71 protein-coding genes, 2 tRNA genes and 1 pseudogene (2 of these 74 running past the window's edge) are annotated in these 49,559 nt (G+C 57.1%); 40 read left to right on the top strand and 34 right to left on the bottom strand.

Annotated features, from left to right (window positions below):
* The 9 genes from J4E42_RS10585 to J4E42_RS10545 form a co-directional block, all read right to left on the bottom strand.
* On the bottom strand, positions 1 to 373 hold the 5' portion of the coding sequence (locus J4E42_RS10585) for a hypothetical protein (protein WP_207285199.1). Its footprint begins 26 nt before the window's first position; 373 of the gene's 399 nt are visible here — the first part of the coding sequence; its start codon is at positions 371 to 373; its stop codon lies beyond the left edge, outside the window.
* Entirely contained in the window at positions 370 to 810 is a 441-nt protein-coding gene (locus tag J4E42_RS10580) for a recombination protein NinB (RefSeq protein WP_207285198.1), read from the bottom strand. The genes J4E42_RS10585 and J4E42_RS10580 overlap by 4 nt, the downstream gene beginning before the upstream one ends.
* Entirely contained in the window at positions 803 to 1,021 is a 219-nt protein-coding gene (locus tag J4E42_RS10575) for a TraR/DksA C4-type zinc finger protein (protein WP_207285197.1), read from the bottom strand. Before J4E42_RS10575 ends, J4E42_RS10580 begins: the two co-directional genes overlap by 8 nt.
* Positions 1,021 to 2,424 carry a DnaB-like helicase C-terminal domain-containing protein gene (locus J4E42_RS10570; protein ID WP_207285196.1) on the bottom strand — a complete coding sequence of 468 codons (1,404 nt, stop codon included), beginning with the start codon at positions 2,422 to 2,424 and terminating at the stop codon, positions 1,021 to 1,023. The genes J4E42_RS10575 and J4E42_RS10570 overlap by 1 nt, the downstream gene beginning before the upstream one ends.
* Complete coding sequence (locus tag J4E42_RS10565) at positions 2,421 to 3,245, bottom strand: replication protein (protein ID WP_207285195.1); 825 nt, start codon at positions 3,243 to 3,245, stop codon at positions 2,421 to 2,423. The genes J4E42_RS10570 and J4E42_RS10565 overlap by 4 nt, the downstream gene beginning before the upstream one ends.
* A complete protein-coding gene (locus tag J4E42_RS10560) occupies positions 3,242 to 3,436 on the bottom strand; it encodes a hypothetical protein (protein WP_207285194.1) in 195 nt (64 codons plus the stop codon). Before J4E42_RS10560 ends, J4E42_RS10565 begins: the two co-directional genes overlap by 4 nt.
* 88 nt (positions 3,437 to 3,524) lie before the next feature.
* Entirely contained in the window at positions 3,525 to 3,731 is a 207-nt protein-coding gene (locus tag J4E42_RS10555; protein ID WP_207285193.1) for a hypothetical protein, read from the bottom strand.
* 19 nt (positions 3,732 to 3,750) lie between these two features.
* Complete coding sequence (locus J4E42_RS10550; RefSeq protein ID WP_039012569.1) at positions 3,751 to 3,951, bottom strand: hypothetical protein; 201 nt, start codon at positions 3,949 to 3,951, stop codon at positions 3,751 to 3,753.
* Between the two features lie 31 nt (positions 3,952 to 3,982).
* Positions 3,983 to 4,186: a helix-turn-helix domain-containing protein gene (locus tag J4E42_RS10545; protein WP_207285192.1), complete on the bottom strand. Its 204-nt coding sequence runs from the start codon at positions 4,184 to 4,186 to the stop codon at positions 3,983 to 3,985.
* A 99-nt stretch (positions 4,187 to 4,285) separates the two neighbouring features.
* Between J4E42_RS10545 and J4E42_RS10540 the strand changes: the two genes are divergently transcribed.
* The 20 genes from J4E42_RS10540 to J4E42_RS10445 all read left to right on the top strand — a co-directional run bounded on the left by J4E42_RS10540 (position 4,286) and on the right by J4E42_RS10445 (position 17,684).
* The gene (locus J4E42_RS10540) at positions 4,286 to 4,945 is read left to right on the top strand and encodes a LexA family transcriptional regulator (protein WP_207285191.1); all 660 of its coding nucleotides are present in this window, start codon (positions 4,286 to 4,288) and stop codon (positions 4,943 to 4,945) included.
* Between the two features lie 27 nt (positions 4,946 to 4,972).
* On the top strand, positions 4,973 to 5,257 hold the full coding sequence (locus J4E42_RS10535) for a hypothetical protein (protein WP_207285190.1): 285 nt from the start codon (positions 4,973 to 4,975) through the stop codon (positions 5,255 to 5,257).
* Complete coding sequence (locus tag J4E42_RS10530) at positions 5,257 to 5,655, top strand: hypothetical protein (RefSeq protein ID WP_207285189.1); 399 nt, start codon at positions 5,257 to 5,259, stop codon at positions 5,653 to 5,655. Before J4E42_RS10535 ends, J4E42_RS10530 begins: the two co-directional genes overlap by 1 nt.
* Before the next feature lie 119 nt (positions 5,656 to 5,774).
* Positions 5,775 to 6,131 carry a hypothetical protein gene (locus J4E42_RS10525; RefSeq protein ID WP_207285188.1) on the top strand — a complete coding sequence of 119 codons (357 nt, stop codon included), beginning with the start codon at positions 5,775 to 5,777 and terminating at the stop codon, positions 6,129 to 6,131.
* A gap of 741 nt (positions 6,132 to 6,872) precedes the next feature.
* Positions 6,873 to 7,466 carry a DUF1566 domain-containing protein gene (locus tag J4E42_RS10520; RefSeq protein ID WP_207285187.1) on the top strand — a complete coding sequence of 198 codons (594 nt, stop codon included), beginning with the start codon at positions 6,873 to 6,875 and terminating at the stop codon, positions 7,464 to 7,466.
* Positions 7,467 to 7,873: 407 nt separating this feature from the next.
* Positions 7,874 to 8,176 carry a hypothetical protein gene (locus J4E42_RS10515; protein ID WP_207285186.1) on the top strand — a complete coding sequence of 101 codons (303 nt, stop codon included), beginning with the start codon at positions 7,874 to 7,876 and terminating at the stop codon, positions 8,174 to 8,176.
* Positions 8,177 to 8,310: 134 nt separating this feature from the next.
* On the top strand, positions 8,311 to 8,769 hold the full coding sequence (locus tag J4E42_RS10510; protein WP_008037043.1) for a hypothetical protein: 459 nt from the start codon (positions 8,311 to 8,313) through the stop codon (positions 8,767 to 8,769).
* Between the two features lie 25 nt (positions 8,770 to 8,794).
* Complete coding sequence (locus J4E42_RS10505; RefSeq protein WP_207285185.1) at positions 8,795 to 9,214, top strand: hypothetical protein; 420 nt, start codon at positions 8,795 to 8,797, stop codon at positions 9,212 to 9,214.
* Positions 9,211 to 9,405, top strand: a complete 195-nt coding sequence (locus J4E42_RS10500; protein WP_207285184.1) for a hypothetical protein — start codon at positions 9,211 to 9,213, stop codon at positions 9,403 to 9,405. Before J4E42_RS10505 ends, J4E42_RS10500 begins: the two co-directional genes overlap by 4 nt.
* On the top strand, positions 9,402 to 9,539 hold the full coding sequence (locus J4E42_RS10495; RefSeq protein ID WP_207285183.1) for a hypothetical protein: 138 nt from the start codon (positions 9,402 to 9,404) through the stop codon (positions 9,537 to 9,539). The genes J4E42_RS10500 and J4E42_RS10495 overlap by 4 nt, the downstream gene beginning before the upstream one ends.
* A 418-nt stretch (positions 9,540 to 9,957) precedes the next feature.
* A complete protein-coding gene (bet, locus tag J4E42_RS10490) occupies positions 9,958 to 10,764 on the top strand; it encodes a phage recombination protein Bet (protein ID WP_207285235.1) in 807 nt (268 codons plus the stop codon).
* Positions 10,761 to 12,413, top strand: coding sequence for a YqaJ viral recombinase family protein (locus J4E42_RS10485; RefSeq protein ID WP_207285182.1), 1,653 nt, complete (start codon positions 10,761 to 10,763; stop codon positions 12,411 to 12,413). Before bet ends, J4E42_RS10485 begins: the two co-directional genes overlap by 4 nt.
* Positions 12,410 to 13,060 (top strand): hypothetical protein, encoded by a 651-nt coding sequence (locus J4E42_RS10480; RefSeq protein ID WP_207285181.1) that lies wholly within the window; start codon positions 12,410 to 12,412, stop codon positions 13,058 to 13,060. Before J4E42_RS10485 ends, J4E42_RS10480 begins: the two co-directional genes overlap by 4 nt.
* On the top strand, positions 13,057 to 13,662 hold the full coding sequence (locus J4E42_RS10475) for a DUF1566 domain-containing protein (protein ID WP_207285180.1): 606 nt from the start codon (positions 13,057 to 13,059) through the stop codon (positions 13,660 to 13,662). Before J4E42_RS10480 ends, J4E42_RS10475 begins: the two co-directional genes overlap by 4 nt.
* Positions 13,663 to 13,738: 76 nt before the next feature.
* Positions 13,739 to 14,356 (top strand): DUF1566 domain-containing protein, encoded by a 618-nt coding sequence (locus tag J4E42_RS10470; RefSeq protein WP_207285179.1) that lies wholly within the window; start codon positions 13,739 to 13,741, stop codon positions 14,354 to 14,356.
* A 57-nt stretch (positions 14,357 to 14,413) separates the two neighbouring features.
* Positions 14,414 to 14,770 (top strand): four helix bundle protein, encoded by a 357-nt coding sequence (locus J4E42_RS10465; protein WP_207285178.1) that lies wholly within the window; start codon positions 14,414 to 14,416, stop codon positions 14,768 to 14,770.
* A gap of 211 nt (positions 14,771 to 14,981) precedes the next feature.
* Positions 14,982 to 16,184, top strand: a complete 1,203-nt coding sequence (locus J4E42_RS10460; RefSeq protein ID WP_259331676.1) for an RNA-directed DNA polymerase — start codon at positions 14,982 to 14,984, stop codon at positions 16,182 to 16,184.
* The gene (locus J4E42_RS10455; RefSeq protein ID WP_207285177.1) at positions 16,150 to 16,398 is read left to right on the top strand and encodes a hypothetical protein; all 249 of its coding nucleotides are present in this window, start codon (positions 16,150 to 16,152) and stop codon (positions 16,396 to 16,398) included. The genes J4E42_RS10460 and J4E42_RS10455 overlap by 35 nt, the downstream gene beginning before the upstream one ends.
* Positions 16,399 to 16,479: 81 nt before the next feature.
* Entirely contained in the window at positions 16,480 to 17,343 is an 864-nt protein-coding gene (locus J4E42_RS10450) for a hypothetical protein (protein ID WP_207285176.1), read from the top strand.
* A gap of 14 nt (positions 17,344 to 17,357) precedes the next feature.
* Entirely contained in the window at positions 17,358 to 17,684 is a 327-nt protein-coding gene (locus tag J4E42_RS10445; RefSeq protein ID WP_207285175.1) for a hypothetical protein, read from the top strand.
* A gap of 24 nt (positions 17,685 to 17,708) precedes the next feature.
* On the opposite strand, the gene J4E42_RS10440 is transcribed toward J4E42_RS10445, so the two are convergent.
* Positions 17,709 to 18,245 carry a hypothetical protein gene (locus tag J4E42_RS10440; protein WP_207285174.1) on the bottom strand — a complete coding sequence of 179 codons (537 nt, stop codon included), beginning with the start codon at positions 18,243 to 18,245 and terminating at the stop codon, positions 17,709 to 17,711.
* Between the two features lie 216 nt (positions 18,246 to 18,461).
* Here J4E42_RS10440 and J4E42_RS10435 point away from each other — a divergent pair, with 216 nt between their 5' ends.
* From J4E42_RS10435 to J4E42_RS10395, 10 genes are all read left to right on the top strand, one after another.
* The gene (locus tag J4E42_RS10435) at positions 18,462 to 18,770 is read left to right on the top strand and encodes a helix-turn-helix domain-containing protein (RefSeq protein ID WP_207285173.1); all 309 of its coding nucleotides are present in this window, start codon (positions 18,462 to 18,464) and stop codon (positions 18,768 to 18,770) included.
* A gap of 128 nt (positions 18,771 to 18,898) precedes the next feature.
* Positions 18,899 to 19,333, top strand: coding sequence for a hypothetical protein (locus J4E42_RS10430; protein ID WP_207285172.1), 435 nt, complete (start codon positions 18,899 to 18,901; stop codon positions 19,331 to 19,333).
* Positions 19,334 to 19,400: 67 nt separating this feature from the next.
* Positions 19,401 to 19,646 (top strand): hypothetical protein, encoded by a 246-nt coding sequence (locus J4E42_RS10425; RefSeq protein WP_207285171.1) that lies wholly within the window; start codon positions 19,401 to 19,403, stop codon positions 19,644 to 19,646.
* 50 nt (positions 19,647 to 19,696) lie between these two features.
* Positions 19,697 to 20,170, top strand: a complete 474-nt coding sequence (locus J4E42_RS29430; RefSeq protein WP_259331675.1) for a hypothetical protein — start codon at positions 19,697 to 19,699, stop codon at positions 20,168 to 20,170.
* A 35-nt stretch (positions 20,171 to 20,205) separates the two neighbouring features.
* Positions 20,206 to 20,409 (top strand): hypothetical protein, encoded by a 204-nt coding sequence (locus tag J4E42_RS10415; RefSeq protein WP_207285170.1) that lies wholly within the window; start codon positions 20,206 to 20,208, stop codon positions 20,407 to 20,409.
* Complete coding sequence (locus tag J4E42_RS10410; protein WP_207285169.1) at positions 20,399 to 20,608, top strand: hypothetical protein; 210 nt, start codon at positions 20,399 to 20,401, stop codon at positions 20,606 to 20,608. Before J4E42_RS10415 ends, J4E42_RS10410 begins: the two co-directional genes overlap by 11 nt.
* Positions 20,605 to 20,988 carry a hypothetical protein gene (locus tag J4E42_RS10405; protein WP_207285168.1) on the top strand — a complete coding sequence of 128 codons (384 nt, stop codon included), beginning with the start codon at positions 20,605 to 20,607 and terminating at the stop codon, positions 20,986 to 20,988. The genes J4E42_RS10410 and J4E42_RS10405 overlap by 4 nt, the downstream gene beginning before the upstream one ends.
* Positions 20,985 to 21,296: a hypothetical protein gene (locus tag J4E42_RS10400; RefSeq protein ID WP_207285167.1), complete on the top strand. Its 312-nt coding sequence runs from the start codon at positions 20,985 to 20,987 to the stop codon at positions 21,294 to 21,296. The genes J4E42_RS10405 and J4E42_RS10400 overlap by 4 nt, the downstream gene beginning before the upstream one ends.
* A complete protein-coding gene (locus J4E42_RS29425) occupies positions 21,293 to 21,697 on the top strand; it encodes a hypothetical protein (RefSeq protein ID WP_259331674.1) in 405 nt (134 codons plus the stop codon). The genes J4E42_RS10400 and J4E42_RS29425 overlap by 4 nt, the downstream gene beginning before the upstream one ends.
* A complete protein-coding gene (locus J4E42_RS10395) occupies positions 21,598 to 22,755 on the top strand; it encodes a tyrosine-type recombinase/integrase (protein ID WP_259331679.1) in 1,158 nt (385 codons plus the stop codon). The genes J4E42_RS29425 and J4E42_RS10395 overlap by 100 nt, the downstream gene beginning before the upstream one ends.
* 82 nt (positions 22,756 to 22,837) lie before the next feature.
* Here J4E42_RS10395 and J4E42_RS10390 read toward each other — a convergent pair.
* The 9 genes from J4E42_RS10390 to thrS form a co-directional block, all read right to left on the bottom strand.
* Positions 22,838 to 22,914, bottom strand: a tRNA-Pro gene (locus tag J4E42_RS10390).
* An 89-nt stretch (positions 22,915 to 23,003) separates the two neighbouring features.
* Positions 23,004 to 23,360, bottom strand: coding sequence for a MerR family transcriptional regulator (locus tag J4E42_RS10385; RefSeq protein WP_003179985.1), 357 nt, complete (start codon positions 23,358 to 23,360; stop codon positions 23,004 to 23,006).
* A complete protein-coding gene (ihfA, locus tag J4E42_RS10380) occupies positions 23,341 to 23,643 on the bottom strand; it encodes an integration host factor subunit alpha (RefSeq protein WP_002553164.1) in 303 nt (100 codons plus the stop codon). Before ihfA ends, J4E42_RS10385 begins: the two co-directional genes overlap by 20 nt.
* A 3-nt stretch (positions 23,644 to 23,646) precedes the next feature.
* Positions 23,647 to 26,028 (bottom strand): phenylalanine--tRNA ligase subunit beta, encoded by a 2,382-nt coding sequence (gene pheT / locus J4E42_RS10375; protein ID WP_008023968.1) that lies wholly within the window; start codon positions 26,026 to 26,028, stop codon positions 23,647 to 23,649.
* Between the two features lie 26 nt (positions 26,029 to 26,054).
* Positions 26,055 to 27,071 (bottom strand): phenylalanine--tRNA ligase subunit alpha, encoded by a 1,017-nt coding sequence (gene pheS, locus J4E42_RS10370; RefSeq protein WP_007905876.1) that lies wholly within the window; start codon positions 27,069 to 27,071, stop codon positions 26,055 to 26,057.
* 109 nt (positions 27,072 to 27,180) lie between these two features.
* Positions 27,181 to 27,537 (bottom strand): 50S ribosomal protein L20, encoded by a 357-nt coding sequence (gene rplT, locus J4E42_RS10365; protein WP_007905879.1) that lies wholly within the window; start codon positions 27,535 to 27,537, stop codon positions 27,181 to 27,183.
* A gap of 28 nt (positions 27,538 to 27,565) precedes the next feature.
* Complete coding sequence (rpmI, locus tag J4E42_RS10360) at positions 27,566 to 27,760, bottom strand: 50S ribosomal protein L35 (protein WP_002553160.1); 195 nt, start codon at positions 27,758 to 27,760, stop codon at positions 27,566 to 27,568.
* 60 nt (positions 27,761 to 27,820) lie between these two features.
* A complete protein-coding gene (infC, locus tag J4E42_RS10355) occupies positions 27,821 to 28,372 on the bottom strand; it encodes a translation initiation factor IF-3 (RefSeq protein WP_172435341.1) in 552 nt (183 codons plus the stop codon).
* Complete coding sequence (gene thrS / locus J4E42_RS10350; protein WP_008023971.1) at positions 28,372 to 30,294, bottom strand: threonine--tRNA ligase; 1,923 nt, start codon at positions 30,292 to 30,294, stop codon at positions 28,372 to 28,374. The genes infC and thrS overlap by 1 nt, the downstream gene beginning before the upstream one ends.
* Positions 30,295 to 30,667: 373 nt before the next feature.
* On the opposite strand from thrS, the gene J4E42_RS10345 reads away from it, so the two are divergent.
* Both J4E42_RS10345 and J4E42_RS10340 read left to right on the top strand, forming a co-directional pair.
* The gene (locus J4E42_RS10345) at positions 30,668 to 30,970 is read left to right on the top strand and encodes a hypothetical protein (RefSeq protein WP_008037560.1); all 303 of its coding nucleotides are present in this window, start codon (positions 30,668 to 30,670) and stop codon (positions 30,968 to 30,970) included.
* Positions 30,971 to 31,262: 292 nt separating this feature from the next.
* Positions 31,263 to 31,475 (top strand): cold-shock protein, encoded by a 213-nt coding sequence (locus J4E42_RS10340; RefSeq protein ID WP_003179963.1) that lies wholly within the window; start codon positions 31,263 to 31,265, stop codon positions 31,473 to 31,475.
* Positions 31,476 to 31,547: 72 nt separating this feature from the next.
* On the opposite strand, the gene J4E42_RS10335 is transcribed toward J4E42_RS10340, so the two are convergent.
* Both J4E42_RS10335 and J4E42_RS10330 read right to left on the bottom strand, forming a co-directional pair.
* Positions 31,548 to 31,868, bottom strand: coding sequence for an I78 family peptidase inhibitor (locus J4E42_RS10335; protein ID WP_008037562.1), 321 nt, complete (start codon positions 31,866 to 31,868; stop codon positions 31,548 to 31,550).
* Positions 31,869 to 32,033: 165 nt separating this feature from the next.
* Positions 32,034 to 32,339, bottom strand: coding sequence for a hypothetical protein (locus tag J4E42_RS10330; RefSeq protein WP_008023976.1), 306 nt, complete (start codon positions 32,337 to 32,339; stop codon positions 32,034 to 32,036).
* A 131-nt stretch (positions 32,340 to 32,470) separates the two neighbouring features.
* Between J4E42_RS10330 and J4E42_RS10325 the strand changes: the two genes are divergently transcribed.
* Positions 32,471 to 32,683: a hypothetical protein gene (locus J4E42_RS10325; protein ID WP_008023978.1), complete on the top strand. Its 213-nt coding sequence runs from the start codon at positions 32,471 to 32,473 to the stop codon at positions 32,681 to 32,683.
* Positions 32,684 to 32,714: 31 nt separating this feature from the next.
* On the opposite strand, the gene J4E42_RS10320 is transcribed toward J4E42_RS10325, so the two are convergent.
* The 8 genes from J4E42_RS10320 to J4E42_RS10285 form a co-directional block, all read right to left on the bottom strand.
* Positions 32,715 to 33,743, bottom strand: a complete 1,029-nt coding sequence (locus tag J4E42_RS10320; RefSeq protein WP_207285165.1) for a nucleoside hydrolase — start codon at positions 33,741 to 33,743, stop codon at positions 32,715 to 32,717.
* Positions 33,744 to 33,786: 43 nt separating this feature from the next.
* On the bottom strand, positions 33,787 to 34,191 hold the full coding sequence (gene rbsD, locus J4E42_RS10315; RefSeq protein ID WP_207285164.1) for a D-ribose pyranase: 405 nt from the start codon (positions 34,189 to 34,191) through the stop codon (positions 33,787 to 33,789).
* Positions 34,188 to 35,105 (bottom strand): ribokinase, encoded by a 918-nt coding sequence (rbsK, locus tag J4E42_RS10310; RefSeq protein ID WP_207285163.1) that lies wholly within the window; start codon positions 35,103 to 35,105, stop codon positions 34,188 to 34,190. Before rbsK ends, rbsD begins: the two co-directional genes overlap by 4 nt.
* Before the next feature lie 41 nt (positions 35,106 to 35,146).
* Positions 35,147 to 36,166, bottom strand: a complete 1,020-nt coding sequence (locus tag J4E42_RS10305; protein ID WP_207285162.1) for a LacI family DNA-binding transcriptional regulator — start codon at positions 36,164 to 36,166, stop codon at positions 35,147 to 35,149.
* Positions 36,167 to 36,169: 3 nt separating this feature from the next.
* Positions 36,170 to 37,147, bottom strand: coding sequence for an ABC transporter permease (locus J4E42_RS10300; RefSeq protein ID WP_008028232.1), 978 nt, complete (start codon positions 37,145 to 37,147; stop codon positions 36,170 to 36,172).
* Positions 37,144 to 38,697, bottom strand: a complete 1,554-nt coding sequence (locus J4E42_RS10295) for a sugar ABC transporter ATP-binding protein (RefSeq protein ID WP_207285161.1) — start codon at positions 38,695 to 38,697, stop codon at positions 37,144 to 37,146. Before J4E42_RS10295 ends, J4E42_RS10300 begins: the two co-directional genes overlap by 4 nt.
* A 56-nt stretch (positions 38,698 to 38,753) precedes the next feature.
* The gene (locus J4E42_RS10290; RefSeq protein WP_008028234.1) at positions 38,754 to 39,707 is read right to left on the bottom strand and encodes a sugar ABC transporter substrate-binding protein; all 954 of its coding nucleotides are present in this window, start codon (positions 39,705 to 39,707) and stop codon (positions 38,754 to 38,756) included.
* Positions 39,708 to 39,893: 186 nt separating this feature from the next.
* Positions 39,894 to 40,352, bottom strand: coding sequence for a hypothetical protein (locus J4E42_RS10285; RefSeq protein ID WP_008037574.1), 459 nt, complete (start codon positions 40,350 to 40,352; stop codon positions 39,894 to 39,896).
* Between the two features lie 353 nt (positions 40,353 to 40,705).
* Between J4E42_RS10285 and J4E42_RS10280 the strand changes: the two genes are divergently transcribed.
* The 3 genes from J4E42_RS10280 to J4E42_RS10270 all read left to right on the top strand — a co-directional run bounded on the left by J4E42_RS10280 (position 40,706) and on the right by J4E42_RS10270 (position 42,936).
* Positions 40,706 to 41,794 carry an asparaginase gene (locus J4E42_RS10280; protein ID WP_008037575.1) on the top strand — a complete coding sequence of 363 codons (1,089 nt, stop codon included), beginning with the start codon at positions 40,706 to 40,708 and terminating at the stop codon, positions 41,792 to 41,794.
* 157 nt (positions 41,795 to 41,951) lie between these two features.
* On the top strand, positions 41,952 to 42,242 hold the full coding sequence (locus J4E42_RS10275; RefSeq protein ID WP_008037577.1) for a DUF1654 domain-containing protein: 291 nt from the start codon (positions 41,952 to 41,954) through the stop codon (positions 42,240 to 42,242).
* A 4-nt stretch (positions 42,243 to 42,246) separates the two neighbouring features.
* Positions 42,247 to 42,936: an endonuclease gene (locus tag J4E42_RS10270; protein ID WP_008028239.1), complete on the top strand. Its 690-nt coding sequence runs from the start codon at positions 42,247 to 42,249 to the stop codon at positions 42,934 to 42,936.
* 101 nt (positions 42,937 to 43,037) lie between these two features.
* Here the strand turns inward: J4E42_RS10270 and J4E42_RS10265 are convergent, their stop codons facing one another.
* Positions 43,038 to 43,403, bottom strand: a complete 366-nt coding sequence (locus tag J4E42_RS10265) for an SPOR domain-containing protein (protein ID WP_207285160.1) — start codon at positions 43,401 to 43,403, stop codon at positions 43,038 to 43,040.
* A gap of 250 nt (positions 43,404 to 43,653) precedes the next feature.
* Between J4E42_RS10265 and csrA the strand changes: the two genes are divergently transcribed.
* Positions 43,654 to 43,845 carry a carbon storage regulator CsrA gene (gene csrA, locus J4E42_RS10260; RefSeq protein WP_008028241.1) on the top strand — a complete coding sequence of 64 codons (192 nt, stop codon included), beginning with the start codon at positions 43,654 to 43,656 and terminating at the stop codon, positions 43,843 to 43,845.
* A gap of 182 nt (positions 43,846 to 44,027) precedes the next feature.
* Here csrA and J4E42_RS10255 read toward each other — a convergent pair whose 3' ends face one another.
* Positions 44,028 to 44,483 carry a DUF2214 family protein gene (locus tag J4E42_RS10255; RefSeq protein ID WP_192226585.1) on the bottom strand — a complete coding sequence of 152 codons (456 nt, stop codon included), beginning with the start codon at positions 44,481 to 44,483 and terminating at the stop codon, positions 44,028 to 44,030.
* Between the two features lie 239 nt (positions 44,484 to 44,722).
* On the opposite strand from J4E42_RS10255, the gene J4E42_RS10250 reads away from it, so the two are divergent.
* Positions 44,723 to 45,670 carry an SGNH/GDSL hydrolase family protein gene (locus J4E42_RS10250; RefSeq protein WP_081500183.1) on the top strand — a complete coding sequence of 316 codons (948 nt, stop codon included), beginning with the start codon at positions 44,723 to 44,725 and terminating at the stop codon, positions 45,668 to 45,670.
* Positions 45,671 to 45,917: 247 nt separating this feature from the next.
* Here J4E42_RS10250 and J4E42_RS29700 read toward each other — a convergent pair.
* Positions 45,918 to 46,019, bottom strand: a pseudogene (locus J4E42_RS29700) (glycoside hydrolase family 19 protein); the annotation flags it as partial.
* A gap of 81 nt (positions 46,020 to 46,100) precedes the next feature.
* On the opposite strand from J4E42_RS29700, the gene J4E42_RS10245 reads away from it, so the two are divergent.
* A complete protein-coding gene (locus J4E42_RS10245; RefSeq protein WP_207285159.1) occupies positions 46,101 to 47,123 on the top strand; it encodes an acyltransferase in 1,023 nt (340 codons plus the stop codon).
* Positions 47,124 to 47,667: 544 nt separating this feature from the next.
* Here J4E42_RS10245 and J4E42_RS10240 read toward each other — a convergent pair.
* Positions 47,668 to 47,744, bottom strand: a tRNA-Val gene (locus J4E42_RS10240).
* Positions 47,745 to 47,927: 183 nt separating this feature from the next.
* Here J4E42_RS10240 and J4E42_RS10235 point away from each other — a divergent pair.
* Positions 47,928 to 49,211 (top strand): FAD-binding oxidoreductase, encoded by a 1,284-nt coding sequence (locus J4E42_RS10235; protein WP_192226372.1) that lies wholly within the window; start codon positions 47,928 to 47,930, stop codon positions 49,209 to 49,211.
* A gap of 53 nt (positions 49,212 to 49,264) precedes the next feature.
* Here J4E42_RS10235 and J4E42_RS10230 read toward each other — a convergent pair whose 3' ends face one another.
* Positions 49,265 to 49,559: the final stretch of a TonB-dependent receptor gene (locus J4E42_RS10230; protein ID WP_207285158.1), read on the bottom strand. It continues 2,108 nt past the right edge of the window; 295 of the gene's 2,403 nt are visible here — the last part of the coding sequence; its start codon lies beyond the right edge, outside the window; its stop codon occupies positions 49,265 to 49,267.

Genomic DNA, 49,559 nt, shown 5'->3' with positions numbered 1-49,559 from the left:
GAATCTTGCCGGTGCGTCGCAGAAGATCGTGCTTCTTCGCAAGGGCCAGCAGATAGCATTGATCACACGGCGCTCCTGCGGTGGTCCCGCTAGTCAACGCCAAAGCCTTGCGCAGAACGTATCGGCCGCAGGAACAGCGGCAAACCCATCGACGATTTTTCGTCGATAGACCAACCACCTTCAGGCGGCCGACCACCATTCCCGTGAGGTTCACGAATGACGGGTTGGCAGTCAGCGCCTCATCAATCTCGCGGGTTGCCAACGGCAGATCCGAGTCAGATGAGCTCTCGTTCGCCTTGTACTCAAAGTGGATGCCCTTGGCCATGACACGGCTTGCGGTGGCGTTGGCGGGAATTTCGTGGCCGACTTTCATGCCGCCCTCCTATCGCCGTAAATGGCGTACATCAGGTCGTCTGGATGCGGCAGCAGCAGTTGCAGGTGTTCGGCGCAGTAGGCGTCCAATAGCTCCAGGTACTGGGTCATCTCGGCGATGGTGAACTTGCGTGTCTTGGCCCGGCCGACGCGGTACTTGGTGCCGTCCGGTAGCTGGACCGGATGAACCTCGGCTGGCCACAGCTTCGACACGAGAATCTCGTGCCATTCTTCAGAGCTGGCGAGCTGGCCGAAGGATTCGCGCAAGTGCGTTTGGATAAGGCCGTTCCACATCCACAGCAGCTTGTTCTGCGCGTCACTGCGCTTGCTGCGGACTTCGACGATGGTCAGCTTGCGAGGCTTGGCCAGGTCCAAAGCAGTCAGGTAGCCGATCAGACGAGTGCGGTCGGATTCGTTGCGGAGCATGAGGTCAGCCACGGCGAACACCTCCCTTCACCAGCGCCATCCGCTCAGCACAGCCAACGCACAGCTTCACGCCCTTGACCGCATTACGGCGGCCTTCCGGGATCTCTTCTGAGCACTCTTCGCACTCAGTGGCGCTGATGCCGGTGTAACGGGGGATCTGGGCGATGCCGAGCTCAACCGTCTGCTCGATTACGTCTCCGGCAAAATCTGCTACGTCGGCCATCAGAAGCCTCCTTGCGGGTTGAAAGTGTTGAGGAGTGACTTGCTGGTGCGTGGTGCTGGCGGGCGTGCCTCCTGTTCCTGCTGCTGCTCGCGCTGCCCGGCGTAGTTGACGAAGCGTGCGAATTCGCCCTGGTGCTGAAGCAGGCAGTGGCCGACCGACGCGTGGCGGTGCTTCACGACATCGATCTCGGTGACGCCGCTGCGTCCGAGGTCGGATTCCGCGTCTCGGTGGGCAATCATGATGATGTCGGCGTCCTGCTCGATCTCGCCTGAGTCGCGAAGGTCCGACATTTGCGGCTTTTTGCTGGAGCGCGTTTCGATGCTGCGGTTGAGCTGAGCCAGAACGATGACGGGAACGTTCAGCTCCTTGGCCATGCCCTTGATTCCACGGCTGATCGCGCCGAGCTCAAGGTTGCGGTTCTGTTGGCGGGAGCCGGCTTCTGGTGCAATCAGGCCGATGTAGTCGATGACGATCAGGTCCAGCGGTTTGGCCTTGTGCTGGAAGCGAGCGATGTTCCGGATGCGGCTGAGTGGCAGGCCGCCCTTTTGGCAGATGCGCAGGTCGGCTTGGCTCATTTTGCTGACGGCGCCCGTGATGCGGACTATCTGTTCACCGCTTGCCATCGCCTGCCCGGTGTCGATATTTCCGAGTGTCACCGCCGATGACGACGCCAGGCTGCGCTTGGAAAGTTCTTTCGCTGACATTTCGAGCGAGAACACCAGCGCCGACTTTCCGTCACGGATGGTCAGCTGTTCAGCAATGCCGAGGCCCAGGGTGGTTTTCCCAGTACCGGGACGTCCAGCGATGATGATGACGTGCGATCCGCGAAGCCCTTGCAGCAGCTCGTCCAAGTCCTTCAGCCCTGTGGCGTGGCCATTGATGCCCTCTCCGTTGAAGCGCGCGTCCATTTCATCGACGACCGGGCCCAGCGCTTCACGCAGAGTGATCACGTCCGGCTCGTCGTCTTCGCTGTTCAATGCCAGGACGGCTTCCTGAGCATCGGCGATGATCCCGGCCAGCGGCCGCGCATGACTGGCCATGTCGATGATTGACTGACCGATGATGGCGATCTTTCGGGCCTTGGACCGCTCCACCACGATGCGCGCGTACTCAATCCCGTTGGCAGCGCTAGGCACGCTGTTCATGATCTCGGCCGCCCTCACCAGCGTCAGTTCGCCGCTGGTGAGTTCGTGCCGGATGTCGGCAATCGAAACAGGGTCGGCCGGACGACCAGCAGAGCGCGCCGCAAGGATCAGGGTGTAGATCTCGGCGACGTCTTGGTCGTGAAAGTCAGCGGCTCCAAGGGTGGCGCCAATGGTTTCAATGAGATCAGGCTTGATGAAAAGTGCGCCAATGACGCCGAACTCGGCTTCCATCGCGACTAGTGGGCGATCAGTGATCATAGGGCCTCCAACACTTTCAGGACCTTGTCCTGACGGGTCAGAAACTCGATGTCGGCGGTCCAGCCGCGCTCGTTGTCGCCGGTCCAGTGCTTGTTGGTCAGGCAGTCGGTAAAGTAGGCAGTCCAGAACTCACCCTTGCGGAATGGGTGCAGGCCGTTGATTTCCAGGTTCCAGCAGCCCTTGATCAAGTTCTTGCGCTTCGTCGAGAGCTTCAGGCACTTCGGAAGCTTCTCGCCGCAGACCGTGTTGTAGATTTCAGCGATGCGGCTGTACGGGATGCGGTCGGCTTTGGCTTGGGCGGGTTGATCAGGTTCTGGGGTGCCCTGCTGTTCCGGTTCAGATTCCGAAACCTCGCTGGTCGAAGCGACAGCGGCGACAACTGCGTCAGCAGTTAGATTTGTATTTATGTCTTTTATGTGTGTAATTTTCGACACGGTGGCGTGTACTTTTTCTACACAGTGTGTAGTTTTCAACACAGTTGATTTGTGGTCTATTTTCCACTCGTTTCTCGGCAGGAAAGTGATCGGGTCACGACTGCCGCCATCACGAAAAAGAACTCGCTGACGGATCAGGGAGTTGATTGCCCGAGATACGTTTGCACGTTCAGACGCAGCCTTCTCTTCGTCGCTGTACATCATCTTGGCGATGTAGAGGGCCGCTACCTTCACTGCGTCCTTGTTGTACCCGCTGGTGAGCCTGTGGACCGCCAGAGCGACACGCAGTTCACGGCCTGACAGGTCAGCCCCAATGAGGGCCTCATACAGATCGTTGTCCATCCGGGTAAAGCCCCCGGCCGATTTCAGTTGAATGACGTTGCTCATGCCGCGCCCTCTTTGTCGTGGGCAAGCGATGCCTTCAGATGCTCCAGGCATTCACGGCGGCATTTCGCTTTGGCTTCTTTGGTGTATTGGAAGCGGATCATGTTTGCCGCATACATGGCTGCCGACTGGTGATAGCTCAGCGCATGCGAGGAGAACACTGGAGGGTTGATCGTTTCGCTAACTTGGTGCATGATTTACTCCACAAGCGTTGTAAGAGAGCCAGGCCACGAACCTGGCTTTTTTTCGTCTTGAATTTGGCAGAGGCCCTCTGGATTGCCCTTAAGAGTCCCTGCCTGAGGCCCTCATTGGGGTAACCAGCTGAAGGACCTTGGCCTTCTTGCGCCCGACTTCCGAAAGCGCACCTCCTGCAATAGCGGTCTCCATCATTTCGTTGATGGCTCGGTTGAAGTCCCAACCGTTGGCAAACATCAACTCCTCCACTCTCTGTCGCGTATCTGGCGACAGTTTTTCTCTATCGATGGTCATTCAGGACTCCTGAGGCCCTTCAGCCCGCGATATCTTCTTGCTTGTCCTGCATGAGTTCTTCGATCACGCCGTTGGCAACGGCCCACTCGATGATTTCGTAGAGGTAGGTCGCGTGCTGCATGCGAGTCTTGGTTGCTGCCTTGCGCAGGATCCGATCCAGCACAGGTTCAAATCGAACCTTCACCGGGATGGCGCGCTTTTGATTGGGGTCCATGTACATGCTGTGTTTCCTATGTGGCTTGCGAGGTTGGTTAAGCAGCTTGAATTTCAGAGCGTTTTGCGGCGCGTTCACGCTTACCGAGAAGGCATTCAATGGCTTTCCCGATTTTGTAACTGACCATCGAGCCGTTGACGGCTCTGGAAATAGTCGGCTGCGTGGTGCCGCACAATTCAGCTACTTCTGTCTGCGACAGCCCGAGCTGGAAAAGGCGATTCAACATCTCTTGAACTGTCATGACGGGAATCCTATGAGGTTCTGCATGACAAATCATACGAATATGTATGGGCCGTTGCAATAGAATTCGCATAATGCGTCTACGTATATTTGGTGAGTGATGGATATTGCAGGGCGCCTACGCGCAAAGCTGACGGAACTGGACTTGAGCGAGAGTGAGCTTTCTCGGCGCTCGGGCGTTCCGCAGCCGACTATTAACCGAATCCTTTCAGGCGAGAGCAGCAGCCCACGCAAGAACACTGTCGAGCCAATTTCTAGGGCTCTTAAAGTGACGCCTGACTGGCTGCTATTTGGTGGCGAGGAATCTAGGGGGCACGGCTCGCCAAGCGAGGCCGACTACGCCCTAATCCCCCAGTACAAAGCTCACGGCTCATGCGGTGACGGTTATCTAAACGACCACGTAGAAGTCACTGAGGGCCTTGTCTTCAAGCGCGACTGGCTTGCTCGTATGAAGGCCAAGCCTGAGAACCTGCGCATCATCTATGCCGAAGGCGAGAGCATGGAGCCGTATGTTTTTGAGGGCGATGTGGTTTTATTCGACACCTCCAAGAATGAGCCGAGAGACCGGCAGGCTTATGTGATCCGAAGGCCAGATGGCGGCATAAGCATTAAGAGGATGATTCAGCAAATATCTGGCGCCTGGCTCATCAGGAGCGACAACACCGACAAATCCAAATACCCAGATGAACAGCTATCAGAAGAGGCGCTGCATGAGGTGCCTATTCTTGGTCGAGTCATCTGGCGCGGCGGGGAAATGTAGGGAAGCAGGCTGAAATGGAGAGATCACTTGAAAGCTAGAGATGATGGAAAGGCGTATGCGCAGGACGTAACGCTGGAAGAGCTTGGAGATTTTCTTGGCATGCACGACTTGAATAAAGCCGGCTGCCAATATTGCGGCGGGAAGGAGTGGGATCTGCCCGCTCACGAAGACAAGCCTGTAATTATTAAGCTGCCCACACCAAGCAATCATCCTGACGGCATAAATGCCTTCTTCATGTCGTGTGCAAACTGCGGGCGCATGGAGACCTTTTTGACGCAGACGGTGGTGTCGCGCCTCATGGGGTGGGATTAATGGGCGCTGAATTCAGGATTCTCCAGTCAATCGGAGCTAGCGAAGGGGTATCGCACTTGCATGCGGTTCCGCTCTATACTAAGCCCATGACCGAAATTACCCGCGACGAACTCAATGCCAGGCTCGAAGCCCTAGAATCCAGAATGGACTCAAGGGTGAGTTCTATCGGCGGCAAGATTGATGCGTTCCTTGCCGCCCAGGTCGAGCGCGACAAGGCTTCTGAGTATCGGTTTGGAAGAATTGAGTCCGACCTATCCAGCATTAAAGCCGACATTAAATCGACAAGCACTGATGTGCACGAGGTCCGCCGCACGCTTGCCCGCTACATGGGTGGCATCACCGTTGCAGCAGCAATTTCTGGCATTGTGATCGGAGCAGTCATCAAGCACGTTTTCTAGCCACCCCCTCCCCCGCAAAAGCCCGCCACCAGCGGGCTTTTTCATGCCCGCCATTCCCTGCTCGGTAATGATGGCGGTGCGCCATGGTAGAGTTGGAATTCTATCCTGGAGGGAACCACATGCGATCTACCGTCTTCGCCTTATCGACAGCATTGCCTATGTTGGCTATCTGCTTTGCAGCCCACGGAGCACAAAAACCAAACGAGGATTTAGAAGAGTGCAAAAGAATGGAGCATTCGGCAAAAACGGTAATGGAGTCGCGGCAGTCAGATGTGCCCATGTCAACGCTATGGGGAATTGCTGAAGAGTCTGACAGCGAGTACATCAAAGAGATGTACAAAATGCTCATTCGCAATGCCTACGATAAACCAAGGTTCTCCCTGGAAGAAAATCAGCAAAAGGCGGTCATAGACTTCCAGAACGATTTTTTCTCCGCCTGCATGCGGAACGCAGAAAAGAGATCGAAGAAGAAGTGACCCCTAATACTTAACCAAAGCCCGCCACCGAGCGGGCTTTTTTACGCCTACGAAAAATATTATGCAAAAACGTATTGACGAGAGTTATGAGCATTCGTATAGTTTGTTCAACGCCACAGAACACCGAGGCGCCAGGGCCTGAAAGGGACCGACCGCTCTTTAACAGTTAGGGATCCTCGCCATCGACTACCCCGGGTTTCAGCCGGTAAGTGCGAGCAACAAATAGTCGATGCCATGCCAGCTCTGGAACTGGCCGTGCTCACCAGATGTGAGCACGCGAAACCACGCAAGCCAGCCAGGAAGAACACCGAACACGAAATGTGTGACCTGGCCAGAGATATGAATCGGGCGATGCGCGTGGCGGAGATGAAAACAGAATTGAATTAGCGATCCCGATAGCCTCGGCTGGGAACGCCGGACCTCATGCACCCTGCCCCCATCAGCCAGGGCATTCAGAGCTGTAGCGTGCATGTTGTAAGGACCTTTGATCCATGGCGAACAGATGCTGTTTGACGCCGTGGGGAGGAAGCTCGCCGCCCACCCAACGACAGTCAGCCCTGCAATCAGCAGCGGGCAACCGGCGCACTCACCGCTTACGCAACAAACCCGGTCTGACGCCAGTAGCGGGACCGGGTACAGATGGCTTCCTGCTGTTTCAGGCTGGTCATCTGGCTTTACAAATGCCTCTCACACCCCGGGAGGCATTCGAAAGCCACGAACAACCCCGACAAGGACACCAACATGACAGCTCAACTGACCACCCTCACCTGCGGCGAATCAACGATCAGCAGCCCCGACAAGGCGCTGGTGCTTCAGTTTGCGAAACTCGTGCTTGGCGGTGGCCAGGTGAAGGTTGCGGCGAACTCGGCAGTGCCTGCGATCGGCACCTACTGGGAAGGCCAGGGCGGTGTGTATGCCGGCGTGATACGCGGCGAGGATCGCCAGCCCGATTACCACCTGATCGTTCCGACCGCAGCCGCGGTGCAGGGTGTGAAACTGGCATGGGGCGGTCATGGAACTGAGACATCCGACTGCGCATTCCGCCGCGACGGCATGGCCAACAACATCGCCCTGATGGAGGGCGATCATCCGGCTGCGCAGTTCTGCGCGAACCTCGAAGTCGAAGGTCACGGTGACCTCTACCTTCCAGCGATCAGCGAACTTGCATTGTGCATGGCGAACGTTCCGGACCTGTTTGAGAAGGAGTGGCACTGGAGCAGCACGCAGCGCTCCGCCAACACCGCTTTCCTCATGAACTTCGCTGCTGGCACTCAGCTCAACCTCGCCAAGTACGGCGAGCTCCGCGTCCGCCCCGTCCGCAGATTGCCTATTTGATTATTCCTTTATTGCTTTTGATCTCCGTGCACGTCGGCCGGACGCAAAGCGGCCCGATATCTCCATGGTGATGGAGGGTGCTTGTATCGGAGTGCGATCTGCATCAAAGCCGGGCCCCTGACTTGTAATCAGGCCAGCCACTGAGCACGCCGTACAGAAAGCGGCGCAGGGTAGAGACAGGGGTAGCTCCCCGCGCAGATCGCCCCCCAATGCAGGTACAGATTCCAACCGTCAGGGATTGCTTGAAGGTTCAACTCAACGCGGAGGATTGGCAGCCATGTAACAGATAGCCATCGATCCGACGCCTCATGCGCCCGGTCGTGACGTAGGGAAGGTAAAGCCCGGTTTAGGTCGGGCTTTTTATTGGGCGATTGGAGGTGATTGAAATGGAGTACATGGCAAGCCAAATGGATCGACAGATCGAAGGCGCACAACTGGCGTTCGACGCTGCGATGGCCGCAGGTCAGCGTCCTGCCTTTCCGGTTCCGGGCGACCAGCAAGACGAAAGCTTCAACGGCGTCACCATCCGCGACTACTTCGCGATAAAAGTCCTGCAATCACTCATCACCGAGCCGCAATGGGATGAGAGTGCATCACTGGTGTCCCGTCTCAACAGAGGCGTCAGTGGGCCGGATGGATATGCTCACGCCGCCTACACGATGGCTGACGCAATGCTCGCCGCCAGAACAGGCTGCTGGAGCGGATCATGAAACGCACCCCAAGAATCCCCCGCAAGCCCCGCCCCGACGTCCACGACTGCGCCAAAGGTCGGATGCACGACCCGGCAGCCAAGAAGATCGTAACCACTATGCCGGGCGGGTATATCGCCTGATTGGAGTAATTCATGAGCAAGCACGTCAGCAAGATCATGTACGCCAGTGAGATCTTCAAGCCGAGTAGCCTCGATGGACACTTCGGCGGTGGGTTCAACTCTCGCGTCCAAGGCGTTGAATTTTGTGTAGCCACTGATGGTGCATACAAGGCAGAGCGTATGCAGGGTTGGTGGAGGGCAGACGAAATGATCAACACCGGCAAGATCTACTTCGTTCATCCATTTCCGCACGGTCAATGCAAGTTCACCGGCTTCGTGTATGGCGGCACCTGGGCCTGCAACGGTTGCAATACCGACGGCTTCCAAAAGCCTTGGTGGGCAGTCCGAGTGATGAAAGACGGCGCCGCATGGTGCGTAGTCGGCGAAGGCTTCCAAGACCTTCAAACCTCAGACAACTACGCCTACGGCGACACCCGCGAAGAGGCCCTAAAGGCTTACGCCCAACTGATGACTCAATCTGTCGCCGCCTGACCACCACGCCACTCTGGAGGCGACTATGAACGCAGCATTGATTGCTCAGTTGAACTACGAAAACCGTCAGCCGCCTCCAGTGAACGAGAACGCTCGTGAGATGGCGCGGGCTGAGTGGCTGTACAGCGCCGCCGAAGAGTTGCTGCGCGGCGTCAGCGTGGTCTTCCAGCGCCGCATGCGCAAGCCACAAGGCGTGACGGCAGAACAGTTCGCCCTGGCAGTCGACGAATTCGTTAATAAACGCCTCGCTGACTGCGAAATCGATACTCCGGCGCTGGGATGGCTACTGATTGCCTCCGAGCGCGGACAGGCCGACAAGATCTCGGCAGCCGAACTGCTGGGCCAAAGCGATCACCCGCTGGGCAAGCTTGGCGAGATCGCCGAGGAACTTCTCCGGCCGCTGGCCGACGACGCACTCAAGGCCCAGGCCGAGGAATCGCAATGAGCCCGCACATCCTGATCGACGAAGACCTCGATGTGCTGAGTCATACCGGATGTCCCGACAAGTACGAAACCTTGGTGCTGCACAACATCACCGGCTTCTACATGGCACACGTCATCACCCTTGAAGAGTTCAACCACTACTGCAAAAGGCTGAATGTCGCGATCGCGCATCGGCCAAGGAGTGCGGCATGACCATCATCGCCGGATCATTTGAAGGAATCGTGGAAGCCCTGAGAAATCGGGGCTTCGTGTTTCTGGTCGATGTGAAGTGGATCGATCAGCCATGCAAGTGCGCGGGACGGTGGACCTGCAAGGTGGCGCCATGAAACCCCGTCTCGCAACCCGCATCTACAGCTTCGAAGAACTCCTGCATCGCATTGACCTGGAGTACTGGAGAGTTCGCCACCACGGCCGCGAGCATTACACGTTCGTCCCAATTCAATACTGGGGAGGTGATTGATGAAGACTTTCTACTGGATCCTCGCCTGCGGCCTGATCCTTGTGCTCATGCAATACAGCCTGTTCAAAGAAAACGGCGCTCCTCGGCAGTTCAGCCTTCCTGTGGCGGTGGTGAGATGACCTCCTACCAGCGCGCCAAACGCTTCTACATGTGGCGCGGCTCCGCAATCGTCCTCCTCGGTTCCACCTTCGTGATGCTGGCCAGCGCCCTCGCTGATCGGATCACCCAATAACTCGAACTCATACGCCGCCTGCATGGCGGAAGGAATCGTCATGTCCGCAGTAATGAAACAGGCCGAGCAAATGCCGGCCATGTCGGAGTCGGCGCTCGTCGAAGTTTTGAGCAGCAGCTTGTACCCGGGCGCTGCGCACAACTCCGTAGTGATGGTCTTGGCCTACTGCCAGGCAGCCCACCTGGACCCAATGTTGAAGCCTGTTCATATCGTGCCGATCTGGAACAAAGACGCAAAAAAGATGCAAGACACGGTAATGCCGGGGATTGGTCTGTACCGCATTCAAGCGGCGCGCACCGGGCAATATGCCGGGATCAGCGATCCAGAATATGGACCTCCGATCACCGCGAAGCTGGCCGGCGTCGATGTCACATACCCGGAATGGTGCCGGGTGACCGTGAAACGGCAGATGTCCAACGGGCTTGTCGCGGAATTCACCGCCAATGAGCGGTGGCTTGAGAACTACGCAACTGCCAGCAAAGACAGTGCGGCACCAAACGCCATGTGGAAGCGCCGGGCGTTCGCCCAGCTCGCTAAATGTGCAGAGGCCCAGGCATTGCGCAAAGCATTCCCCGAGGTCGGCTCTGCGCCTACGGCGGATGAGATGGAAGGGAGAGCATTCGAAGAGACGGTGCGCGATGTCACGCAGAGTCAGCCGGCACAAGTCGAGCCAGAAGCCCTGCCCGAATATCCGGACGAGCTGCTCAAGGAAAACGCCATCAAGTGGCAGCCCTTGATCGACTCGGGGCGCACCAGCCCTGAACACCTGATCGCGACAATCAACAGCAAATACACGCTGAGCCCTGCCCAGATCGAAACCATCACCAATCTCAAAGCACTCGATGGAGACGCCGCATGAAAATCCATAACGTTGCTCAAGGCTCCGCCGAGTGGCACGCACTCCGCGCCCAACACTTCACCGCATCCGAAGCACCAGCAATGATGGGGGCCTCTAAGTACCAGACCCGCACCGAACTGCTGACGATGAAGAAGACCGGCATCGTTGCCGACGTCACGCCTTCACAGCAGTTCATCTTCGACAAAGGCCACGCGACGGAAGCGTCGGCCCGGCCCCTGGTCGAAGTACAGATCGGCGAAGAGCTGTATCCAGTCGTGGGCACCAAGGACAATCTGCTCGCCTCAATGGACGGCGCGACGATGCTCGTCGAGACCCTGTTCGAGCACAAGCTCTGGAACGAGTCGCTGGTCGCCCAAGTGAAGGCTGAAGACCTCGCGCCGCACTATTACTGGCAACTCGAGCAGCAACTGCTGGTGAGCGGCGCCGAACGCGTGATTTTCGTTTGTTCCGATGGCACCGCCGAGAACTTCGTCAGCATGGAATATCGCCCGGTCGCCGGCCGCGCCGAACAGTTGGTCGAAGGCTGGAAGCAGTTCGAGGCCGACCTGGCTAAATTCGAAATGGCCGATGCGCCTTCGATTGTCGTCGGCAAAGCGCCTGACGAGCTGCCAGCGCTGCGCATTGAACTGACCGGCATGGTTACCGCCAGCAATCTCAAGGTGTTCGAGCAATCGGCCTTGGCGGTGATCGACTCTGTCAAAACTACGCTGGAAACCGATCAAGACTTTGCCGACGCCAAGAAAGCGGTTAAGTGGTGCGGTGATGTCGAGGAAGCGGTAGCCACTGCGAAGAAACAAGCGCTGTCGCAAACCGCAACCATCGACGAGTTGTTCTCGTCGCTGGATCGAGTCTCGGCACATGCTCGTGAGACCCGCCTGAAAGTCGACAAGCTGGTGAAGGCGCAAGAGCTGCTGGTGAAGACCAACATCAAGCAGAAGGCCGAGCAGGCGCTGGCCGATCACATTGCAGCGATCAACAAGACTCTGGGCAAAGTGGTTCTGCCTACCGTAGCTTCTGACTTCCTTGGCGCCATGAAGAACAAGCGCACTATCGCCAGCTTGCAGGACGCCGTCGATACTGAATTGGCTCGGGCGAAGATCGATGCCAGCCAATCAGCCGACAGCATTCGCCTGAACCTGACCAGCCTGGCCGAACTGGCCGCCGACCACGCTTTCTTGTTCAGCGACATTCAGCAGTTGGTGATCAAAGCCAATGATGACCTGGTGACGCTGATCAAATTTCGGATATCGGAACATGAGAAAGCCAAGGAAGAGAAAGCCGAAGCCGCTCGCAAGCGGATTCGCGAGGAAGAGCTGAAAAAGATCGCTGATGAGGCAGCGGAAAAGCTGGCTGCCGCAACTGTAGTTGCCGAGCCAGCGCCAGCAGCAACCCCAGCGTCGGTCGTTTCGGTTTCACCGGCTCGCTACGCACCAACCGCCGCAGCTCCCGCTGTCAGCGCCACACCGCAAAAGACCGAAGTGCTACAGGCCGAAGTCTACGACCTTGAAGCGTTGATCAAAGCCGTGGCTTATGGACAGGCCCCGCTATCGGTGTTGACGGTCAACTGGGAAGCACTCGACGCCATGGTCGCCGACCAAGGCTCCAAGTTCAGCATGGCCGGCGTGAGGCTGGCAAAGGCGGCAGCATGAACGCATACGTCAGCACTGAACTGAGCATGATCCAGATGCTCGACCCGCATCGCCACGAACTGGCCCTGCTTCAGGAGGACTTCCTGAACAAAGGAGGGACTATTGAGGTGTTGCAGGGGCCGAGCTTCAAGGCTCCACCGGTGAGGAATGAGCCCCCGCCGACGGTGAAGGCGAAGCCGGCCAAGCAGGTCGTTGAGACCACCTACATCGACAAGATCACCCAGCGCGATATCGATCGCGAAGAGCGCGCGGCGCAGCGAGCCAAGGACAAGGTCGATCGGATCGACAGAATTCGAAAGCTGGCCGAAACCATGACCTACGCCCAGGCAGTTCTGTGTACTGGCTTGGCCCGCAGGACCTTGCAATCAATCGCTGCGGAGAACGGATTCAAGTTTCAGCCTTCCGCCAACAATGGCCGGAACAACGTGAAGCCAAACGCGATCGACGAGGCGCGCGACGCCAAGTATGCCGAGCGCATCAAGTCCTTTATGGAAGTCGGCCTTTCACGCAATCAGGCGATGGTTCAGCTAGGCATCACGTTCAAAACCTTCGCCCGACTCCTGAACAAGTTCGACATCGACTACCCGAAACGCAGAGCAGGGCCTCATCCGGCCTTCTTCCCGAAAACAAAGGAGGCATCACAATGAAAGCCGACACGATTTCAATCGAAGCTCAGGGCATCAAGATCAAAGGTGCGCCGGATCGCATGGTCCAGCTGCTGATGGCCGGCCTGCTCGCCCACACCCTGCCGCCTGCTGCGAATGTTCAGCCCATCGTTCCGGCCGGCATCCCGGCACTCGGCGCTGAATGGCCCGGGCAAGGCGGTGTCAACGGCGGCCTGGTTGCCGCGCGTGGCGATGTTCCGGCGCACTACCTGATCATCGCAGCCAAAGACGTCGGTGATCGCGAATGGGGTGGCCGCGGTACTGAGTTGAAAGGTCTCAGCAAGACCGACGGATACACCAACACCGAAGTGTTGTGCAGCGACGACGAAAAGCACCCTGCCGCGAACGCGTGTGCCGAGTACCAGGCTGACGGCCATCATGACTTCTACCTGCCGGCCGCCGCCGAGCTGTACCAGGGCTGGCTGAATTGCCCCGAGGTGTTCGCTCAGGACTGCTACTACTGGTCGAGTTCGCAGCGCTCCGCCGACGGCGCCTTCATCATGTACTTCGGTGATGGCACTCAGAGCTACGGCGTCAAGGGCGGCGAGCTCCGCGTCCGCCCCGTCCGCAGATTCTTTATTTAATCCTTCAATCATTCGTTCTTGATCCGGCACCGGGCGCAGCAGCGCCTTTTTGTTGCCTTCGAAAAGAGGAAAGACCATGTCCGCAGTTGAGCAAGCAGCACCCGCAGTGACCATCCCGGAAATCGGCCAGCCCTTTGGCGGTGGGTTCTTCTCCGGCATCACCCGTGACCCGGACACAGGAAAGCGCTACCTGAACATCACTGCCGGAGCCGCGCATGAACTGGTCGGGGCCTGGGGCGAGTACGTGAGAATCGAAGGTGCCGACAGCTTCACCAACAGCAGGGCAAACACCGAAGCCATGGCCGCCGCTGGCAGCGAACTGGCGCAGAAGGTGCTGGCTCTGGACATTGGCGGTTTCACCGACTGGGCGATCCCGGCCCGCGACGTGCAGGAACTCCAGTATCGCCACTTCAAACCGACCACCGAAGAGAACTGGGCTGGTCGCCGCGATGGAGATAACCCCAACAGCGAGCCTGTAGGTCTGCTGTACAGCGAAGAGTCACCAGGCCAAACAACGCTGACAGCCTTCCAAGAAGGTGGCGCCGAAGCCTTCCGTGACACCTGGTACTGGTCGAGTTCGCAGCGCTCCGCCCACCTCGCGTTCTTCGTGGAGTTCGATGATGGCATTCAGGGCAGCAACGTCAAGCTCGTCGAGCTCCGCGTCCGCCCCGTCCGCAGCCAATTATTCGATTGATTCATTTATTCAATCCGGTCGCTTGCGACCGGTTGCTCTTCATGGAGATTCACTGCAATGGGAATGCACACTGAATTATCAATCTACAAGTCCTCGCTCGGTCTGCTTCTTATGGCCACCAACCTCACTCGCAACATCCCCCGGGATCTAAAGCAGTCTCTCGGGAAGCGCGTTATCGATGAGTGCATCGACGTGCTGATGTTGATTGCCCGAGCCAACTCGACTCGGGACAAGAGCCCACACCTGACCTTGCTTGTTGAGAAGGTCCAGGTCATCGAGTTTCTGATGCGGCTCTTCAAGGAGAGTCGATTCATCAGTATCCCGCAGCACGCCAATGCAATAGAGGTAACCACCTCGATTGGCAAACAGGCATCAGCCTGGAAACGCTCAACCCCAACCGCGCCCGCCATCTGAGAGCCACGGCTTTCAGGTCTGTGCGAATTGAATCTGGTCGTGCCGCTGACCTCTGGGTCACCGCCATGCGCATCAGAGATACCGACGGTCTAAAGCGTCCGTGCAGGTCTCGCGCAGTTTCCTTGCTGATCGGCTCCGCCTTCGGCTTGGCGACGTAGATAGCACGATCGGTCGCAGCGCTCCGCCAACAACGCATTCAACATGAACTTCGATGATGGCAATCAGAACAACAACGACAAGAACAACGAGCTCCGCGTCCGCCCCGTCCGCAGATTCGACTGTTGGCCCCTACCCGTTCAGCGAGCTTGTTCAGGCCTACTACGACTGCCGCCGCACGAAGCGCAACAGCGCCAGTGCATTGGCCTTCGAAATGGACCTCGAGCGCAACCTGATCGGTCTACACGACGACCTGATCGCCGGCACCTACCGGCCAGGCCGATCCATCTGCTTCGTGGTCACCCGGCCAAAGGCCAGAGAAGTCTGGGCTGCGGCCTTCAGGGCCCGCGTCGTCCACCACCTGCTGTACAACCGTGTGGCACCGCGCTTCTACGCCAGCTTCATAGCGGACAGTTGCGCATGCATTCCCGGGCGCGGCACGTTGTACGCCGCCAAACGGCTTGAGGCTAAGATCCGCAGCGCCAGCCAGAACTGGTCGAAGCCCTGTTTTTATCTGAAACTGGATTTGGCGAACTTCTTCGTCGCTATCGACAAGCAGGTGCTCCGCCGGCAACTGGCCGCCAAGATCACCGAACCCTGGTGGCTTGCACTCGCCGAGCAGATCCTGATGCACGACCCACGAGAAGACTACGAGGTGCGCAGCCCGGCCCATCTGTTCAACCGGGTGCCGCAGCACAAGCGCCTGACCGCGCAACCTGCGCACCTCGGCCTGCCGATTGGCAACCTGTCATCGCAGTTCTTCGCCAACGTCTACCTCGACGCGCTGGACCAGTTCACCAAGCACACGCTCGGCGCCAAGCATTACGTCCGCTACGTCGATGACTTCGTGTTCCTGCATGAGTCGCCGAAACAGCTCAATGCCTGGAAGGCAGAGGTCGAAGCATTCCTGCCAACACTGGGCGCCAAGCTGAACCCGACAAAGACCATCCTGCAGCCAGTAGATCGCGGCGTCGACTTCGTTGGCCACGTCATCAAGCCGTGGCGGCGATCAACGCGCAAGCGTTCGCTGGCTCAGGCCCTAAAGCGGACCGCCGCGGCGCCGGACGAAGATCTGCGCGAAACGGCCAACAGCTACTTTGGCCTGTTGAGCCAAGCCAGCCATAGCGAAAAGGACCGGGAGAAGCTGGCCAACGTCGTGCTGAAGCGCGGGCGCAGCGTCAACGGCGCGCTGACAAAAACCTTTCCGAAGACCAGGAGCGACCATGGCCAAATCACCGGCGCAACGCCAGCAGGATAAGCGCGACCGGGACAAGCAGTCCGAAACCGAACGTCTCGCCCGCCTACTCTCTCGCCGCATATCGCTGGACCTCTACCACAACGATGACGCGCGCCTGAAAAGCCTCATGTCACGGCTAGACATCACGGAAGAGCAAGACGTCGTGTCGCGGCTCATCTGGGCCGCGGATCGAATGTCTGACGAAACGCTGCAAGAGCACATTTGTACTCTTTGATGTTTTTCGTCACACCAACCCATCACGAACTCTAAATCTGTCGCATCCAGTCACGGATGGCGGCGCCTGACTGGAGAAAATATGAATCCCTACCTGATCACTGGGCCAGCCCAGATCGGCATCAGTGGTGGTCGCACCAGCGGGCACATGGTCTACAAAATCCTCGAAGCACATGGCGGCGCTCTTCCGCCAGACGTGCACCTGTTCTTCCAGAACACCGGAAAAGAGCGCGAGGAGACTCTGATTTTCATTGACCAGATCGCCAAACGCTGGAGCGTGAACATCGTTTGGATGGAATGGTGCCGAGTGTACGGTCAGCCGGACGACGCCCCCTGGTACAGGCTAGTGGACTTCGAAACGGCCAGCCGCAACGGCGAACCATTCACCATGATGCTTGAGTATTACGCGGCTTACCGGAAGGCAGAGAAGAATGCGCCACCGGTGCTTCCGAATTTCTCGAACAATATGTGCACCGCCTACCTGAAGATCAAAATCGGCGAGAAACATATGCGCTCGTTGGGTTACGCCGAGTGGGATTGCGTGATTGGCATCCGCAAGGACGAGGCTGGGCGTTACCACCGGATGATGGCCGCCAACGAAAAAGGCGGCACTCGCTGGGACAACGTCTGCCCCTCATATACTGCAGGCATCACGAAAGAAGATGTCGCCGCTTTTTGGCAGGCACAGGACTTCGACCTCGGCATGGACTCTGACCTTGGTAACTGTGATCTGTGCTGGAAGAAAGGGGAGGACAAACTATTCAAAGCGATCCAGGCCGAACCGGATCGGGTTATTTTCTGGTCCGGTATTGAGGAGCGCTTCAATCAAGTGTTCCGTATGGATCGGCCGAAATACTCGCATCTGGCCTGGTACGCAGAGAACTACAAAGGCCAGATGGACGCTTTCGGATACTCGGATGATATCGACTGCTTTTGCGGCGACTGACCACGGAGCACCAAATGCAAACTCACCTAATTGAACCGACCCACTGGGTGCGACTTTACCTGTCCGGCCCGATCGAAGCAGCCAAACAGGCGATTCGCGAAGACTGTCTACGCGAAGGCTTGTGCGTGACGATCGAGCCTACCACCTTCATCTATACCGGCGGTGAGGAGGCGGGGTACGTCGTCGGCCTGATCAACTACCCACGCTTTCCCAGCGATCAGGAAACGATTAATGCCCGAGCCATGGACCTGATGAAGAAGCTGCTGGCGGCGACCTTTCAATCATCTGCGCTGATGATGACGCCGACCAGATCCGAATGGATTAGCACCCGACCCGCATAAAATCTGACTAGCCTATGCTGGCCATCAAGAATGGTAAATCCCATTCCCCATCATCGTATTGCCGACGTGAAAAAATCCTGTTCCATCATCTATCGAAAACATAACAGTGGTTTCGGCAAGAAGTTTCCGAAGCGTCAGAAGCTCAGCAGGATCGGAGGGCATCTTTATCAGAATTGAAGAAACCATTGCGTCGTCGTTGATCCTATCCATTTGGATGTATTCATATCCTGCCAACGATTTTCGTAGTGTGTGGTGCCCGCCGACTTCTTTCCCTGAGCGAACAAGCTTTGCGCATATGGTGAACGCAAAAGCGTAACCAGTAATCACCGGGTCTGGAATTGGCAACTCTTTCCACTCATGACCATCTTTGCTCTCGATCATGTATGGCCCAGTGCCAATGTATTGGCCATAGTTTTCGACCATATACGCCATTTCGTAAGACGACTTGACCGTCGATGAAATCTCAAATATCGGCGTAGTCATGCTCACAACCAACATGGAAGCTGCTGCTAATTCTCTTAGGTATACGAGCAAATCTTCTTGCTGAATCAACTTCTTCATCGCAGCACCTTTTCCGGCTCCATGCCTGGCCGAACACAAATACCCCAAATAACTAAATCTCGCCACTGGGAGGCCCTATGCCATCCACAGGAAAGCTCGCCGCGGGCTACATGGAGCTGCACTTTCTTTGCGACAAGTGCTGGCAGCCTCGCAGCAAGGGAAAACACCCCAAGTGTTCGAAGGCCCGGCAACGGGAATACGCACGGAGGAATGAGCATGACAGCCAAGTTATCGCCTGACTCGGTCGGGCTGATCTTCACGATGCACGCGGCGGGACATCCGGTGGAGCACATTGCGGACGCTGCCGGTTGCTCCTACCCAACCGTCGTGCGCTACCTCAACGCCGCCGGGATCGTTCTCGGCAACAAGGGCAAGCCCAAGCAGCTCACCACCGAGTATCTGACCATGGCGCTCGACATGCGCGCCGCCGGCTCAACCTGGTACGACGTCGAGCACCACATCGGCTTCCACCGTTCCACCTTCCAAAGCGAACTTCGCGCTATGAGGACTCAGTCATGTTCATAAACATCGTCGTTTACGGGTCGCTGTTATCTCTTCTCACCGTAGTGCTCGCCTGCCGCTTCATGCACAACAGCCAGTAACTCCCTCCCCCTTCAAAGTCAGCCGCTATAGCGGCAAGGACGAGTGCACCCATGGAAAAGAAAAAGCTCGGCCCGGATCATTACCGCTACGTCGACGAGATTTGCCCGACAGGCCTTGCGGTAACTTGCCAGCGTTATGTGGTGGTCGGCGAAACCGATCAGTGCTGGTACATCCTGAGTGAATTCCTCGACAACCTGTTTGGCGGCTCGCAGCGTGAGGCCTCGGTGAAGAAGCACCGCACACGCGTGCTTAAGGCTGGCGGCGAACATGGCCGGCGTTACGCCTACACCGACAAGGAGCTGGCGCTCGGGTCGTACAAACACCGCAAGGAGTGGCAGATGCGCCACGCGCAATTGTCGCTGGAGCGCGCCAAGGCGGCCATTGGCTATTTCGGTGACAAGACCGTGCAGGCCACCGTGCCGGCAGAGAACAGCCTGATCATTCCGTGCGAATACGTGCAAGCCATGAACTGGAGCGAATGCTGATGATCCTGCTCGCAGCGCCAGCCCTCGCCTGGTTCGCCTACGTGTACTGCTACAAGGGGCCGCGGTGATGATCTTGAATGTCACGGTTATCGAGGCCGAAAAGCTCGATCAGCACATTGAAGAAATGAACAAAGCTACTCGCGACTGGACCGATCAAGCGGCGCGTGGCGAATGCGGGTGGATCTGCTCTGACTGCTGCATGACTGATCCGAAGGGCATGCCTGATGAATGCTTCTGTGGCGACCCTCGCTGCACTGAAATCATCCAGCGCGACAAGCTTCACGCCATGAAATCTGGAAACGAGCCAGCTTAACCCCTCTTCCACCTACCAGCCTGCCGGTGTACGGCGGGCGAGGAATTCCTATGTCTGAATCCGAAGAAATCGCCAACTTGAAGGCCGATATCACCAGGCTTCGAAAGCATCTGGTCATGCATCATCAGGTGGCTGACTCACCACTCTTGAAAGGCTACGCCCCATACAACGGCCTGGATAAGCCGACCACCGATGACTTCGATGCAGTGCTGGACGATCTTCGGCGCAAAGGCGCCAGCATCGACGGCGACAACGCCTACAAAAGCGACCTGCTCGATTCAGTCGTTGGTGCGATGGCCTTCGGAGTGCAAAACCGAAACCCGCCGCCAGCCGGGCACTGGGGTCAGCGCTTCTGGGATATCGGCAGGGAGGAGCGCGCACTGTCTGAAGAGCTGATCGAGGCTTTGAAAGATCTGGCGGATGACATTGCTGAACGTTTCGACCTGGACTCGCCCAGCACCAACCCCGGCATAAAGATTTATGTTGAGCGCGCTCGCGCCGTAATCGCCAAAGCCACCCAATAACCACCTTCTGCCGCCACGCGCGGCATGGAGTACCTATGTCTCACATTGAAGAAAGAGAGGGCCGCTCCTACGCGGCAGAGATGCTTGCATCCGTCATTTATCTCCCGCGCTGCATGTTCGATAAGCGCGGGCCGGTGGAAACGATGGTTTGCAATCTGGAAGCGGCGGCGCTGGCCCATCCAGCGGACTACGCCAAGGGCATGATGAAAGTCATCAGCGAGGTTCGCCATGCAGTATGACATCCACGAACAACACGCCGATGGCGGCCCGGGCAAGCTGCTCGACACCATCGACCGCGTCCCCGACATCCGCAAAAAGGACAGCTTCGTCGAGTTCGACGGCGAGATGCACAAGGTCCTGACCGGTATCCGCAATTTCATCATCGTCACGACCGAGCGCTGGGCACGGGTGTCGGCTGCTACCTGGAGAAAAGTATGAGCGATAAAGAAACAGTTTGGTGCGCCTGCGGTGACGGGCATGAAGCAAACAGCTATGGCGCAGGCTTCATGGCCGCCAACAATGGTGTGTGCGAGAACTGCGATGCGGCTCTCCACCCGCTCCAGAAATGTCTACACGAAAACAGTGAGCTGATTGCGGCCCAGACCACCATCGCCAATCAGGCGCAGATGATCGAACACCTGAGAGGCGGCTCGACGCCGGGCTTCACTGCCATCGACATGGGCACTGCTACGGCTGACGGCCGGCGCAGCCTGTACGAATACCTCATGGAGAAACTGGCCGTCGACTTCCCGGACAGCGAAACGACGATGACCGTCGAGTGTTTCGCTGACTGGATGAGCAAGGAAGTAAAGCCATGAGAAATCTGTTTCAGGAAACCCACGCCAGTTTCAAGAACTTCCACCGGGCGCTGTGCGCCCGGTTCGGCTATGTGCACGACGAGCGCGACTGGCAGCGGGACCAGGTATCACTGGAGGAGCATATCGCCGGGCAGATTGATCGGTTACGGCAGGCCCTGGCCGGATGTACTGAATCGCTCGCAGGCGAATTTATCCAGAAGTACCAAGGCCAACAGCCGGACGACATGCATCCGGTGACGCGCCGCGACTATGACCGGGACATGGCTGAAATCGAAGGTTACAAAGCCATCAGTAAGGAGAGCCCATGAGCGCCGAACTCGCGATTCTCCCCCGCTTCATCCGGGCCAAGCACGCACCGGCCTACCTGGGCATGTGCCGCGCTATTTTTGATTCCGATGTGCGCCCATACATCCGCGAATTCCCCATTGGCAAACAAGGGGTTGGGTTCGACCGCGCCGAGCTGGATGCATGGGCCGACGCCTACGTCGCGCGCAAGTCGATTGAAAAGGCCGCCAATCAAGACAACAATCAGCCCCGCAGCGAGCGCCGCAGTGGAGCAAAAGGAGATGCGCCACTATGGCCCAAAAAGCAATCACAGGGCTCCAGCAGATGCCGAGCGGCATCTGGAAAATCGACAAAATCTACAGAGGAGAACGAATTCAAGAGAGTACTGGCACTCGTGACCGGGCGGAAGCAGAGCAATTCCTGATTCACTTGCTCGAAAAGCTACGCCAACAGAAGGTCTACGGGGTAAAGCAGGTCAGGACTTGGCGGGAGGCGTCCACCAAGTTTCTTCTGGAGGTGCAGGATCAGCCCTCGATCCATATTTCGGCGACGTATATGGCTCAGCTTGATCCCTTCATTGGACACTTGCCGATCACCTATATAGATGACGCGGCACTGGCGCCGTATATCCAGTCGAAGCTGAAGCCGACAGACAAAAAGAAGAAGCCAGTCACCAATAGGACTGTGAACATCGCCCTTCAACGGGTAATTCGGGTTTTGAACCTGTGTGCCAGGAAGTGGCGAGATGATGAGCGCAGGCCTTGGCTCGATACCGTGCCGATGATCTCACTGCTGGATGAGAAGACGACCAGTCGCAAGCCCTACCCGCTTTCGTGGGAAGAGCAATCGGTCCTATTCTCTGAGCTTCCAGCGCATCTGCAGGTCATGGCGATGTTCAAGGTGAACACCGGTTGTCGCGAACAGGAGGTGTGCAAACTTCGGTGGGAATGGGAGATTGCGGTGCCGGAACTGGGAACGAGCGTGTTTCTGATCCCGGCCGGCTTTGGAGGCAGGAGCGAACGATCCGGCGTGAAGAACCGGGACGAGCGCTTGGTGATATTGAACAGTGTGGCCAAGTCGATCATCGAAAAGCAGCGCGGGCAGCACAAGCATTTCGTATTCCCATTTGGGATGCCTGATGAACATGGTGAGGCCACCATGATTCACCGGATGAACGACTCGGCCTGGAAGCGAGCAAGGATCAGGGCGACCAAGAAGTGGCTCGAGAAACATCTTCGAGCACCACATGAAGGGTTCACCAAGATCCGGGTTCACGACCTGAAGCACACCTTTGGCAGACGACTGCGCGCAGCAGGTGTCACCGAAGAGGATCGCAAGGCATTGCTTGGACACAAGAACGGCAGCATCACCAGTCACTACTCGGCCGCAGAGCTGGACCAACTGATTGAAGCTGCAAATAAGGTATCAGTAACCGACTCGCGCGCACCAGCGCTGACGATTCTGAAAAGGAGGCAGGCTTGAATAAAAAACCCTAGCTCACTCGCAAAGTCACTAGGGCTAAAAACTAAGCGTTCAGAAATGACCGCTAAGCTATTGAAAAATATGGTCGGGACGGAGTGATTCGAACACTCGACCCCTAGCACCCCATGCTAGTGCGCTACCGGACTGCGCTACGCCCCGACTAGGCGTGAAACTCGTCCTTCATCTCGAAGAACGCTCAAGAATATATCGCAAGCTTTTGAAAACTGGAAGTATTCAAACGCATGAATTTATTTCTTGAGGACCACCAGCACATCTTCCAATTCGGCGATCATCTGCCGAATCATCTGTTTGTATTGAGTGGTGTCGTCTTTGGCTTCATCGCCGGACAAACGCAAGCGTGCGCCGCCGATGGTGAACCCTTGATCGTAAAGAAGCGCGCGGATCTGCCGGATCATCAGCACGTCTTGTCGCTGATAATATCGGCGGTTTCCGCGCCGTTTGACGGGGTTGAGTTGAGGAAACTCCTGCTCCCAATAGCGCAGCACGTGCGGTTTTACCGCACACAGCTCGCTGACTTCACCAATGGTGAAGTAGCGTTTGCCTGGGATGACGGGTAGCTCGTCGTTATGACTTGGTTCCAGCATAAGCCTCAACTCGGGCCTTCAACTTCTGCCCTGGACGAAAGGTGACCACACGGCGAGCCGTGATCGGGATTTCTTCACCCGTTTTCGGATTGCGGCCAGGCCGCTGGCGTTTGTCCCGAAGGTCGAAATTGCCGAAACCGGACAATTTGACTTGTTCGTTGTCTTCAAGAGCGTGCCTGATTTCTTCAAAAAACAGTTCGACCAATTCCTTGGCCTCCCGTTTATTCAGGCCCAGCTCTTCATACAGACGTTCCGCCATTTCAGCTTTCGTCAGAGCCCCCATACGTCACTTCCTTAACGTGGCGTTCAACCTTTGTTCGAGCGAGGTGAGGATGTTTTGCGTCGTGGTATTCACCTCATCGTCATTAAGAGTGCGCGATGGATGCTGCCAGGTCAAGCCGACTGCAAGGCTTTTTCTATCAGGATCAATGCCTTTACCCTGATACACGTCAAATAGCCTGAGGTCCGTCAGCCATTCCCCTGCATTTTCACGGATTACGTCCAGTACAGCACTGGCTGCGACGTCTTTTTCGGCGATCAGCGCAAGGTCACGACGCACTTCAGGAAAGCGCGACAACTCCTGGAATTTAGGCATTTTACCCAACGCCACTTCGGCCAGAACCAGCTCGAAAACGAAGACCGGACGATCGAGACCGAGGGTTTTCGACAATTCAGGGTGGATTGCGCCAACGAAACCTACCAAACGGCCTTCGCGCTCGATGCGCGCGGTTTGACCCGGGTGCAACGCTGGGTGTTTGCCTGGCACGAACGTGAACGAATCCAGTGCACCGGCGAAGCCCAGAACCGCTTCCACGTCAGCTTTCACGTCGAAGAAATCCACGACGTCGCGGCCTTGCGCCCAGCCTTCCGGAAGACGAGTACCGCAAACGACACCCGCCAACATCGGCTCTTGCTTCAAGCCTTCCAGCTGACCGACAAAACGCAGACCGCTTTCGAACAGACGCACGCGATCCTGTTGACGGTTCAGGTTGTGCTGAAGCGCCTTGACCAGACCAGGCCACAGGGACGAGCGCATGGCCGCCATGTCGTTGGAAATCGGGTTAGCCAGCAGCAGCGGCTCGACACCCGGATTAAACAACTCGAATTGTTTCGGATCGATGAAGCTGTAGGTGATCGCTTCCTGATAACCGCGAGCCACCAGCAGGCGACGCAGTTCAGGCAGATCGCTACGCGCTTCAGCCTTGGCTTGCGGCGCCAGACGGGCTTGCGGATAGCGAACCGGCAGACGGTTGTAACCGTACAGACGGGCCAGCTCTTCGATCAGGTCGACTTCGAGGCTGATGTCGAAGCGATGGCTTGGCACTTCAACGCGCCACTGCCCTGCCCCATCGGCAGAAATCTTCAGACCCAGGCCGCTGAGCAGGCGCTCGACTTCGGCCGAATCCATTTCCATACCCAGCATCTGAGTGATGCGTTGCGCACGCAGAGTAACCGGCGCAATCGAAGGCAGGTGCTGTTCGCTGACGGTCTCGATGATCGGGCCGGCTTCGCCGCCAGTGATGTCCAACAGCAGGCCAGTGGCGCGCTCCATGGCTTCACGGGCCAGTTGCCAGTCCACGCCACGCTCGTAGCGGTGCGAGGCGTCGGTGTGCAGGCCGTAGGAACGAGCCTTGCCAGCCACGGCGATCTGATCGAAGAACGCACTTTCAAGGAAAATGTCACGAGTGGTCGCGGTGTTGACGCCGCTGTGCTCGCCGCCCATTACGCCGGCGATTGCCAGGGCGCGGGTGTGGTCGGCGATCACCAGCGTATCGCTACGCAGGCTGACTTCCTGACCGTCGAGCAGCACCAGCTTCTCGCCTTCTTCGGCCATACGCACGCGGATGCCGCCATTGATTTCGGCGAGATCGAACGCGTGCAGCGGTTGACCCAGCTCCAGCATCACGTAGTTAGTGATGTCGACGGCCGCATCAATGCTGCGCACATCGGCGCGACGCAGACGCTCGACCATCCACAGCGGCGTAGGCTTGGACAGGTCGACGTTGCGGATCACTCGCCCCAGGTAACGCGGGCAAGCGGCTGGTGCCAGCACCTCAACCGAACGCACTTCATCGTGCACGGCGGGAACGGTCGCCACGACCGGGCGGGTGACTTCAGCGGCGTACAGCGCGCCGACTTCACGGGCCAGACCGGCCAGGGACAGGCAGTCGCCGCGGTTCGGGGTCAGGTCGACCTCGATGCTGGCGTCGTCCAGGTTCAGGTATTCACGAATGTCCTGACCGACCGGCGCATCGACCGGCAACTCCATCAGGCCATCGTTGCCTTCGCCCACTTGCAGTTCGGCTTGCGAGCACAGCATGCCGTTGGACTCAACGCCACGCAGCTTGGCTTTCTTGATTTTGAAGTCGCCCGGCAGTTCGGCACCGATCATGGCAAACGGAATCTTCAGGCCCGGACGCACGTTTGGCGCACCGCACACTACCTGAAAAGTCTCCGAGCCATTGCTGACCTGGCAAACACGCAACTTGTCAGCGTCCGGGTGCTGCTCGGTGCTCAGCACCTCGCCCACCACCACACCGCTGAATTCACCGGCGGCCGGCGTAACGCTATCGACCTCAAGACCGGCCATCGACAGACGGGCAACCAGCTCGTCGCGACTTACCTGCGGGCTAACCCAGCCACGCAGCCATTGTTCACTGAATTTCATCCTGCTCTCCTAAGAATTCGTTACGACTAGCGAAATTGCGCGAGGAACCGCAAGTCGTTGTCGAAGAACAGACGCAAGTCGTTCACGCCGTAACGCAGCATGGCCAGACGCTCAACGCCCATGCCGAAGGCAAAGCCCGAAAACTCTTCCGGGTCGATCCCGGACATGCGCAGCACGTTCGGGTGAACCATGCCGCAGCCCATCACTTCCAGCCAGCCAGTCTGCTTGCAGACACGGCAGCCTTTGCCGCTGCACATCACGCATTCCATGTCGACTTCAGCGGATGGCTCGGTGAACGGGAAGTACGAAGGACGGAAACGCACGGCCAGTTCTTTTTCGAAGAACACGCGCAGGAATTCTTCGATGGTCCCTTTCAGGTCGGCGAAGTTGATATCGCGATCGACCAGCAGGCCTTCGACCTGGTGGAACATCGGCGAGTGGGTGATATCGGAGTCGCTACGGTACACACGGCCTGGGCAGACGATGCGGATCGGTGGCTGTTTCGATTCCATGGTGCGGACCTGTACCGGCGAGGTATGGGTGCGCAACAACATGTTGGCATTGAAATAGAAGGTGTCATGCATCGACCGGGCCGGGTGATGGCCTGGGATGTTGAGCGCTTCGAAGTTGTGGTAATCGTCTTCGACCTCAGGACCTTCGGCGATGCCGTAGCCAATGTGGGTGAAGAACTGTTCGATACGTTCCAGAGTGCGAGTAACCGGATGCAGACCACCCGAGGTCTGGCCACGGCCAGGCAGGGTCACGTCAATGGACTCGGCAGACAGTTTGGCGGCCAGGTCGGCCTCTTCAAACAGTGCCTTGCGGGCATTGAGAACCTCTGTGACACGCTCCTTGGCAACGTTGATCAGGGCGCCGACTTGCGGACGCTCTTCTGCCGGCAAATTCCCCAGGGTCTTCATCACCTGAGTCAATTCACCCTTTTTGCCAAGGTAGTGAACCCGGATTTGCTCCAGGGCATTGATATCTTCAGCGCTTTGCACAGCCTCTAGTGCTTGAGAGACGAGCGCATCCAGGTTTTCCATGTACAGACTCCAGATACAAAATAGGGGAAGAGCTTGAAGGCTCTTCCCCTATTTATGACGTTTAACACCTGGCCCCACAGAGGTGAGGCCGGGTGACTGTCGGGGGTACTTAAGCCAAGGTGGCTTTAGCTTTCTCGACAATCGCAGCAAACGCCGCTTTTTCGTTCACTGCCAGATCAGCCAGAACCTTACGGTCGATCTCGATGGACGCTTTTTTCAGGCCGGCGATGAAACGGCTGTAGGACAGACCGTTGATACGTGCACCAGCGTTGATACGAGCGATCCACAGAGCGCGGAACTGACGTTTTTTCTGACGACGGTCACGGTAGGCGTATTGGCCTGCCTTGATTACCGCTTGCTTGGCAACACGGAATACGCGCGAGCGAGCGCCGTAGTAGCCTTTAGCAAGTTTCAGAATTTTTTTGTGACGTTTACGGGCAATGACGCCACGCTTTACACGAGCCATGAGTTACTTCCTCTATTCTTGACTAAAATTAACGAAGGCGCAGCATGCGCTCGACTTTTGCCACGTCAGACGGATGCAGCAAGCTGCTACCGCGCAGTTGACGCTTACGCTTGGTCGACATTTTAGTCAGGATGTGGCTCTTGAAAGCGTGCTTGTGCTTGATACCGTTAGCAGTTTTCAGAAACCGCTTAGCAGCACCACTTTTCGTTTTCATTTTTGGCATGTTCGGATACTCCGCATTCAGTTGATAAACATAATCAGAAGGCCTGCCGTGCCCTGTTGATTACTTCTTCTTTTTCGGGGCGATGACCATGATCAGCTGGCGTCCTTCCATCTTAGGATGCTGTTCGACCGAACCGTACTCGAGCAAGTCACCTTCAACTCGCTTGAGGAGTTCCATCCCCAGCTCCTGGTGGGCCATCTCACGGCCGCGGAATCGCAAGGATACCTTGGCCCTGTCCCCATCACTCAGGAAACGTACCAGGTTGCGCAGTTTTACCTGGTAATCCCCTTCCTCCGTCCCTGGACGAAACTTGATTTCTTTAACCTGAATCTGCTTCTGGTTTTTCTTGGCCGCGGCAATCTGCTTCTTCTTCTCGAAGATCGATTTGCCGTAGTCCATCAGTTTGCAAACAGGGGGTACTGCATCGGCGGAAATCTCCACCAAATCCAGCTTGGCCTCTTCAGCCTTAAGAAGCGCGTCTTCAATTGACACAATCCCAAGCTGTTCACCTTCAGCCCCAATTAACCGAACCTCGCGTGCCGAGATATTCTCGTTGATCGGGGCTTTCGGTGCAGCTCGTTTATCTTGTCTCATTTCACGCTTAATAATAATTACTCCGAATCTGGGCGACCACGCCGGGAAACCGCTTGCGCGAGAAACTCAGCGAACTGGGCGACGGGCATCGAGCCCAGGTCAGCACCTTCACGAGTACGCACAGCGACAGTCTGCATCTCGACTTCCCGATCTCCGATAACCAAGAGATAGGGAACCTTGAGCAAAGTATGCTCGCGGATTTTAAAGCCGATCTTTTCATTTCTCAAGTCAGACTTGGCACGAAATCCGCTTTCGTTGAGAGTTTTTTCAACCTCGGCGGCAAAATCGGCCTGTTTGTCAGTGATGTTCATGATCACTGCCTGGGTCGGAGCCAGCCACGCAGGGAATGCACCCTCGTAGTGCTCGATCAGGATTCCGACGAAACGTTCGAAGGATCCAAGGATCGCCCGGTGCAACATCACCGGATGCTTGCGACTGTTGTCTTCGGAGACGTATTCGGCTCCCAGACGGACAGGCAGGTTAAAATCGAGCTGCAGGGTACCACACTGCCAGACGCGACCAAGGCAATCTTTCAGCGAGAACTCGATCTTCGGACCGTAGAACGCACCCTCGCCCGGCTGCAGATCGTACGGCAGGCCAGCGCTATCAAGGGCTGCAGCCAATGCGGCTTCGGCGCGGTCCCACAGCTCGTCGGAACCGACGCGTTTTTCCGGACGAGTGGACAGCTTCATCTCGACATCTTTGAAGCCGAAGTCGGCGTAGACGTCCATGGTCAGCTTGATGAACGCAGCGGATTCGGCCTGCATCTGCTCTTCGGTGCAGAAGATATGGGCGTCGTCCTGAGTGAACGCACGCACACGCATGATGCCGTGCAGCGCACCCGATGGCTCGTTACGGTGGCAGGCACCGAACTCGGCCAGGCGCATCGGCAACTCGCGGTAGCTTTTCAGGCCCTGGTTGAACACTTGCACGTGGCAAGGGCAGTTCATTGGCTTGATGGCGTAGTCGCGGTTTTCCGACTGAGTGGTGAACATGTTGTCGGCGTAGTTGGCCCAGTGCCCGGATTTCTCCCACAGGCTGCGGTCAACGACTTGTGGAGTCTTGATCTCCAGGTAGCCGTTGTCGCGCTGAACCTTACGCATGTACTGCTCGAGTACCTGATACAGCGTCCAGCCGTTCGGGTGCCAGAACACCATGCCCGGCGACTCTTCCTGGGTGTGGAACAGGCCCAGGCGCTTGCCGATCTTGCGGTGATCGCGCTTTTCAGCTTCTTCGATGCGCTGGATGTAAGCCGCCAGCTGCTTCTTGTCCGCCCATGCGGTGCCGTAGACGCGCTGCAATTGCTCGTTCTTGGCATCGCCACGCCAGTAGGCGCCGGACAACTTGGTCAGCTTGAAGGATTTCAGGAAGCGGGTGTTCGGCACGTGCGGACCGCGGCACATGTCGACGTATTCTTCGTGATAGTACAGGCCCATGGCCTGTTCGTTCGGCATGTCCTCGACCAGGCGCAGCTTGTAGTCTTCGCCACGGGCCTTGAACACTTCGATCACTTCGGCGCGCGGAGTGACTTTCTTGATCACGTCGTAATCTTTTTCGATCAGCTGTTGCATGCGCTGTTCGATGGCGGCCAGGTCGTCCGGAGTAAAAGGACGCTCGAAGGCGATGTCGTAATAGAAGCCTTCGTCGATGACCGGGCCGATGACCATTTTGGCGGTCGGATACAGCTGCTTGACCGCATGGCCAACCAGGTGGGCGCAAGAGTGGCGAATGATCTCCAGCCCCTCTTCATCCTTTGGCGTAATGATTTGCAGCGTAGCGTCGGCGCTGATGATGTCGCTGGCGTCGACCAGCTTGCCATCGACCTTGCCGGCCACGGTGGCCTTGGCCAGACCTGCACCAATGGATGCGGCGACCTCGGCTACGGAAACCGGGTGATCGAATGAACGTTGACTGCCGTCGGGAAGAGTAATAGTTGGCATGGCGCCTCCTCTCCTAGTGGTGACCCCTACCAAAGGTCACGTGGGTTGGGATGAGCCAGTACAAGATCCGGTCCAGGCCATTCAATGACGAACGCCTGCCTTACAGCGGCAGGAGCCTTGCGGCCAACCGGAAAACCGAACCAGAGTGACTGGGATTCAAATCAGGGTTATTCGAACATCTGCCGCCACCGAGACTGAAGGTCTGCGGAGCTTGCAAATACCCGAGCCAGGCATGCTAGCACAGATGAACGGTCGTCGCGGTGCCGAGGTTTTCTGCTGGGGCAAATCAGTCCTTTTTATGCCAGAGTGCTGAACTTGACCCCCGCTTTACCCCTCAGATAACAAGACATTGACCCACAAGGAGCATCCCAGCATGCGTCTGAATCGTTTGTTCGCAGTAGTCGCCCCCATCGTCCTGTTGCTGCCGTTGGCCGCCCATGCCGATTGGCCGAAGGGCGAGCGCGAGAAATACATGGCTCAGTGCACCGAAGCGGCCACCCCTCAGATCGGCGCTGCGGCTGCAAAAGCCCACTGCGCTTGTGGTGCCGATGCAATCAAGTCATACCCGGCCAGCGACATTCAGTCGTTGATGGACAACCAGGCCAGTGACGCCCTGAAACAACAGGCCCTGACCCAGATTTCCAAGTGCAAGGCCAATAATCCGCAGAAAAAATAAGCCCGACAAGGCGTCAAAAAAGGGTTTGGTGCCGGCAAAAGGCATCTGAAAACCGCCTTTTTCGACAATTTATGCAGGTTTTACAGGTTTTTTTATCGTCTTTACTTTCGGCTGAAAGCCTTTTAAATCGGGGCTTTCAGCCACATCAGGCAACAAAGAAAGCGCGACTGTAGGGCAAACAGCACGTCCGGGGGGCTCCCAAAGCGAACATTTCGACTATGATACCCCGGTGTGCCCAGTTGGCCTGAGCAGCACAGTACTACTGAAAATATATGTTTCTTGGAGATACACCATGTCTAATCGCCAAACCGGCACCGTTAAATGGTTCAACGATGAAAAAGGCTTCGGCTTCATCACTCCTCAAGGTGGCGGTGACGACCTGTTCGTACACTTCAAAGCTATCGAAAGCGACGGTTTCAAAAGCCTGAAAGAAGGCCAGACTGTTTCCTTCGTGGCTGAGAAAGGCCAAAAGGGTATGCAAGCTGCTCAAGTTCGCCCAGAGTAATTTCTCGGCGCACTAAAAAAACCCCGTCCATGTGACGGGGTTTTTTATGGGTGAAGCAAAAGCCGGACGCTATCAGCCGCAGTTGATGCGCGTGATCACCAGGTTGGCATCGGTGTTCAGGTTCAAGCGGTCGGAGCGGTACTCCAGCGTCACCATATCGTCAGGCTTGAGGATACGGGCATTCTGCGCGCCTGCTCGAACACGCGCCTGCTCCAGCAGCGCGGGCGAAGCCTTTTTGCCAATGGTGAATTCGGCAGCCTTTGCTTCGCATCGACTGTGGCCGGTATCCGTCGTCGTGACAGGGTCTGTTGCCGATTCGGTAGATGTGCTGCTGCAACCTGCCAGCAGACTAGCGGCCAACAAAGTACCCAATGACGCGAGCTTCCAAGGCATGAAGCCTCCTTTTTTCAATAGTTAAGCTGAGATCGTGCGACCGCCAATCTGGCGTTTGGTTTCACAGGCAGCGCCAGCGCCCTGCCCTCGCCCCGGACAAGCGGCGAGTTTGCCTGAGCACTCCCGGTCATTCACCCCGCAATCGTGACTGAATATGACCTGCGCTCAATAAATATCGATGTAATCGAATGGTGGTGATGGCCAGTTCTCTTTCAGCGCATTGAAAATCTGCATGACCCACACCTCGTCACTGGCCGCGACCAATCCCACATACCCCGAGCCCTTGGCCCACGTCTCCAGACGAAACAGCAGCCCGCCGATGTCCGTGCCGCCCACGACACCCGATGAAATGTAAGCGATGCCGCCCTTGGTCACCCGCAATTGGGTGTGCTCATCATCACTGGCAGAGGCCAGCAGCTGGCGCACTGCCTCAAGGGTCAAGCCGTCAGGAGAGTTCAAATCAATCTGCACAGCACGGTCCTTGAAAAATCATCAAAACCCAAGTGTCGCATAGCCTTTCCCTCATGCCTAAGTCGGAGTGCCAAACACTCTGCAAAATGCTTAACTCACCCCCAGACTTTCCCGAATTCACGAGCGCCAACATGACCACCGTAAGCATCGACGCCGACATCAAAGCCAAGTGGCCGCAAGGCCACAGCTCTTACAGCCCGGGCAGTCCGGAAGAGCTGGCAATCATTGGTATCGATCTATTGGTCAAGGAGCTGGGGACTGAAGCGGCGCAAACCTTCATCGCGCAGGTATTCGAGAAGTACCCGGCCGACTACAAGGGCGCTGAATACAACGAAAGGGAGTAACCCCGCAGGCTGGCACCTGCGGGTGTGCAACTTACTTCAGACGAGCCAGACGCTGGGTCAGCAGGTCGAAGAAACCCTGGGCATCACCGCTTTCGACCCAGAAAGCGTTTTTCGGCGCTTTCAGGCCGTCATACCAGTCAACGATGGTTTGACCGAAGGTCGGGCCTTCGCGGCTATCAACCACCACATTGACCGAACGGCCAGTAAACAGCTCCGGCTTGAGCAGGTAGGCAATGACCGTCGCGTCATGCACCGGGCCACCCGGAAGGCCGTAGTGCTCCATGTCGCCCTTAACGTACTCGTTGAGAATATCGCCCACCAGCTTGCTGGCATTGTTGTTCAGTGCGGCGATCTGCTTCAGGCGCGCTTCGCTGGTGAGGATCTTGTGGGTCACGTCCAATGGCAGATAGGTCAGTTTGACGCCACTTTTCAGCACCACTTCGGCAGCCTGCGGGTCGGCGAACAGGTTGAACTCGGCCACCGGGGTGATGTTGCCACCGTTGAAGTGAGCACCACCCATGATCACCACTTCCTTGATGCCCTGAACGATTTCGGGCTCCTGGATCAGCGCCAGCGCCAGGTTGGTCTGTGGACCGAGCATAGCGATGGTGATGCTGTGGGGCTTGGCGGTTTTCAAGGTGTCGATCAGGTAATTGACTGCATTACCCTTTGCCAAACCTTGCTTCGGCTCATGCACGGTGACGCCAGACAGGCCTTCCTTACCATGAATGTTCTCGGCATAAATCGGCGTACGCATCAGCGGTTTCGGCGCACCGGCATAAACCGGCACATCCTCGCGCCCCGCCCACTCGCGGGCAAGCCGGGCATTACGCGAGGTCTTGTCCAGACGTACGTTGCCGGCGACGGTGGTCAACGCGCGGATGTTCAGTTCTTCTGGTGACGCCAGCGCAAACAGCAAAGCGACCACGTCGTCGGCACCCGGGTCGGTGTCGATGATCAAGTCGATCTTTTCCGCCGCCTGGGCGCTTGTTGCGGTAATCAGGGACAAAAGCAGCAGACTCTGGAGCAGATGGTGCAGTTTCTGAGCATAGCGGTACATAGCGCACTCCTTGTGCGTGGAAAAGCAGACAGACGAAAACGAATCAGAACGTGACCCCGGCCACCAGCACGACGTTGCAGTACGGCTGACATTCGCCTGTACGAACAATCGCCCGCGCCTGTCGGCTCAGGACTTTGAATTGGTCATGACTGAGCAGCTCACGCCGGCCCAGCGAACCTTCGGCATTCAACTCATCCAGCGTCACCAGCGCCGACGGCTGTTTGTCCATAATTTCCAGGGCCAAGACGTGGCTTTCGACCTGCATTTCGCTGAGCACAACCTTCAACGTGCTGATGAAATCCGGAACGCCGTGGGTCAAGGCCAGGTCGATCAGCTCGACACCCGGCGGAACCGGCAGGCCGGCATCGCCAATCACGACCATGTCGCCATGCCCCAGGGAAGCGATCAGTCGCGACAGCGCGATGTTGAGCAACGGTGTTTTTTTCATGGTGCTTTAAAGGCCTGTACGTCGGACAAAGTGGGGATCGAGGGTTGCGCGCCGGCACGGGTCACTGACAGCGCCGCAGCGACCTGGCCGAAACGGATCGCTTGCGCCTCGTTTTTGCCGGCGGCCAGTGCGGCAGCAAAACCGCCGACAAAGGTATCGCCCGCCGCCGTGGTATCGACCGCCTTTACCTTCGGCGCCGGAAAGTGTTCGAAGCTTTTGCCATTGGCAAACAGCGAGCCTTGGGCACCGAGGGTGATGATCACCTTGCCGGCCCCCATGGCGATCAATCGGGTCGCCGCGACTTCGGCGGTTTCCAGTGAATCCACCAGCAAACCGCTAAGGGCCGAGGCCTCGCTCTCGTTAGGGATCAGATAGTCGATGGCCGCATACCAGTCTGCCGGCAACGGTCGGCTGGCGGGCGCCGGGTTGAGAATCACGGTTTTACCCAGTTCACGACCGCGCTTGAGCGCATGACCGACCGTGGCATCCGGCACTTCGAGCTGACAGATGATCACATCCGCTGCCTGCAACACCGCATCGAAGCGGTCAATCACTGCCGGCGTCAGTGCACCGTTGGCACCGGCGACAATCACGATCGCGTTCTGGCTGTTGTCATCGACCACGATCAACGCCACACCGCTGGCACCATCGACGGTGCTGACCGCCTGACAATCGATACGGTCGGCCAACAGCGCTCCGCGCAGTTCCTCGCCATAGGCGTCGCTGCCCACACAACCGACCATCGACACCTGCGCCCCCAGTCGCGCCGCAGCAACCGCCTGATTGGCACCCTTGCCACCGGAGACCGTGGCAAACGACTCACCAATCAGCGTTTCACCGCCACGGGGCAACCGTGACGCGCGGGTCACCAGGTCCATGTTCAGGCTGCCTATCACCACTACTTTTGCTGGCATACATCACTACTCATAAATGCAATTTCAACGGTGCTTTCTGTTTAACGGAAGTGGGCAAACACACCGGCCAGCGGCGCAGTCGATTCGCGCAGGACAATACTGGGCGTCACGATCCGTTGATCGGTGGCCATGGCCGGTGTGGCGATCCTGCGCAACAGCACTTCAGCCGCCATCTCGCCGAGCTGCAGGATCGACTGCCCCACGGTGGTCAGCGCCGGGTAGACATAACGGCTCATCTGGATATCGTCGAAGCCAATCACCGACAGCTCGCTAGGCACACGAATATTGCGCTCGGCGGCGGCGCGCAACACGCCGATGCCGATCATGTCGTTACCGGCGAAGATAGCGCTGGGCGGATTGTTGTCCAGGAGGATCGCAGCCGCGCTGTAACCGCCGGTACTGGTGAAGTCGCTTTCCAGTATGCGTTCGCGAGGCACTTCGACGCCCGCCTCTTTCAAGGCACGGCAATAACCTGCCAGACGCATCTGCGCGACGCTGGTACTGGCCGGCCCGCCAATGGTGGCGATGTCCCGATGCCCCAATTCCAGAAGATGGCGGGTCGCCAGATAAGCGCCGTACTCGTGATCGATGCGCACCAGGTCCGCATCAACCCCTTCCAGCCCACGGTCGACAATCACCATCGGCGTGCGCACGCCCGCCAGACCTTCTGCCAGCACCGCATCCCCACCAGCCGACGCCACGATCAGCCCGTCAATGCGCTTTTCCAGCAACACGCGCAGGTAGCTGCGTTGCTTGTCCGGGTTGTCATCGGAATTGCAGAGGATCACGCAATAGCCATTACGCTCGCAGTAATCCTCGATGCCGCGCGCCAGTTCGGCGAAGTATGGGTTGAGGCTGTTGGGCACCAGCAGACCGATGGTCGCAGTGGTCTTGGCTTTTAATGAGCGGGCCACGGCGCTGGGCACGTAGTCGAGACTTTTGATTGCCGCTTCGACCTTGATCCGCACTTCTTCGCTGACGGGCCGGGTCTTGTTCACCACATGGGAAACCGTGGTGTAGGAAATCCCCGCGAGCGCTGCCACATCCTTGATTGTTGCCATGACTCAGGTCCGCCGGCTTGCGCGCTGACTGCGATAGGTATCAAGCACCACCGCCACCACGATGACCGCGCCGGTGATGATGCGTTTGGTCGGCTCGGTTGCGCCGATCTGCGCCAGACCGGCCGCCAGTACCGAGATGATCAACACCCCGAAAAACGTGCTGATGACCGAACCGCGCCCACCCATCAGGCTGGTGCCGCCAATCACCACCGCGGCGATCACTTGCAGTTCCAGGCCGGAGCCGGCATTCGGGTCCGCCGCCTCCAGGCGGGAAATCTGGAACAGCGCGGCGATACCGGCCAGCAGCCCCATCAGACTGAACACCAGAATCTTGTAGGGTTTCGGATTGATCCCTGCCAGACGCACGGCTTCTTCGTTGGTGCCGATACCGATCAGGTAGCGCCCGAACACCGTGCGGGTCAACACGGCCTGGGCAATGAAGATGATAAGCAAGGCAATGATGAACGACGGCGAAATGCCAAAGGCGATCGGGTTGGACAGCCAGGCAAAGGCATCACCGATATAGGCGGTGCGCGAGCCGGTCATCTGATACGCCACACCACGCGCCATTTCCAGCACGCCGAGGGAGACGATGAACGAAGGAATCCGCCACGCCACGGTGATCGAACCGGTGATCGTCCCTGCCAATGCGGCCGCCGCCATACCGAGCAATGCTGCCGGCAATACGCTCCAGCCCCAGCCGAGAATCGCCACGCTGACCGTCGACGCCGCGAGTGCCAGCACCGAGCCCACCGACAGGTCGATGCCGCCGATGATCAACACGAACGTCATGCCGACCGCCAGCACCATCAAGTCCGGAATCTGGTTGGCCAGGGTGCTGAACGTGTCGTAAGACAGAAAATGGCTGCTCAGGACCGAGAACAGCGCGACCATCGCCAGCAAGGCACCGGCCAGGCCCAGATAGGTGCCGAGGCCGTAAAAATTGCCACTACGTTTACCGGCAGATGTTGCAGTTTTCATGGAAGATCCCTAGGCGCTGCTTCGTTGAGCAGCGCATCACGTTTTTGATAGCCGGCAAAAGCAGCGGCAAGCAAGTCATCCTGGGTCCAGCTGTCGCGCTCGAATGTCTCGATCAGGCGCCCCGCCGACAGCACGCCGATGCGGTCGCAGATCAGCATCAATTCGCGCAGGTCGCTGGACACCACCACCAGCGCCTTGCCCTGACGAGTCAGCTCACCGAGCAGTGCATAGATGTCGAATTTGGCGCCGACGTCGATGCCGCGAGTCGGCTCGTCGAACAGCAACACCGAACAATCGCGTTCCAGCCAACGGCCGATCACGACTTTCTGCTGATTGCCGCCGGACAACTCCGAGACCAATTGCGTCGGGCTGGAACTGCGGATGCGCATGGCGTCGATCTGACGCTGGGCCAACGACATCTCGTCACCGTTGTTGACGAAACCGCCGCGGGAAATCTCCGGCATGTTACCCAGGGCAATATTCGCGCTGATCGATTGCGTCAGCAGCAAGCCCTCACCCTTGCGGTCTTCGGTGATCAGGGCAATGCCATGACCGACCGCGTCCGCCGGCGAACGAATGCTCACGACCTGTGCCGGCGAACCCAGCGCAACCGTGCCGCTGTCCGCTGTGTCGGCGCCGAAGATCAGGCGTAGCAACTCGGTGCGCCCTGCCCCGATCAAACCGGAGATCCCGTAGATCTCGCCGGAGCGCACTTCAAAGGAGACGTCGCGCACTTTGTCGGAGCGGGTCAGCCCCTTGACCGTCAACGCCGGCGCGCCGATGTTGCGCGGGCCCATGTCGATGTGTTCACCGAGCTCACGGCCAACCATCAAGGTCACCAATTGCTCACTGTTGTAGTTGGCCATCGGCTCGACGCAAACCAGATTGCCGTCGCGTAACACCGCAATGCGCTGAGCCACCCGCGCCAGCTCTTCGAGGCGATGGGAGATATAGATGATCGACACGCCACGAGCCTGCAGGCGCGTGATTTGCTCGAACAGCATTTCGACTTCACGGGCCGTCAGCATCGCGGTCGGTTCGTCGAGGATCAGCACATGGCAATCGCCGATCAGGTTGCGGGCGATCTCGACCATTTGCTGGTGACCGATGCCCAGTTCGCCGACGAGGGTGTCCGGGTCGATCGCATCGAGCCCGACCTGTGCCATGGCTTCGATCGCGGCCTTGCGCAATTGCTTGCGACTGATCCAGCCGCCGTTGCTGGGCAGGTTATCGAGAAACAGGTTTTCCGCCACCGACAGGGTCGGCAACAGATTGAGTTCCTGCATGACCATGCGAATACCCAGTTCTTCAGCCTGGGTACGGCTGCCGGGGCGGTAATCCTGCCCCTGGAATTGCATCTGGCCGGTGGTCGGCGCGACCAATCCACCAATGATCTTCGACAGCGTGCTTTTGCCGGCGCCGTTCTCGCCGGTCAGCGCCAACACTTCGCCGCGTATCAGCGTCAGGTCGATACCGGTGAGGACAGGCTGCGCGTAGGTCTTGCCGATACCGCTGACCGAGAGGACAGCGTTCGGAGCGCAAACAGACATAAAAACTCTCCATGCGCTCGCCCGGACGGGCGAGCACCGTTGTGTCGCCAGAAGGACTACTTGGTAACCAGCTCTACCGGAGTTTCGATTACGCCGTTGGTGCCGCTGTCGACTTTCTCACCCTTGACGATCTTCAGCGCCGTCTCGATGCCGAACACGGCTTGCCTGGCAGCGAACTGGTCAGCGGTGGCCAGGACACGGCCATCCTTGAGCATCGGCTTGATGGCGTTGATGTTGTCGTAGCCGACCACTTGCACCTTGCCGGCCTTGCCCGCGGCACGCACGGCAGACACTGCGCCGACAGCCATGCTGTCGTTGCCGGCCAGCAGGGCTTTGACTTGCGGGTATTCGCTGAGGATCGACGCGGCGACCTTGTTGCCTTTATCGATTTCCCAATCACCGGATTGCAGGGACACGACCTTGATCTGCGCCGCTTCCATCGCATCCTTGAAACCTGCAGTGCGAGCCTGGGCGTTGGTGGTGGTGGACACACCTTCGATGATGCCGACTTCGTCACCGGCCTTCAGCTGCTTGGCCAGGTACTCACCCACCAGACGCGCACCCTTGCGGTTGTCGGGACCTACGAACGGAACATTGATGTTTTTGCTTTTGACGACCGCTGGATCCAGCTGGTTATCGATGTTGACCACGGTGATGCCGGCATCGATGGCTTTCTTGATCACCGGGACCATGGCCTTCGAGTCAGCAGGTGCGATCACCAGTGCATTGACCTTGGCCAGAATCATTTGCTCGACGATACGTGTCTGGCCCGCAGTGTCCGTTTCGTCCTTGATGCCGTTGGAGATCAGGTCGAAATCGGCGGAGTGATCTTTCTGGTAGGCCTTGGCGCCGTCTTCCATGGTCAGGAAGAATTCGTTGGCCAGAGATTTCATGACCAGTGCGACTTTGGGTTTTTCAGTGTCGGCGAAGGCCGAGGAGACAGGCAACGCGGCGGATGCGGCAGCCAGCATAGCGACAGCGAGAAGACGTCCAGCGAATGGCAGCTTCATGGGTTCACTCCGATCTTATGATTATTCTGAGCAACGCTTGCGCTGGCATAAGTTTCACCGCGTAAACCGATGGAACAAGCCATCGGCAGTGCCGCGCAAACGTTTGCGTAGACCGAACTATGCGAACCCTGCCGCTATTTGTCAACGGCCGAAAAACACGGTTTGTGCTTGCGGTAACAAAACCGCTTATGCCGTGGTGCTGATCACACCGCCCGAGCCGGAGCTCTTGGCCAGTTCCTTGACCAGATTGCCTGTGACTTCCGCCAGCGCCCCGCTGGTGTTGGCAATTTGCCCCTGAATCGACATGACGACATCGGTCTTGGCTTCCGGTGTCGGGTAATTAGCCACTTGAGCCGCCGCCAATTGTTGCTGTTGTTCGCGCAGTTGCTGCTGCAGCTCCTGCATACGCTTGAGCAACATCTTCACCACGACGCTTTGGTCGCTGCCGCTTTCGCTATCGCTTTCCGTTTTCGTTTCGATCACCGCGCCGCCGGTCCGGACCTTGGTGGCGCCACCCTCCTCCTCGGTACCCAACGCCAGTGTCGAAGCCTCGGAAGTTGATTCGCTCAAGGCTTTGATCGTTGCGGTGGATTTGCCACCGATGGTGATTGCGCCTGCATTGGGAAAGCCTATCGAAAACGACATGTGAACTCCTGAAAAAAAAAGATCCCTCAGAGAGGCATCGACCTGCGCGCAGGTTTCTTTAGCAATGATTTGCCGTCTGGCAAGAAGACCTGTTCAACAGAAGCCGTAGCCCTTTTCGGAGAGCCGAACGCAAATAACAAACATATTCGGAAAACCGGACAACAGGGCGTTTAAACCTCGCTCAACACAGTCCGAATAATTGATACAAATCATTGGGTTAAAGCTATTTTTTATTTCCAGACATGACTGGTACAGATCCTGCTCCCTCTCATTCACCCCAGACATTCAGATCTGTCCGGGGCGCATCTAGATGAACCTGCATCCGCACCGTCTCACTACTAGAGAGAAAAATAATGACATCTGCTTTCAAGACTTTTGTTCCGGGCGCCTTGGCCCTCCTGCTACTCCTTCCGACAGCCCTTCAGGCGAAAGAAGTCGAAACCAAACAGAAACTGGCGAACGTGGTGATCCTGGCCACCGGCGGCACCATTGCCGGCGCGGGCGCCAGCGCCGCCAACAGCGCGACGTATCAAGCGGCGAAAGTCGGCATCGAACAGTTGATCGCCGGCGTTCCAGAACTGAGCCAATTGGCCAATGTTCGCGGCGAACAGGTCATGCAGATCGCCTCCGAAAGCATTACCAACGACAACCTGCTGCAACTGGGTCGCCGCGTGGCCGAACTGGCTGACAGCAAAGACGTCGATGGCATCGTCATCACCCACGGCACCGACACCCTGGAAGAAACTGCCTACTTCCTGAACCTGGTGGAAAAAACCGACAAGCCGATCATCGTCGTGGGCTCCATGCGCCCAGGCACCGCGATGTCCGCAGACGGCATGCTGAACCTGTACAACGCTGTGGCCGTAGCCGGCAGCAAAGACGCGCGCGGCAAAGGCGTACTGGTGACCATGAACGATGAAATCCAGTCGGGTCGCGACGTCAGCAAGATGATCAACATCAAGACCGAGGCGTTTAAAAGTGCCTGGGGTCCTCTCGGCATGGTGGTCGAAGGCAAATCCTACTGGTTCCGCCTGCCGGCCAAGCGCCACACCATGGACTCGGAGTTCGACATCAAGAACATCAAGAGCCTGCCTGACGTCGAAATCGCCTATTCCTACGGCAACGTGAGTGATACCGCCTACAAAGCGCTGGCTCAATCCGGCGCCAAAGCCATCATCCACGCGGGCACCGGCAACGGTTCGGTGTCTTCGCGCGTGGTTCCAGCCCTGCAAGCCCTGCGCAAGGATGGCGTGCAAATAATTCGCTCCTCCCACGTCAACGCCGGTGGCTTCGTATTGCGTAACGCCGAACAACCTGACGACAAGTACGACTGGGTTGTGGCCCATGACCTGAACCCACAGAAGGCTCGCATCCTGGCCATGGTCGCGCTGACCAAGACCAATGACAGCAAAGAGCTGCAACGGATGTTCTGGGAATACTGATTCGCCCTCGCCCGACCGGTTCCGGTCGGGCACCGCTTTCACCACTCGCCGGTCGTGGCGAGTGGTCTCTTGTCTGATAAAAAAATCTCCTTCGTCCTACACCAATCGGGAAAAACTGCTGTCAGAGGATTTTCTTGAATTTTAAGCAGTTGCGAAAATGCCTACAGTTAAATACTGTATGCACGTACAGCTTAATAAGGACAATTCCGTGGCCACCACCTCTGCCTCTCCTGATGCCTATGTACGCATGGGTATGCGCGTTCAGAAAATCATCAACTCCCCCACCGCCCAGAAAGCCAAGGCGGCCCTGATCTTCCGACTTCCGGACGAGCCAGTGGATGAGTGGGAGCAACTACTCGAAGAAATCGACGAAAACGACAACGTCACCCTCGCCTACCGCGACGATGGCGGTGTGCAGATTTTCTGGGTTGTGCCGAAGGAAGATTGAGTCAATGAGTGTCCGTTTTTTTGCTTTGCTGTTTTTGCTCTTCGCGATGGGCGCGCAAGCTGACGCCCCGCGCACCTTCAACGAAGCCAAGAAAGTCGCCTGGAAGCTGTACGCCCCGCAATCCACCGAGTTCTATTGCGGCTGTAAATACACCGGCAACAAGGTGGACCTGTCGGCCTGCGGTTATGTGCCACGCAAAAATGCCAAGCGCGCTTCGCGCATCGAGTGGGAGCACATTGTCCCCGCCTGGCAGATCGGCCATCAGCGCCAATGCTGGCAGGAAGGCGGGCGCAAGAACTGCACGCGCTACGACCCGACTTACCAGAAGGCCGAGGCCGACTTGCATAATCTGGTGCCGAGCATCGGCGAGGTGAATGGCGACCGCAGCAATTTCAGTTTTGGCTGGTTGCCGGAGCAATCGGGTCAATACGGTTCATGCCTGACCCAGGTCGACTTCAAGGCAAAAAAGGTCATGCCCCGCCCTTCCATTCGCGGCATGATCGCCCGGACGTACTTTTACATGAGCAAGCAGTACGGTTTGCGCCTGTCGAAACAGGATCGGCAACTGTACGAAGCATGGAACAAAACCTATCCGGTACAGGCCTGGGAACGTCAGCGCAATCAGAGCGTGGCGTGCGTGATGGGGCGCGGCAACGAGTTTGTCGGGCCGGTGGACATGAAAGCGTGCGGCTAAGCACTTGTTGAAAACAAAAAGGCCTGGGGTTGAAAGCCCCAGGCCTTTTTCGTTTTCAATCGTGCTGCTGGCGCCCAAGCGTTTGGGCGGCCGATGACGCCTTACTGAGTCACCGAATGCTCGATGACCAGCAGTTCGATGTTCTGTTTTTTCGCCCGGGTCAGCGCCGCGCGCACTTCTTCCTGCTTGGCTTCAGCTTCGGCTTTGGAATTGAATGGCCCCATCAGGATGCGGGTCTTGCCATTTTCCTTGATCACGCTGGAAACGAAACTGTGCTCGATCAGCCAGCCACTCAGGTCGCTGACAGCCTGGGTTATTTCACCTCGCACTTCCAGATCCCACTGCGGCGCAGATACCGCCGCTGGCGCTGCCGCCACGGCTGGCTGCGGCTTTGGCGCATCAGCGCGCTTATCCTCACCGCATCCCGCCAATGCCAGTACTGCGATTACCAAAGCCATTTTGCGCACAACGCTTCCCTCTGAATGCTGAAAGCGGAGATTTTAACACCCATGAATACTTCTCGAGTGCCGCAAAATGGGCGCAAAACAACGAGAATCATGGAGGCGGCCTCTGTATAGTTACGCCTTGGGAATCAATGCAGCATCTGCGCGTCAGAAAGAGGCACCCAAACCGTGAAACTTCGCACTAATCTATAGATACCACCGACCTCTGCACTGTCCGAATCAGGTGCCCTACAAAGCAATCAAGGAGAAGACCATGCTGATACTCACCCGCAAAGTCGGTGAAAGCATAAATATTGGCGATGACATTACGATCACCATTCTGGGCGTAAGCGGCCAGCAAGTCAGAATTGGCATCAACGCCCCGAAAGACGTTGCGGTACACCGCGAAGAAATCTATCAGCGCATTCAGGCAGGCCTGACCGCCCCGGACAAGCCGCAATCCTGAATCCTGCTGCAGTCAGTAGCCAGCCTGTTCGTCCCCGAACCACGGCTGGCTAAAGATTCACGCACAGCGATCACTCCTGCATCCTCCACCCCCGAACGTGAAGCCGATACTACCGGCATGTCTCACGTCATGGCTGTCGGACGTTTCGGATTAAGCCTGGGGAAGTATGCATTCGTACTCGGCTAACCAAACGTCACTCCCCGCGCCATGCCCGTGGCCGCCACGACCATCAACATCACCAGCAGCGCTTCGATATGGCTGATCCGCGCGAACAGCTTCGCACGACTGGCATCAATGGCTGCGCCACGCGCCTGCGCAATCCGCCATTTGATCAGGGTGATCATCGGCGCGATTTCAAGTAGCAGAATCAGTACGAAAAGTGTCATCTTCAGATGAAACAATGGCTGGTGAAGATAGTAGTCAGTGCCCTTTTCGTACCCGGCAAAGGCTCGCATCCCACCGGTGACCAGCAGAATGACCGCTGAAATGCCCCACAGATTATCTGCAATCAAGACGCTGCGCGCCTCACCCAGCCCCGCGGCCAACCGCCGAAAAGCGCTGCCGCGGGTCAGTACGGCCCAGAAACCCAGGGCGTAAGCCAAGAGATGAATCGCCGCAAAAAACCAGTGGGCAAGCATCGAGATACTCCAGTCAGGCTTGAGTTGGATCAGCCTGTCAGTAGTAGCCCATAAAATCGGGGATTGCCCCCTCCCCCACGCGGGAGACGCAAACGAAGAACAGAAAACAAAGTCATTCGCGAGCTGCAAGCAGGTGCAAAGAAGATCCTCACTCAGGCCGGCGCTGCGCTTGTTTGCAATGATGGCCATGTGACAGACACCCGATCATTCTCCTTGTAGACTCCCGCTCATCATTCGGCATGAATCTGATCGCTCCAATGCGCAAAATAATATTTTTCCTCATGCTGTGCGCCTCTACAGCGCAAGCAGCCTGCGAGATGCAACCCACGACCATCGTCGGGAAAACCCTGATTGGGTCTTTTGAGACGAAAAGGCTGAAATCCGACGCGATCAAATTCTCGCCGGAGACCGGCGACATCACTGGCAAGAATGCAGTGTTCGACTTTGACACTCTTTATGAAATGGATTCCGGCAAATCATCTGCGAGATTCCGTGTGGGTGAGGCTTTCCTGATTGACGGGGTTTCTTATGTCGGGAACGTTGAGTGGGAATCCGGAAAAGCTCCGAAAAAAACCGGGATCTACGAGTTTTACGCCCTTAAAACAGAACCCGTGAAAAACGCTAAAACCCTGACGATGGTAGGCGACTCGATTACCTGGTGGAGCTACGGCCGTTATTTCCGTTGCCTGCTCGCCCCAGAGTTGCCTGGAGTGCAGTTTGTAGGGCCTCACACCGATGTAGTTGGTTATGGACATGCCGGTGAAGGTGGCAACAATACCCAGCAAGTCATTGACCGCCTGGACAAAATCAAACCATCCAATTATTACTTTGTGCTTGCAGGAACAAACGATTGGAATTTTTGGGCGCCACCGAAAACGATTGAAAACCTGAAAGAGATTGCGAAGGCACTGAACGAAAAAGGCGGACAGGTCATCATCTCTACCCTGCTTCCTCGGCTTGACGAACATGATGCACACAACGAAGAAGTGAACAGATTGTTACTTGCGTGGAATGGCGAGGGATGCGACTGCAAAATAATCGACTTGGGCTCCGAGTTCAGGAAGCTTCCAAACAGCCAAAGCTATTTCTGGGATAACGCAGTCCATCCGAACTTTGAAGGCTATCAAAAGATCACCGAAATACTCGGCACCGACATCCGAAAAACTTTTAATCAAGTCGCTCAGTAACCATCGGCGGCTCCAGGTCCTGGCTTTTGGTCTTCCGACAAATGTAAGCCCACGGCTTACATGAAGGCTAGAGCCGACCTGATGATGTAGCGCGGCGAGGGCTTTGCAAATCGCAGTGTCCAGCCCTGAAACAGGTGTAAATCTTATTCAGGACTAGACACCATCTTGAATCGCTTTGTTGATTGACTGTTGAGGGATTGTTCCTTTTTCGCGCTCCCCGGCTTCGTTCGCCGCTTGCGCCTCAAATTCCGGCATCGGCCGGCACGTTCCGGCTTCTCGTATTCCAGAACCGCGCCGCCGACTTCGCCGCCCACTCGGTCTGTTCCAGCAGCTCAGGCGTCCGCAGCAGAAGATTGACCGTGGGGACCACCAGAGAAGAGGCGGACTTGATCGCTTATCGGTATACTCAATTTTTTCGAATGAAATCGTAATGCTAAATTCAGTTCAGATTCTTAGAGCTCTCGCCGCATGGATTGTAGTATTCCACCACTACATTCAGATTTTCGGTTATGGAAAAAGTAATGAAGTATCAAATATCATCGCGCTATACGGATCTATCGGGGTTGATATTTTTTTCGTAATCAGTGGCTTTGTCATTTTTACTTCTGCCTCCCAGAGACCGTTGACACCTGGAGAGTTTTTCATACAAAGAGCCGCTCGAATAGTACCGGCATACTGGATTTTCACCCTTATTACCGCTGCGACGATTTACTGGGCTCCATCCATAATGCCCTTATTGGGCGTCGATAGCATATCCCTGTTAAAAAGTCTTTTTTTCATTCCCACCCCAAATCCGTCTGGCATAGGAATATATCCGATCCTCACAGTAGGATGGACGCTAAATTACGAAGTGCTTTTTTATGCGATATTCTTTTTATCTCTTTTCCTGCCCCGCGCTCTTCTAGCTCCTGCGATATTTTTCGGGGTTATCATATCGACTTACATATTGCCAAAAATGGGTGGATCGTTCTTATTCTACGGGGCCCCAATAGTATATGAATTCTTGCTGGGGATAATAATCTCCATCATTTACCAGCTTGGGTTACTTAAACGAATCAACCCGATGGCTGCCATTCCTCTGGTAGCAATATCGATTGCAGCAGTAGCATTAATGCCAGACACCGACACTCATGACCCAATGCGGCTTGGGATTCCGAGCGCAATAATCGTGATCGCGATCATATCGCAAGAAAGATATCTTCCTAAACTTTCAATACTTACCAAATTAGGTGATTTTTCGTACTCCACATACCTCATCCATCCGATAGTGATTTGGTACATGCTGAGCGCAAAAAATCACTTTGATTTAAACCTGACGCTTACACTAATAATTACTTGCTCTTTGATTATGGTGTTTTCTTGGTGGAGCTTTGTCTTCATCGAGTTGCCGATTTCGAAGCTTACTAAAAAAAGGGTATTGGAAAGCGCCAGACAGGCTACAAGTCCAACGTAGCCACAGGAATCCATACCAATCTCCGGCCAAGGCACACCCTTGAAAAATGTGTGCCTCCCCTCCCCCTCCAGCCTCAGAGGCTGCCTGGCCTGCTCCAGCTCACGGAGCGGTCGCCACTGGTGCCGCCACGCCTGATCCACTACAAGCCCAAGGCGCGGCGCCGAGAACAGATCGACGCAAAGGACCACCGGGCGTCGGCAACCCCGGACTACCTGACCAAGGAGCTCAGCAAGGCCCCGGATGCAGCGCGCGCCTACGACCATATGCCAGCCGGCGAGCCTCCCCTCTTTTCACGAGATCCGCACTTCAGATGGCTGTACGAGCAGCAAGCTTCCCACAGGAGTACATTCAGGCGTTGATGGGGCATGCGAACGAGAGGATGACTAAGCACTATCAGGAGGGGCACGACGAAAAGAAGATCGAGTACCTGGAGGCAAGTGCCGAATTGGCGTTCTGAGCTGGGAGTTTTTCAAATCGCAGACAACAAAAAAGGGCCCACCTTTCGGTGAGCCCTTCTAGACCGCCCAGCAGAGCGGATTTTGTTTGGTAGGCGCGATTGGACTCGAACCAACGACCCCCACCATGTCAAGGTGGTGCTCTAACCAACTGAGCTACGTGCCTGCTGTGAGGCGGCATTCTACGGAATTCCGGAGGGGTGTCAACACCTTTTTTCGAGCTAACCCTATGAATATGCAAAATATTTAATTTCGCGGCTGCAAGGAAGATTTTGCGGTGGCTGGCGGTCGATTTTTAACTCGGGTAGGATCGATGCACTCGTAAAATATATTAAACAGAGGCAGCAGGATGGCGAACACACCCTACCCAGAGTCCTACTACGCCGCATCGGCCAATGCGGTTCCGCCGCGCCCGGCCTTGCAGGGTGATGTAGAGACTGATGTCTGTGTGATCGGTGCCGGTTACACAGGTCTGTCCTCTGCCCTGTTTCTGTTGGAAAACGGTTTCAAGGTCACGGTGCTGGAAGCCGCCAAGGTGGGTTTCGGCGCATCGGGTCGTAACGGTGGCCAGATCGTTAACAGTTATAGCCGCGACATCGATGTCATCGAGCGCAGCGTTGGCCCCAAGCAGGCGCAGTTGTTGGGGCAGATGGCGTTCGAGGGTGGGCGGATCATTCGTGAGCGGGTCGCCAAATATAATATTCAGTGCGACCTGAAGGACGGCGGTGTGTTCGCCGCGCTCACCGGCAAGCAGATGGGCCATCTGGAATCGCAAAAGCGTCTGTGGGAGCGTTTTGGTCACACGCAGCTTGAGCTGCTGGATCAACGCCGCATTCGTGAAGTGGTTAACTGCGAGCAATACGTTGGCGGCATGCTCGACATGAGCGGCGGGCACATTCATCCGCTGAACCTGGTACTCGGCGAAGCCGCGGCGGTCGAGTCGTTGGGCGGCACTATCTATGAGCAGTCGCCGGCGGTACGCATCGAGCGCGGCGCAACCCCGATAGTGCACACGCCTCAGGGCAGGGTCAGGGCCAGGTTCATCATCGTGGCGGGCAACGCGTACCTCGGTAATCTGGTGCCGGAATTGGCAGCCAAGTCGATGCCGTGTGGAACGCAGGTGATTACCACCGAGCCATTGGGCGAAGCGTTGGCCAAGAGCCTGTTGCCGCAGGATTACTGTGTCGAAGACTGCAACTACCTGCTCGACTATTACCGTCTGACCGGCGACAAGCGCCTGGTTTTCGGCGGTGGCGTGGTGTACGGCGCGCGGGACCCGGCGAATATTGAAGCGATCATCCGACCGAAGATGCTCAAGGCTTTCCCGCAGCTCAAGGACGTGAAGATTGATTACGCCTGGACCGGCAATTTCCTGCTGACCCTGTCGCGTCTTCCGCAGGTCGGACGCCTGGGCGACAACATCTACTACTCCCAGGGTTGCAGTGGTCACGGCGTGACGTACACGCACCTGGCGGGCAAAGTGTTGGCCGAAGCGTTGCGCGGTCAGGCTGAGCGTTTTGACGCGTTTGCCGACTTGCCGCACTACCCTTTCCCCGGCGGGCAATTGCTGCGCACACCGTTTGCGGCGCTGGGCGCCTGGTACTACGGATTGCGAGACAAGTTCGGTTACTAAGCAATACCGCAATATTGTGTGGGAGCGAGCGTGCTCGCTCCCACAGGTTCGATTCAGAAATCGACAGTCGCCGAAAGCAAGTACGTGCGCGGCGTCGACAGCGTCAATCCCGGCTCGCTGTCATCCGAAGCACCGGCCGAACTCCAGTAGCGCTTGCCCGCCACGTTCTCGATGTTGGCGCGCAAGGTGATGTTCTTTTCCTCGACCTTGAACGCATAGCGGGCGCCTACATCAAAACGCTCCCACGAATCGATTTCCTTGACGTTGGACTGGTCCAGATACTGCGAGCTGGAATAGATGCCGCGACTGGTCAGCGTCAGCCCCTGCATGGTCGGCACATCCCACTCG

This window comes from Pseudomonas sp. FW300-N2A2 (assembly GCF_017351735.1).
Lineage (GTDB): Bacteria > Pseudomonadota > Gammaproteobacteria > Pseudomonadales > Pseudomonadaceae > Aquipseudomonas > Aquipseudomonas migulae.
The sequence above is the reverse complement of the archived record's forward strand: the minus strand, read 5'-3'. Positions and strand labels throughout refer to the sequence as shown.

What these genes read in the sequence shown, in the direction of transcription:
- J4E42_RS29425 (WP_259331674.1), top strand. Translation starts at nt 21,293, where the DNA reads ATGAGCGCCGAACTCGCGATTCTCCCCCGCTTCATCCGGGCCAAGCAC.
- bet (WP_207285235.1), top strand. Translation starts at nt 9,958, where the DNA reads ATGAAACAGGCCGAGCAAATGCCGGCCATGTCGGAGTCGGCGCTCGTC.
- csrA (WP_008028241.1), top strand. Translation starts at nt 43,654, where the DNA reads ATGCTGATACTCACCCGCAAAGTCGGTGAAAGCATAAATATTGGCGAT.
- rbsD (WP_207285164.1), bottom strand. Translation starts at nt 34,191, where the DNA reads ATGAAAAAAACACCGTTGCTCAACATCGCGCTGTCGCGACTGATCGCT.
- J4E42_RS10500 (WP_207285184.1), top strand. Translation starts at nt 9,211, where the DNA reads ATGAGCCCGCACATCCTGATCGACGAAGACCTCGATGTGCTGAGTCAT.
- J4E42_RS10460 (WP_259331676.1), top strand. Translation starts at nt 14,982, where the DNA reads ATGATGGCAATCAGAACAACAACGACAAGAACAACGAGCTCCGCGTCC.
- J4E42_RS10425 (WP_207285171.1), top strand. Translation starts at nt 19,401, where the DNA reads ATGATCTTGAATGTCACGGTTATCGAGGCCGAAAAGCTCGATCAGCAC.
- J4E42_RS10275 (WP_008037577.1), top strand. Translation starts at nt 41,952, where the DNA reads ATGCCTACAGTTAAATACTGTATGCACGTACAGCTTAATAAGGACAAT.
- J4E42_RS10480 (WP_207285181.1), top strand. Translation starts at nt 12,410, where the DNA reads ATGAACGCATACGTCAGCACTGAACTGAGCATGATCCAGATGCTCGAC.
- J4E42_RS10295 (WP_207285161.1), bottom strand. Translation starts at nt 38,697, where the DNA reads ATGTCTGTTTGCGCTCCGAACGCTGTCCTCTCGGTCAGCGGTATCGGC.
- J4E42_RS10340 (WP_003179963.1), top strand. Translation starts at nt 31,263, where the DNA reads ATGTCTAATCGCCAAACCGGCACCGTTAAATGGTTCAACGATGAAAAA.
- J4E42_RS29430 (WP_259331675.1), top strand. Translation starts at nt 19,697, where the DNA reads ATGTCTGAATCCGAAGAAATCGCCAACTTGAAGGCCGATATCACCAGG.
- rbsK (WP_207285163.1), bottom strand. Translation starts at nt 35,105, where the DNA reads ATGCCAGCAAAAGTAGTGGTGATAGGCAGCCTGAACATGGACCTGGTG.
- J4E42_RS10415 (WP_207285170.1), top strand. Translation starts at nt 20,206, where the DNA reads ATGTCTCACATTGAAGAAAGAGAGGGCCGCTCCTACGCGGCAGAGATG.
- J4E42_RS10270 (WP_008028239.1), top strand. Translation starts at nt 42,247, where the DNA reads ATGAGTGTCCGTTTTTTTGCTTTGCTGTTTTTGCTCTTCGCGATGGGC.
- J4E42_RS10470 (WP_207285179.1), top strand. Translation starts at nt 13,739, where the DNA reads ATGTCCGCAGTTGAGCAAGCAGCACCCGCAGTGACCATCCCGGAAATC.
- J4E42_RS10440 (WP_207285174.1), bottom strand. Translation starts at nt 18,245, where the DNA reads ATGAAGAAGTTGATTCAGCAAGAAGATTTGCTCGTATACCTAAGAGAA.
- J4E42_RS10560 (WP_207285194.1), bottom strand. Translation starts at nt 3,436, where the DNA reads ATGCACCAAGTTAGCGAAACGATCAACCCTCCAGTGTTCTCCTCGCAT.
- J4E42_RS10575 (WP_207285197.1), bottom strand. Translation starts at nt 1,021, where the DNA reads ATGGCCGACGTAGCAGATTTTGCCGGAGACGTAATCGAGCAGACGGTT.
- J4E42_RS10320 (WP_207285165.1), bottom strand. Translation starts at nt 33,743, where the DNA reads ATGTACCGCTATGCTCAGAAACTGCACCATCTGCTCCAGAGTCTGCTG.
- J4E42_RS10515 (WP_207285186.1), top strand. Translation starts at nt 7,874, where the DNA reads ATGGATCGACAGATCGAAGGCGCACAACTGGCGTTCGACGCTGCGATG.
- J4E42_RS10235 (WP_192226372.1), top strand. Translation starts at nt 47,928, where the DNA reads ATGGCGAACACACCCTACCCAGAGTCCTACTACGCCGCATCGGCCAAT.
- J4E42_RS10525 (WP_207285188.1), top strand. Translation starts at nt 5,775, where the DNA reads ATGCGATCTACCGTCTTCGCCTTATCGACAGCATTGCCTATGTTGGCT.
- J4E42_RS10345 (WP_008037560.1), top strand. Translation starts at nt 30,668, where the DNA reads ATGCGTCTGAATCGTTTGTTCGCAGTAGTCGCCCCCATCGTCCTGTTG.
- J4E42_RS10405 (WP_207285168.1), top strand. Translation starts at nt 20,605, where the DNA reads ATGAGCGATAAAGAAACAGTTTGGTGCGCCTGCGGTGACGGGCATGAA.
- J4E42_RS10430 (WP_207285172.1), top strand. Translation starts at nt 18,899, where the DNA reads ATGGAAAAGAAAAAGCTCGGCCCGGATCATTACCGCTACGTCGACGAG.
- J4E42_RS10555 (WP_207285193.1), bottom strand. Translation starts at nt 3,731, where the DNA reads ATGACCATCGATAGAGAAAAACTGTCGCCAGATACGCGACAGAGAGTG.
- ihfA (WP_002553164.1), bottom strand. Translation starts at nt 23,643, where the DNA reads ATGGGGGCTCTGACGAAAGCTGAAATGGCGGAACGTCTGTATGAAGAG.
- J4E42_RS10445 (WP_207285175.1), top strand. Translation starts at nt 17,358, where the DNA reads ATGCAAACTCACCTAATTGAACCGACCCACTGGGTGCGACTTTACCTG.
- J4E42_RS10250 (WP_081500183.1), top strand. Translation starts at nt 44,723, where the DNA reads ATGAATCTGATCGCTCCAATGCGCAAAATAATATTTTTCCTCATGCTG.
- pheT (WP_008023968.1), bottom strand. Translation starts at nt 26,028, where the DNA reads ATGAAATTCAGTGAACAATGGCTGCGTGGCTGGGTTAGCCCGCAGGTA.
- J4E42_RS10565 (WP_207285195.1), bottom strand. Translation starts at nt 3,245, where the DNA reads ATGAGCAACGTCATTCAACTGAAATCGGCCGGGGGCTTTACCCGGATG.
- J4E42_RS10485 (WP_207285182.1), top strand. Translation starts at nt 10,761, where the DNA reads ATGAAAATCCATAACGTTGCTCAAGGCTCCGCCGAGTGGCACGCACTC.
- J4E42_RS10245 (WP_207285159.1), top strand. Translation starts at nt 46,101, where the DNA reads ATGCTAAATTCAGTTCAGATTCTTAGAGCTCTCGCCGCATGGATTGTA.
- J4E42_RS10455 (WP_207285177.1), top strand. Translation starts at nt 16,150, where the DNA reads ATGGCCAAATCACCGGCGCAACGCCAGCAGGATAAGCGCGACCGGGAC.
- J4E42_RS10410 (WP_207285169.1), top strand. Translation starts at nt 20,399, where the DNA reads ATGCAGTATGACATCCACGAACAACACGCCGATGGCGGCCCGGGCAAG.
- J4E42_RS10280 (WP_008037575.1), top strand. Translation starts at nt 40,706, where the DNA reads ATGACATCTGCTTTCAAGACTTTTGTTCCGGGCGCCTTGGCCCTCCTG.
- J4E42_RS10290 (WP_008028234.1), bottom strand. Translation starts at nt 39,707, where the DNA reads ATGAAGCTGCCATTCGCTGGACGTCTTCTCGCTGTCGCTATGCTGGCT.
- J4E42_RS10495 (WP_207285183.1), top strand. Translation starts at nt 9,402, where the DNA reads ATGACCATCATCGCCGGATCATTTGAAGGAATCGTGGAAGCCCTGAGA.
- J4E42_RS10465 (WP_207285178.1), top strand. Translation starts at nt 14,414, where the DNA reads ATGGGAATGCACACTGAATTATCAATCTACAAGTCCTCGCTCGGTCTG.
- J4E42_RS10395 (WP_259331679.1), top strand. Translation starts at nt 21,598, where the DNA reads ATGCCGAGCGGCATCTGGAAAATCGACAAAATCTACAGAGGAGAACGA.
- thrS (WP_008023971.1), bottom strand. Translation starts at nt 30,294, where the DNA reads ATGCCAACTATTACTCTTCCCGACGGCAGTCAACGTTCATTCGATCAC.
- J4E42_RS10335 (WP_008037562.1), bottom strand. Translation starts at nt 31,868, where the DNA reads ATGCCTTGGAAGCTCGCGTCATTGGGTACTTTGTTGGCCGCTAGTCTG.
- J4E42_RS10450 (WP_207285176.1), top strand. Translation starts at nt 16,480, where the DNA reads ATGAATCCCTACCTGATCACTGGGCCAGCCCAGATCGGCATCAGTGGT.
- J4E42_RS10255 (WP_192226585.1), bottom strand. Translation starts at nt 44,483, where the DNA reads ATGCTTGCCCACTGGTTTTTTGCGGCGATTCATCTCTTGGCTTACGCC.
- J4E42_RS10530 (WP_207285189.1), top strand. Translation starts at nt 5,257, where the DNA reads ATGGGCGCTGAATTCAGGATTCTCCAGTCAATCGGAGCTAGCGAAGGG.
- J4E42_RS10400 (WP_207285167.1), top strand. Translation starts at nt 20,985, where the DNA reads ATGAGAAATCTGTTTCAGGAAACCCACGCCAGTTTCAAGAACTTCCAC.
- pheS (WP_007905876.1), bottom strand. Translation starts at nt 27,071, where the DNA reads ATGGAAAACCTGGATGCGCTCGTCTCTCAAGCACTAGAGGCTGTGCAA.
- rplT (WP_007905879.1), bottom strand. Translation starts at nt 27,537, where the DNA reads ATGGCTCGTGTAAAGCGTGGCGTCATTGCCCGTAAACGTCACAAAAAA.
- J4E42_RS10385 (WP_003179985.1), bottom strand. Translation starts at nt 23,360, where the DNA reads ATGCTGGAACCAAGTCATAACGACGAGCTACCCGTCATCCCAGGCAAA.
- J4E42_RS10570 (WP_207285196.1), bottom strand. Translation starts at nt 2,424, where the DNA reads ATGATCACTGATCGCCCACTAGTCGCGATGGAAGCCGAGTTCGGCGTC.
- rpmI (WP_002553160.1), bottom strand. Translation starts at nt 27,760, where the DNA reads ATGCCAAAAATGAAAACGAAAAGTGGTGCTGCTAAGCGGTTTCTGAAA.
- J4E42_RS10545 (WP_207285192.1), bottom strand. Translation starts at nt 4,186, where the DNA reads ATGACAGTTCAAGAGATGTTGAATCGCCTTTTCCAGCTCGGGCTGTCG.
- J4E42_RS10475 (WP_207285180.1), top strand. Translation starts at nt 13,057, where the DNA reads ATGAAAGCCGACACGATTTCAATCGAAGCTCAGGGCATCAAGATCAAA.
- J4E42_RS10305 (WP_207285162.1), bottom strand. Translation starts at nt 36,166, where the DNA reads ATGGCAACAATCAAGGATGTGGCAGCGCTCGCGGGGATTTCCTACACC.
- J4E42_RS10300 (WP_008028232.1), bottom strand. Translation starts at nt 37,147, where the DNA reads ATGAAAACTGCAACATCTGCCGGTAAACGTAGTGGCAATTTTTACGGC.
- J4E42_RS10550 (WP_039012569.1), bottom strand. Translation starts at nt 3,951, where the DNA reads ATGTACATGGACCCCAATCAAAAGCGCGCCATCCCGGTGAAGGTTCGA.
- J4E42_RS10285 (WP_008037574.1), bottom strand. Translation starts at nt 40,352, where the DNA reads ATGTCGTTTTCGATAGGCTTTCCCAATGCAGGCGCAATCACCATCGGT.
- J4E42_RS10520 (WP_207285187.1), top strand. Translation starts at nt 6,873, where the DNA reads ATGACAGCTCAACTGACCACCCTCACCTGCGGCGAATCAACGATCAGC.
- J4E42_RS10435 (WP_207285173.1), top strand. Translation starts at nt 18,462, where the DNA reads ATGACAGCCAAGTTATCGCCTGACTCGGTCGGGCTGATCTTCACGATG.
- J4E42_RS10505 (WP_207285185.1), top strand. Translation starts at nt 8,795, where the DNA reads ATGAACGCAGCATTGATTGCTCAGTTGAACTACGAAAACCGTCAGCCG.
- J4E42_RS10540 (WP_207285191.1), top strand. Translation starts at nt 4,286, where the DNA reads ATGGATATTGCAGGGCGCCTACGCGCAAAGCTGACGGAACTGGACTTG.
- J4E42_RS10510 (WP_008037043.1), top strand. Translation starts at nt 8,311, where the DNA reads ATGAGCAAGCACGTCAGCAAGATCATGTACGCCAGTGAGATCTTCAAG.
- J4E42_RS10325 (WP_008023978.1), top strand. Translation starts at nt 32,471, where the DNA reads ATGACCACCGTAAGCATCGACGCCGACATCAAAGCCAAGTGGCCGCAA.